Raw genomic sequence first — 57,671 nt, 5'->3', positions numbered from 1 at the left:
ACGCTCGCCTAGTTATTAATTAGCCCCATTCTGCCCCAACTAGCCCCAAAGCAAAGCTGTTACATGCATTATCTTGCAATTAATGTTGATACTACATTATCGTTAAACCGTTGATACATAAGGATTTCTAGCATGTCGATGTACTACCTTGCAACCTGAAAATAATAGAAATAGTATAGCACAATTTACTTTTAGGAATCTTAAATTGTCTTGAAAGATTACACATAGCACCTACAAAATAAACCACAAGAGCTAAATAGCAATTGTGGTTGAGTCTTACTTGAGTGGATTATAAATTCTTCATTTTTCAGTGAAGGGTTCAGATACAACAGTCAGATCGCTTCGCACTTTTAACGGCTAGAATAGCATCATTAAATGCACTAGCTTTCAGGCGAGTCTATTCAAAGTCTCATTAGTGAGCAGTATAACCACCATCAACAAGAAGCGTTGTACCATTAACAAAGCTTGCGTCATCGCTTGCTAAAAAGAGAACGGCTTTAGCGATTTCTTCTGGTTTACCAAGTCGACCTTGTGGGTGAAGGGATGCTAAATATTCTTTCTTCTGAGCATCGACCTCAGCTAATAGAGGAGTGTCGATATAGCCAGGACACACCGCATTTACACGAATACCCTGTTTAGCGTAAGCAGTACATAGGTTTTGTGTTAATAATTTAACGCCACCTTTTGCAGATGAGTAGGCTGTAGGGTTTGGTAAGGCAACGAAGCTATGAATTGAACCAGCGTTAACAATGACGCCACCTGTTCCTTGGGCAAGGAATTGTTCAATGGCATATTTATCCGATAGAAATACACCTGATAAATTAATATCAATTGTTCTTTTCCATTTTTCAAAAGAAAGCTCGTGTGCTGGTGCATCGTCAGCTACGCCTGCATTTGCATACATAATATCAAGTTTACCGTATTTAGTAACGGTTTCCTTTATCATGTTTTGAATGTCCGCTTCATTTGTTACGTCTGTTTTTACGAAAAGTGTATCAAAACCATTGTTATTTAATTCTTCAGAAACGCTTTGTCCACGATCAGAAAAATCGGCAATAACGACTTTAGCGCCTTCTTCTACAAAGAGACGAACTGTGGCTTCACCGATACCACTAGCCCCACCTGTAACAATTGCTACTTTATCTTTTAGTTTCATATAAATGACCACCTTTAATGTTATTTTGCTGTTGCTCCGCCATCAATAACGAATTCTGCACCTGTTGAAAAGGAAGATTCATCAGAAGCTAAAAACAATACAGTTTGCGCTACTTCCTTTACAGAGCCTAAACGTCCTAATGGGAATAAGTTTTTGCCTAATTCATCTTTTGAGCTTCCTGTTGTTGCTGATGCATAGTCTGCCATACCTGTATCAATGTAGCCAGGATGAATGGAGTTGACACGTACGCCGTATGGAGCATACTCCATAGCAGCATCTTTTGTCATAATGCGAACAGCCCCTTTACTAGCGCCATATAATACGTGACCAGCAGCACCTGTTAAGCCAGCAATAGAGGAAGCATTAATAACAGAACCATTATGTTGTTTAGCCATAAGCGGCATAATATGTTTCATGCCTAAGAACACACCTGTCACATTGATGGACATTAAGCGGTTCCAGTCAGAAAGCTCGATTTCTGCAAGGGGTTTTATGATATAGATACCTGCATTATTGAAAAGAATATCCACTTTCTTAAATGTTTTTATTGATTCATCTGCAACCTTTTTCCAGTCTTCTTCATTACTAACATCGTGGCGGATAAATACTGCCTCACCGCCGATAGTTTGAATATCACGGACTGTATCGTTCCCAGATTGTTCATTTATATCAGTAATAACTATTTTTGCTCCCTCTTTAGCAAATAATAGTGCAGTTTCTTTCCCGATTCCTGTACCTCCACCTGTAATAATGGCCACTTTGTTTTCTAATCTCATTTCAAGCACGCACCTTTCATTATTTCTGGTTATATGGTTGCCTTAGGATTCAAAAGTATTCGCATTGTTTAGCGATACCTTCATCTTACTCCTTTCAATTTGAAATACTATCCTATAAGATGCTGTATAATATAGTGAGTGAATATCCTCCATTTATAGGGGTATTTTTAGTGTGAAGGAGAAGAATTTCCTATGACGCATCCATTTCAATCAATTGAAGAAGTAACACTTCAAGAGTTTGTGTTGTTTATTAAAATCCATCATCAGCAAATTGAAGAGAATACAATTATTTACCTTAATCTAGAACCTTCTATAACTGGGGCAGATCGAAAAAGAACAGCAATGCTATTAGATTCATTTTTGCGTTTAATGACACATGCAAATATCGATGAATTAAATAATGATGAGAAGAATTTTTTCAACACATGGCTTCAATCACAGTTGTCCATTATTGATAGGAAGAGCTTTAATTTATTTCAATTAATATTTGAGAAATCGTTGATTACTTTTATGATTCAACAGAAGAGTAGTCGAACGAACGCCATCTTCATGTATGTATTATCGACATTTACGTTACTTGTAGAGCTTTATTATGACTGTGAGGGAGATAACCAAACTAGTAACATAGCTAGCGAAAATCAGAAAATTAGGCACTTACAATTATTAGATAGGCTTGATAAATTGCTTATTAGTTCCTCAGGTTATCAGGATTTAGCGCTGATTTTAAAAAAATGTGAAGAGTATTTTAGTTATAAAAGATGTGTATTTTACGCATATGTCCCATGGTCCAATCAATTTTATGGAGTTATTGGCGCAGAGCTGCCTAAGGTGCAAAGCATGAAAGGGGAGTTGACTGGGGAAAACACGATACTTAGTTCAAGAAAGCCCATTTATTTAAAAAATCCTAAAAATTACGTGAAAGAAGAGCATATCCAATTATTTAATTTATCCTCGATTATTTTTATTCCCATTTTGCGTCAAGAGCAATTATTTGGATGGCTAACATTTGATCAGCTAGGGGAGGAGTTTGATTGTACAAAGGAAGAATTAACACTCCTTGAGGAAGTAGGGAAGCGTTTAGGTTTATTTTTATCTCGTAAGGGGGAGAAGGTAGAGAAGAATACAGTGCTTCATTTAACTGAAAGGGAATCGATGATACTTGGCCTGCTTGCCGAAGGATATGATAATAAAAAAATTGCTGGTTTATTATTTTTAAGTGAGCATACTGTCAGGGATTATGTAAGCAGTCTTATGACAAAGCTCAAAGCAAAGAATCGAACACAGGTCGTTGCCTCTGCCTTTCGTCTAGGGCTGCTAAGCTAACACACCAATGCACTTCTATTAGGAGTGCATTTTGTGTTTCTTCAAATGACAATAAATTACTAATTAATATTCTGATAATAAATACTATTAAAAATATAGTTTAAATAATAGGTAACTATTGTCATCAAAAGCTTTTTTGGAGGGAAAGCAGTATAGTAGTAAAACAATTTTTACGAATATTACAAGTGAAAGCGATTAAGCTTACACGATTGTAATGAAATTGAAAGCCAATGCGATAGAGTGTAATACATTATTTTGCGAGAATGTGTATAGAAGCAAGAACAAGAAGCGGAGGCATACACAATGAATGAAAAATTAGAAGGCGTATACGAGGAATACAATCGTTATATATATCATTTATGTTTAAAACTAACTCGCAATAATATAGAAGCTGAAGATTTAATGCAAGAAGTTTGGGTTAAGGTTGTACGCTATGAAGATAGCGTGGCTGAAGTAGAGCATATTAAAGCTTGGCTGACAACTATTACAATGAATACATTTAGAGATCGCTATCGTAAAAAAGTACGACGTAGCAAATATATGATGAATCAACCTGAAACATTAGACGTGCCGATTCTAGATTTGGTTCCCAATAACGATATTTCTACAGAAGAAAAAATTGAAAAGGACATTGTAACAAAACTAGTCCAGGATAAAATGGAGCAATTAGATGCTATTTATAGAAAGACTTTATGGTATTTCTACATAGACCAATACTCACTTGCAGAAATCTCTACAATTATGAAAGTTTCCATTGGTACTGTGAAATCTCGTTTATTCCGTGCAAAGGCTCGATTAAAAGAAATGCTCATGTCAGATACAGCTATTGTGGAATCTGTGCTACCAGCGTAATAAAGCAGATTGGTCGCACATCACAGTACTTAGACGGAAGTATTTGGTCGACTAATCAAAAAAGATGCATTCGCAAACAGTTGCAAATGCATCTTTTTATTGTGCTTTAATCTGGTCGATTTGTCTCCACATCCAATAAACATTTAGAGAAAATAGTTCGTAAGGTTTGCAGTTCCTCCGCTGTTAGCATACCAAACATATTATTAATGATTTCGCTCACTTGTTGACGAGATTCTTTTAATATGTTTTCACCGTCAGCCGTAATGACTAGTTGAGAAGCACGGCGGTCTGTGGCATGCTGTGTTTTTTCAATAAAGCCACCATTTATCAGCTTGGTTGTTAAAACAGTGACACCACCAGTAGTTACTTTTAACCGCTCAGCAATAGCAGAAGGGCGTTTTGGGCCCTCCTGCGATAAGTAGTCTAAAATTAAAATATGGGATTTTGAAAAGCCGAGTACATTATGATTATTCCACTCGTTTGCCCACTTACGCTCAATAGATGAAACGACTTCAAACAACGAGGTAATGGCTTTTTGTTTTTCTTGGTCCATAGAAGGTCATCTCCAAAACTGTTTTAACTTTCTTGTGCCAATCTTGTCATCGCATTTAATTCGTAAGCACGTACTTTACGTGGGATAAAACGACGGATGTCCATCTCATTGTAACCAACTTGAATACGTTTTTCATCTATTATAATAGGGCTACGCAACATTCTTGGGTGTGCCTGAATGATAGCAAATAGCTCTTGAATAGAAAGTTGGTCGATGTCGATATTTAAGTTTTTAAAGTCATTTGAGTTTGTTGCAATGATTTCATCTGTGCCATCTTCAGTCATACTTAGAATTTCTTTGAATTCTGCAAGTGTAAGTGGATGAGATGTAATACGTTTTTCTTTATATTCTATGTTGTGATCTTTTAACCATTTAAGTGCTTTTCTGGATGAAGAACAGCTCGCTTGTGAGTAAATTGTAACTGTCATTCTTCATTCCTCGCTTTCTTTTTTAGATTATATTTTACAAATAGCTTATTAGTAAGTTAATAGTTTATATATATATCTTACTAGTAAGCTATATATAAATCAATAGTTAATTGAAAAAATTTCTCAATCGAATTATTATTTTTTCAGTTATATTAAAATATACGAAGATAAGCGTAAAAAGTTTCGTTTATTCAGCTTACAATGATGTAAGTTATGTTAACTCTATAGAAAATGTCTTTTTAAGCTATAAAATCCATGTTGAATTAATAGGAACTACTAGAATTCTAAGTTGTCTCGTAGGAGAGAGTTAGTTGGAAGTAGGGGTAAAATTGTTAGTCCACTGATTATAGTATGTTTAAATGAGGCTATTTATACATAGAAGTTAAAAAAATTTAAAAGAGCAGCCCCATAACATGTTGGAGCTGCCCTTGAAATAATTAGTCTTGGCCTTGTTGTCCAGAAGTAAACCAATCTTGAACATTCCAGACTTTTGTTACGAGTCCTTCATAGAAATCAGGTTCGTGACTTACTAGCACAATGGTACCTTTAAATTCTTTCATGGCACGTTTTAATTCATTTTTTGCATCTACATCTAAATGGTTTGTCGGTTCATCGAAGAGAAGCCAGTTAGCTTCCTCCATCATTAATTTACATAAACGCACTTTAGCTTGCTCGCCACCAGATAAAGAATTAAGCGGACGTGTAATATGGTCAGTTTTTAGGCCAGCTCTTGCTAAAGCTGCACGTACTTGGGCTTGTTCCATAGAAGGGAATGCATTCCAAACATCATCAATTGGCGTGATTTTCTCAGCTTTTACTTCCTGTTCAAAATAGGAAGGATATAGGTAGTCACCACGGACTACTTTCCCACCAAGCGCATTAATTTTACCTAACATTGTTTTTAATAATGTGGATTTACCAACACCATTCATACCCACTAAAGCAATTTTTTCTCCTCGTTCAATCGCAAAAGAAAGTGGAGGAAGTAATGGCTTGTCTTTATCGTAACCAATCACTAAGTTCTCAGCCTCTACAACATAGCGGCTAGACGAACGGGCTTCTTTAAAACCGAATTCTGGTTTTACAGCTGTTTCTGGGCGATCAATTCGCTCTAAACGATCAAGTTGCTTAGCGCGTGATTTTGCACGACCAGTAGTGGAGTAACGAGCCTTGTTTTTGGCTATAAAATCTTCTTGCTTCTTGATGAACTCCTGTTGCTTTTCATAGGCTTCAATATGCTGACGTTTATTGATTTCAGCAAGTTCAAGGAATTTTTCGTATGTTGCAGTATAACGAGTTAATTTAGAAAATTCCAATTGGAAGATGACATCCACTGTTTCGTTCATAAATTCTGTATCATGTGAGATTAGAAGGAAAGCATATGGATAGTTCTTTAAATAAATTTTCAACCAAGTAATATGTTCCTCATCAAGATAGTTCGTCGGCTCATCTAATAAAAGTACTTTTGGCTTTTCTAATAAAAGCTTAGCGAGAAGTACTTTTGTGCGTTGTCCACCAGAAAGAGCAGCTACATCACGTTCTAAGCCAATGGCATCCAAGCCAAGTCCACGTGCCACCTCTTCAATTTTCATATCTAATGAATAAAAATCTCCTGCATCTAATGCATCCTGCACTTCTGCCATTTGTTCTAAAAGTACTTCTAATTCTTCAGGCGTTGCGTCTGCCATCTTGCCCGTAATTTCATTCAGTTCTTCTTCTTTTTTATATAATGGTAAAAAGGCATCGCGTAACACTTCACGCATTGTTCTACCAGCCGTTAGTACGGTATGCTGGTCTAGATAACCATAGTGTGTACCAGGCAGCCACTCAACTTTTCCTGTATCGTGGATCGTTTGACCTGTAATGATGCCCATTAATGTAGACTTACCGACACCATTAGCCCCTACAAGTCCAATATGATCACCTTCCACTAAGCGAAACGATACATCTTTAAAGAGTGTACGATCACCGAAAGAATGACCTAAATTATCTACTGTTAATATTGCCATATCTGTTCCTCCAACTATCTTTCTTGTTTACATTTTATAGTTCTGCAAGCTGCTTGTTAAGTTCTGCTAATTGAGCTTCCATATTCGCAAGACGTTGCTCTGCCTTAGCTACCTGATCGTTGTGTCCAGTAGACTCCAACTTTTCTATATCACCTTGTAAATTCATATAGTCCATTTTTAACTCTCTAATTTGGTATTCAATATCACTTTTTGTTGGCATGAAGACTACTCCTTTTGAGAATATTTTTATAGTGAATGCGTGTAAAAGCGATGGAGGTTTTAAGAATCCCCCACCGCTTATTCTTTAAAATCAATCGGGTACTTGTTGAATTTATTTATGTCCCAACTACTGTAAGAGCTGTTGGAGTGAAAAATTCTTATATATTGTATCATAATCATCTTCGAAGTAGCACTAAGTAGAAGCGATATTATGACGATCGTAAGCAAAATCTAAGAGTAAAGCTTGAAGTGTTTCATTATTACCAGCAAGATTGAGTTGTCGCTGTTTTCTCACTGCTCGTTCACTGCGAGCTTCGTGTAAAAGAAATTCCATGACAGCATTTTGGATTTGTGATTGCTTCATTTTACGACCAAGTCCTAGATGGATAAAGCCATTATGCTCACGAGGAAAAGCATGTAAAAGCTCAGCTTCAGTTTGCGCAAGTGTAATGCATGGCACGCCATAAGAGGCAATTTTATAAGGTGTATAGTTAGCATTACAAATAATGACATCTGCTTTAGGTAGTAGTTTGAGGAGTGCATCTTTATCTCGAAGAATAGCAGTATTGCGACGACTAAGTACCATCATTTGCAAGTCATCCGTTGCATGGCGATAGCTGTCGTCAATCATAACTGTAATTTGTAGTGGTATTTGTAGCTGAGTTAGGTGTCGAAGTGTTCGATACGTTAAATTATGCTCGTCCCCATCCTCGAAAGCAACAACGATATGAGGCGGATTTTCAGGTGTTTTACTATCAGGTATATTATCGAAATGCTGATATGCATCTGGCAGGGCAAAAACAAAGCTTCCACCAATATAATGCGCTGGTAAATAATCTTTCACTTCTTGATAGAGTGCTAGTAGTACACAATCACAGGCTTGGCCACCTTCACCAAAATCATCAAAATGAATAATTGTTTTGCAGAAAGGTCGTAATTCCTCTACTTGCCAGCCTTCAGAATTTCGCCCATCTCTAACAATTAAATCAGGTTGAAGTCCTTTGATTTGCTTAGGTAATTCGTTAAAGTGATCAAATAGAATAGGCGTAACTCCTTCATTCATTAAAATTTGAATTCCGTCATTTGAAGGAGTCTTTACAAAGATAAAAACCTTCTCATTCGAAAGTAGTTTAGCTAATGTTGAAACCCGTTCAAAAGGATACAGCCCTTTATCAATACAGCTTTCAATAATGAAAACAATCGTTTTTTTTGGTTCAATTGCGTGTGTTTCGTTTTGCAAATGTATCCCATCCTTTCCTCTGTCTCTTTAAATTATGGCGAAGAAAGAGCAAGTATGTGTAAAATTTAGGATTTGATCATGAATGTCTCTAGCGGTATCTTCTAGAATAGCTATCTTTAATCAGTTTTAATCATCAAAAAAATGGTCGATATATATAGAAAGGCGAATTGTAGGAATATACATAACAATTGGAAGGTCTTTATCTTGGTTCGAAAAATCCCTCTACAAATGGAGATGATGGGATGTTTTTTAAAATCCGATGTGTCAAGATAAGCGTAATTGATATACTATCAATAAGTAGAAGGACGGGAGAAAAAATGAGTATGCGTGCAGCGATTGTTGTAGGGGCGACTGGTTTAACCGGCTCCGCTCTAGTTGAACAATTATGTGAACATGATGAGTATATTTCAGTAACAGTTATTGCACGAAGAAAGCTAACTTATACGCATCCAAAGTTAGAAGTGAAAATTCGTGATTTTGATAGAATAGAAGAAAACGATATAGGATTTGCTCATGAATTGTATTGTTGCTTAGGTACAACCATTAAAAAGGCAGGCTCTCGTGAAATGTTTGAAAAGGTAGATTTTGAATACCCGTTAGCAATTGCCTCTTTAGCAAAAAAACGGGGAATCCCTCATTTTCTTGTGATTACTGCAATGGGAGCTAATGAAAATTCTCCATTTTACTATAATCAAGTTAAAGGCAAACTTGAGCGTGATTTAGAGGAACTAGGCTTACAAAGGCTTTCCATTATTCGCCCATCACTCTTAGTAGGGAACCGTGATGAATTTCGATTAGGAGAAAAGGCAGGAGAAAAATTATTAAAGCTTGCACAGCCTTTATTAATTGGACCTTTAAAACGTTCTAGAGCAATTGAAGCCACACAAGTGGCAAAGGCTATGATTATCATTGCCCTATATGGTAAACAACAGCCAGTCACTATTTATCCATCAGATGAGTTAGCAACATTAGAGTATCCGGAAGTACCAGAAGAGGACATTTCAAGAGAGATATTATTTAATTGGGATAAGCTGAATGAAGGCGAGAAAGTTAATCGTGAGGTTGTCATTAATCGAGATAAATATAAGCTTGAGGAAACGGTCATTGATAAGGAAGTCCATTTCCGACAACGTGATCAGGATAATTAATTTAGGGATTAAATTTGTCGTTCCGTCTAAAGACTGAATTTATATCAATTGTCATGACAATCCTTTCCGAGCCACTTTTCATTTGTTACAATATTATTGTAGAAGATGAATGTGGAGGCAAAGTAAAGATGAAAATTTTACTCGTAGATGGCACGATGTTTGGTCGTAAAACTGGTGCTATTTTAGAGCAAGTAGAGCAATATATTAAAGAATTAGATGCTAGTTTCGAGTTAGAAATGATGCATTTTAGTCAATATAAGCATCAAATTGTGGATGGTTCTCCATTAAATGATGATATGAAAAAAATGATTCAACAATTTGAGGAGGCAGACGCTTACATTATTGCAACGCCTATTTTCCAAGCGTCTATTCCAGGCGTTTTGAAAAATGCCTTTGACTTCTTACACCCTAAAACAATGCGCTATAAGCCCGTATCCATTGTTGCAAATGGAGGCACATATCAGCATCACCTTGTAGTCGAAAATCAGCTAAAACCTATTTTAGACTACTTCCGAGCGCTTGTTACGCCAAACTATGTGTATACACATACATCACATTTCGATGCAAATAATAATATTGTAGATGCAGACGTTCATAGTCGTTTACGTGAATTAGCTCGTGTATTTGTTCAATACTGTGAAATGAGCAAGAACTTGCCCAAAGAAACAATTGACCAACATTAAGATAGCCCTTGTACGGTGGTAAGAAATCACTGTGCAGGGGATTTTTCTTTGTAAGTATTGTTTTAGTATGTGATAAAATAAAACTTTAGTGACTCAGGAAGGAGGGCTGCTCATGCAGGACATCGCTTTACTAGAAAAACAACGCTGTAATCTTATTTTGACCAATAAGGCGAAGGAAGCGGTAGAGGAATGCTCAGCAAACGAGCATGCCTTTTTTGCGTTACAAAGATCTTTTACCGTCTATATTGAAAAACGAAAAGCAAAAACAGTTGGTGAAACCTTTTTATCCATCTATTTTAATGCGGAGGACAATGAAAAATTAAGCGATATTCTTACTGAGAAAACGGTTATTATGGATTGTGTGCTAAAGGTGGAAGGATTGCTGGCAACCAATATTCGATTTGTCCATATGCGTGGACCTATTAACACAAATCGTCGCTTAGCAGCCGCATTACAATTTGTGACGAAGCCTAATAATGGAGCAGGTATTCCACTTGAGCTTCACACCAAAATAAGACAGCTACCGATTGCAGAGGAACGTACAGAGTATGTAAGAAAACGTATAGCCAGCTGGGAAGGCTATTTAAAAATACAAGAACGAGATGCAACCATTGATGATATTCATACAGAATTTAAGCAAAGCTATTTCAATGAAGATTTTACACGCTTAACCATTGTATGTCCCTACATAAAGAGTAAAGAATGGAAAAAGCTAGAGGGGTTAAGTGTTAGCATTCAAGGAATTCGAGGCGAGATAGGACAGGTTATTAAGGCTAATGCAGGAAAGCAAACGGTAGAAATTGATGTAAAGCCTTTTATACAGGATTTGGCTCGCAAGGACCAGCTGAATCTTCGTTCCAAACAAGCGAGCTTTAGTAATTTTGCAACATTAAGCCAAATTCGACGACTACGTAATGGTTTTACAAAGCTAGAAAAGGGTGAGGCAGTAAACCCTAATTTAGAAACCATACTGTTTGAGCGGCGTCCTGTAGTTCGGGCATCTAAGCTACGCGAAGATATTGAGTTTCATAATAATTTAAATGAATATCAACGACGAGCCGTTTTAGGTGCACTATCTGTTGAGGATTTGTATGTCATTCAGGGTCCACCTGGTACGGGGAAAACAACTGTCATTTCAGAGATTTGTCAGCAAAATGTTAAAGCAGGCTTAAAAACACTTGTTGCCTCACAGTCTAATTTAGCTGTAGATAATGCATTAGGACGCTTACTGTCCAATCAAGAAATTCGAATTTTACGCTATGGTAGAACGGAAAGTATTGAGGAAGAGGGTAAAAAATTCATAGAGGAAAATGTTGCGCTTCAATGGCGTGAGCAGACACTTGCTGCGATTGAAGAAGCAATTACAATATTTCCAGAACGTCAGCAAGAGCTAGAAGCAAACCTTGTAAAAGCAAAAGATGAGCTAGAGAAATTAGAGCAATGGCTAGAGCAATTAACACAGGAAATTGCTGCAAAAGAGCAGGCAGCTATGGAAGAACCCATTTTACAGCAAGAGATTCAAGCATTAAAAAAAGAATTGAAGGCTGCTAAAACAGAGCAACAAACATGTGAGACTCAAAAAGAGCATTATGAAAAACAGCTCGCACAAATTGAGCCAATTGTACAGCAGCTCGAACAGACACTTGCTGATTACCCTTCAGTCGAGCAACTGCAGCGTACGATTGAGGAAACTACTGAAAAAGTGAAACATCTAGAGGCTGCTGCTCAATATAAAGAACTACAAGAACAAAAGCACCAGTTAACACAGCAATTTGAAGAGATACAGCAGAAATATGAAATCGAAAGTAATCGTCTAGTAATCATGAAGGAAGCGCAAAAATATATATACACCTTAACCTCATTTGAGCTTATTCAGCGTTTTTTACAACATTATCAAATTCGCCCTTCTCATGTACTTTCGCAACAAATAGGTCGCTTGCAGCATTTAGAGGATGCGAAAGATTTAGAGGCATGGTCCACAATTAATGCTCGTTTACAAAGAGCAATTGTGAAGCTAGAGGCTTTGGTTACACATGAAGTCAAGGAGCGTGCCCTTGCTAAAAGTAGACTACAACCAGTACAATCGTTTTCTTTGCAAAACCTTACTGGTGTATTTGCACAATTAAACACGGCTTTTCAAGATGGTCAAGCACCAGCAAGTGATGTTATTGAAAGTTATTTGCTCGGGCTATATATGCGTCGTGATTTTGTTTGGCAAAAGGGAATAGCACTAAAGCAACAGCAAGAGCATAAAGATCAGGAATACGAAACTTTTCGTAAAAATCTAGTAACTTTAATTCATCAGGAGTGTGCAATAACTAGCTTCGATGTGCGAAGTTACCAGCGGCAGCTCCAACCATTTATACAGCATACTGAGCGGTTACAACAATTAGCAAACGCCTTTCAAATTACTGAAGAACCAGAAGAATCTGTAGAATATTTAAAAATTCTTGCCTCACAAGCTAGAGAGTCTCTTCTACAAGCAAAGCAGCAACTGGAGGCAGTGGAACAGGCTAAAGTACAACTCATTCCTAAACAAGCCTCTTTACAGACTATCCAAACAAACTTGCAGGAAGTAGAGCAGCAGCTAACGCAGATGGAAGAACAGATAAAAGACATTAATATAGCTGGATTGAAGAAAGAAAAGCAACTAGCTACCTATACCAAGCTCTTACAATCTATGCCAGAACGAACGGCTGAAGAGGTGAAGGAAGCTATTCAAACTGCAAAGCAAGCAATCGAAGCATTCCAACGTCAGGAAAAACAGCTACCTCTTCACAAGAAACTACAAGAACAATGGCGTGAAAAATTACAAAACGCAACAGAGTATGATTTAGATGAAATTCGAAAATTGTATGTGCGTCATGCGAACGTTATTGGTACAACATGCGTAGCTTCTGCCAGTAAGGAGTTTATGGAAAATTATCCGACCTTTGATGTGGTTATTATTGATGAAGTTTCAAAGGCAACACCACCAGAATTGCTCTTACCAATGCTAAAGGGGAAGAAAGTTATTTTAGTAGGTGATCATCATCAGCTACCACCATTACTTGGGGATGATACGCTGGAGGAAACATTAAAGGCAATGCTAGAAGAAAATCCAAACTTTGAAGGCGCACAGGAATTAAAAAATCTGTTGCGTGAATCATTATTTGAGCGTTTATTTAATAATTTGCCACCAACACATAAGCAAATGCTAGCATTGCAATACCGCATGCATGAGAAAATCATGCAAAGTATCACACCGTTTTATGCGGAAGAAGAAAATGGCTTGCAATGTGGCTTACCAGATTCGGATGCAGCAAGAGATCATGGCTTAGAAGGGCAGTTTATAAAACGTGATGACCATTTACTGTGGATTGATATTCCAACAGAAAAACCTTATTTAGAGGAGCAAGTAAAAGGGGGAACGAGTCGTTTTAATGAAGGAGAATTGCTCACAATTAGACGTATTTTACTAGATCTCAATGAAGCTGTGAAGGCAGCAAAAGAAGCAGGGCGTATGCCGCAGGATGCTCAAAAAAGCGTTGGTGTCATCAGTTTCTATGGTGAGCAGGTAAAGAAAATTAATCGCCTTCTTCAGCAAGAATTACAGCTACCACATCTGCAATTTAGAACAGGGACTGTTGATAAATTCCAAGGGATGGAAATGGATGTCATTTTAGTGAGCATGGTTCGTAATACACCTAAAGGCGGGGATATTGGCTTTGCCAGAGATTATCGTCGATTAAATGTCGCGCTATCTCGTGCTCGTGAGTTACTACTGCTTGTTGGGAGTGCAGAAATGTTTGCAAAACGTGCAAAACATCAAGAGACAAGAGAGATGTATGCGAATTTGTTAAAAACAGTAAAATCCTACAATGGCTTACGTAATCATGAAGGATTGGTGATATAGATTGTCAAAATTACAACAACGACTAATGCGTGAGCTTCAGCAGAATCGTAATATTAAGATTGTCAAAACGGCTGAATGGTGTATTCCCATTCGAACAGTTGATGTGACCTATGAGCCTGTTCGTCGTTCAACAATGGATGTCTTAATGACAATGCTTCTGCTTAGTATTCAAGAGGCGGATTTTAGCAACGCACAGGAATTGAGCGAGTTATTGCTTGTAGACCCGTTATTTATTGAAGACTTGGTTTCTTTAATGATTCGAGTAAACCTTGTGAGGAATGAAGATGATTTCTATAGGCTAACTGAAAAAGGACAGAGGCAGCTAGAAAGAGGTATTTTTGAAGAAGAAATAGAGGAAGAAACCTCCACGCTTTACTTTAGTCCTTGTCATCAATCGTTTCTCACTATCGATACGAGAAATGATGAATATGATGAATTGCCAGAGCTTTATCGTTATATTGACAAAGAGGCAGAACAACAGGAACAATTTGAGGAGTCCATGGTGATTGCAGCTTTGCAGGAAGCGGATGAAGAAGAGGAAGGTAGCTCTCAGAAAGTCATCGCAAAAATTGTTCAAACAGAAGCTCAACAAATTAATGATAGCCCATGTTTAGAGTTTGTTCTTTATGATAAGGAACAGGATATAGTATTTGTACGAGTATGGAATACATTACTCAATCAATGGGATCATCATTTAGAGCAACAGCTTACAGACAAAGAACAATTAACATGGCGTGAGCAATATTTATCTTGATTCAATAGGATTTCAATTGCTAGAAAAAACGAACGTAAATCGCGTTCGTTTTTTTGTTTTACATTATAAATTTACAGAGTTAGGTGATAATCGAAAAATTTTTTCGATAAAATACTACATTAGCATAAATTAAACCATTGCTAAGGAGGGGACAGATGTTAACGATTAGTTTATGTATGATTGTTAGAAATGCACAATGTACGATTGAAAGATGCTTAGATTCGGTTCAGCACCTCGTGGATGAGATTAATATTATTGATACTGGTTCAACTGATCGTACAAAAGAGATTGTTCAAAATTTTACCTCTCGAATTTATGACTTTTCCTGGTGTAATCATTTTGCCAAAGCACGAAATTTTTCATTTCAGCAGGCAACAAAAGACTATATTTTATGGCTTGATGCTGATGATATTATGACAAAGGAAAATCAGCACAAGTTCAGCCAACTAAAGCAAACATTATTTCCTTCTATTGATGCTGTAACAATGGATTATTATTTGACGCTTGATTGTGATGGGGAAGTGGAGTGTAGTGAACGAAAGTTTCGTCTAGTAAAAAGGGCGAATCATTTTCAATGGGAGGGTGCTGTTCATGAGAATTTAAAGGTGTCAGGGCAGCTCTTTCATAGTGATATCGCTGTCACACATTTACCGTTAACGAAAGATATTCATCGCAATATAAATATTTATGAGGGATTAATAAAGAATGGACATTCTCTTTCAGCAATTGAGAATTTTCATTATGCGAATGAACTAAAATTGCATCACCGTTACCTAGAAGCTATTAATCAATACAATCTATTTTTGGATAGCAACTTAGGCACTACAGATAATCGCATTGAGGCTTGTTTACATGTAGGGGAATGCTATCGACGTTTACATGATGATCAACAAGCACAGCAAGCTGTTTTGCAATCTTTCTTATATGATCGACCAAAGCCAGAAGCATGTTGCCGAATGGGCCAATTTTTTATGGAGCAATTAAAACATAAGGAGGCTATTTACTGGTATTCTCAAGCCTTGCAACAAGCTCCTGCCGATACAATGACTATCCAAAAGCGTGCTTATTCAACATGGATTCCTCATTTACAATTAAGCCTTTTATACAGAGAGTTACGGTTATTTGAAAATGCCTATCAGCATAATCTAGAGGCACAAAAATGGAAACCGAATCATCAGGAAATAATCAATAATGGGAAATATTTACTTAGTCAATTAAAGATATAAATCTTTCTTATGGAAAAGGTACATCAATAAACAAGACATAAATAGCTTGGCCAATTAACACAGAGACACCTACAACAACCGTCATAAAAATTACATTACGTGGCCTAAAATTTTTTGCTTCCATTAAAAACCTCCCTCGATATAGAATATTCAGTCAATTCAAGATATGTTTAGATGGGGTGAGTATGCATAATAAAAGAGCAAATTCACATATAGAGTGAATTTGCCCTTTTAATTAATCGAACTTTAACCCCTTCAATGCTTCAGCAAGTGCATTGTTCACAGGCTCCTCGTTGTTTTGCTGCTTTAAGTACTTTTGTACGGAGCGCTTGTCGACCTTGCCTCCGCCTTCTTTTTTACGTCTTGCTTCAAAGGCTGATAATTTTTCGCGATAGCCACATTTACAAACGAAAATTTGACCATCACCTTCTCCGCGAAGCTCTAATTTTTTATGACATTGTGGACAACGTGCATTTGTGGTACGTGAGACATTTTTCCGATGACCACATTCGCGATCTTGGCAGACAAGCATTTTTCCTTTCTTGCCATTCACTTCAAGCATTGGTTTACCGCAATCAGGACATGATTTGGTAGAGATATTATCATGCTTATACTTTTTGTCACTACCCTTAATCTCTGTAACAATTTCCTTTGTGTAATTTTTCATCTCGCTAATAAATACACCTTTTTTTAGCTTGCCCTTTGCAATAAGTTCAAGCTTTTGCTCCCAATCTGCTGTCAGGGCAGGGGATTTTAATTCCTCTGGCACTAGGTCGAGTAGTTGACGACCTTTAGAGGTAATATAAATATCTTTGCCACCACGCTTTTCTATTAAGAAGGAATTGAAAAGCTTTTCAATAATATCTGCACGTGTAGCGACTGTGCCAAGACCGCCCGTAGATTTTAATGTATCGGCTAATTTTTTATCATTCGTTGCCATATATTTTGTTGGGTTTTCCATGGCTGATAAAAGAGTAGCTTCATTAAATCGAGCAGGTGGCTTTGTTTGACCAGAAGTTTGGGCAATAAGCTTTACTTTTAATATATCGCCCTTATCAATGCGTGGTAGTATTTGTTCCTTTACGTCATCTGTTGTGTCCTCATCATCAAAGCGATGCTCATAAACTTCCTTCCAGCCAGATGATAAAATCGTTTTTCCACGAGCAATAAAGCTTTCATCGCCAATTTTTGCACGCAGTGTTAGTTGTTCATATTCAAAAGCAGGGAGTAGAACAGCTAGGAAACGCTTTACAACAAGATCATAAATTTTACGTTCCTTATCTGTGAAAGCTGAATAATTTACATAGCCCTCTGTTGGAATAATTGCATGATGATCTGATACTTTACTATCGTCGACAAAGGCCTTTGTTGGCTTGATTGGTTTAGTAAGCAGTTTATTGGCGATGGAGCGATATTCACCAATACCACAGGCCTTTAAGCGTTCTGGTAGTGTGGCAATGATATCCTGTGAAATAAAGCGAGAATCCGTACGTGGATAAGTTAACACTTTATGTTGCTCATAGAGTTTTTGCATGATATTCAATGTTTCTTTCGCTGAGTAGCCGAAGATTTTATTGGCATCTCGCTGCAATTCAGTTAAATCATAAAGTCCAGGTGCAAATGATTTTTTAGGTTTCTTTTCAATGTCCGCAACGATGGCATTGCTATTTCCTATTTTTTTCACCAGTGTATCGATTTTATCTTTATCAAAGCTACGACTATTACCATTTTGGTCTTGCCATGTGAGCTTTAAGTTATCAGTTGTTTGCGCTTCAATACCATAATAAGTTTGTGCCTTAAAGTTTTTAATTTCATCTTCACGTGCAGCAATTATTGCTACTGTTGGTGTTTGTACACGTCCGCAATTCAACTGTGCGTTAAAGCGGGTAGTTAAAGCACGAGTAGCATTAAGCCCGATATACCAATCTGCCTCTGAGCGAGCTACAGCAGAGGCATAGAGATTATCATATGCATTGCCTGGCTTTAGATTGGCAAACCCATCTTTTATTGCCTTATCTGTAACAGAGGAAATCCATAAGCGTTTCAAAGGCTTTTTAATTTTCACTTTATCAAGTATCCAGCGTGCTACTAATTCACCTTCACGTCCAGCATCTGTAGCAATGATGATTTCATTAACATCATTACGTGTAAGCTGACTTTTGACCGCATTAAATTGCTTTCCAGTTTGCTTTATAACCGTTAATTTTAAGCGTTCAGGTAACATGGGGAGATCTTCAAGATTCCATGTTTTATATTTCACATCATAGCTTTCTGGGTCAGCCAGTGTTACAAGATGTCCAAGCGCCCAAGTCACAATATATTTATCTCCTTCAAGGAAGCCATTTCCTTTTTTATTACACTTCAGTACACGTGCAATATCACGTGCTACAGAAGGTTTTTCAGCAATTACTAAGCTCTTTGCCATTGTTAACACCCTTTCATAGTTCCATGGTTTTAAATATAGCATAGGTTGAGTGGGTTCGCAGTTTAACTGAAGCGAATTTATTAAATGTCGGAGGATGATTTAGGCAGGTAACAGTTAAGAAAGTATAAATTTCAGAAAAAATATTGAATTCTGAAAATTATTATGTTAGTCTAGTGTACATGAAAATGAAGTAATGGCTTCATAGTATAAATAAAAAAAGGATGAGCTTCTTTTATGAGAGATCAAACAATTCAGCAAATGATTCAAGAGAAATATCAAGAGTTGTCTAAAAGTCAACAAAAGGTAGCTACATTCATATTAAAAAATTTACAGACAGTAGGAATCCACTCTGCTTCATATGTAGGGGAAAAGGCCGGAGTAAGTGAAACGACAGTTATCCGTTTTTGTTACGCATTAGGCTTATCTGGTTATGCACAATTGCAACGTCAGGTAACCATGCATTTATTTAATGAAGGGAATGCAAGTAGTTTGCAGAATTATTTGCAATCGAAGCAAGCTCTTTTTGAAAATCCACGTTTTTATGTAAAGACGATGGAAAAGGATGCATCTCGCATTTTAAATATGGCTAAAAACATTAACGAGGAAGACTTTAATCGAGCTTCAGTATTGCTCCATGAGAAGAAAAAAATATATATTGCAGGGAATGGCTCTTCCCATTTAGCTGCACAGTGGCTTCATTTTACATTAAATCTTTTGCGACCGAATGTTGTTTTATTAAATTTTGAAACAAGTGAGGTCATACGTGCTATTCAAGAGATTGATGAAAATAGTGTAGTAATTATTTTATCATTCCACCGTTACTTTAAAGAGCCGATCCAATTTGCAGCCGAATTACAAGAAAAAAAATGTGAGATTATTGGCATAACCGATTCTCAAATTGCACCTATTACTCAATATGCAACTATCACCTTTGTGAATGAACAACAACAAGAAGTTTCAACAATTGATGCTATGCCAGCACTCATAGCATTTTTAAATACACTAATAGCAGGAATGACTGCTCAAGATCATGACTATTATGAAAATCAGCGCGTAAAATATGACGATTTTCAAAATAGCTTTTTAGCAAACCGATGGAGTTGACTAATATGAACCAAATTTTACAAGAGTTACAGCCACTTCTTACAGATATTTTTAAACATTTACATGAACATCCAGAAGTTAGTTGGCAAGAGCACAATACAACTCAATATATAGCAAATTTATTAAGAGAGGCCCAAATGGAGCCATACCTTTTTGAAGATATGACAGGACTTTATGTTGATATAGGGGAGGGAACACCTAGAGTAGGGTTCCGCACTGATATAGATGCACTTTGGCAGGAGGTTAATGGTGTCTTTCAAGCTAACCATTCTTGTGGACATGATGGTCATATGACGATGGCTATTGGAACTGCATTGCTGTTAAAGGACATGGAGCATTTACTGTCAGGTGCTGTACGCATACTATTTCAGCCTGCTGAGGAAAAGGCCCAAGGAGCACGCGCATTTGTCGAAAAAGGTATTATAGATGATTTAGATTATTTATTTGGTGTTCATGTTCGCCCATTAAAGGAATTACAGGATGGGTCATATGCGCCAGCGTTATACCACGGAGCAGCAAAGCTTTTTACAGGGACCATTATTGGGGAAGAGGCACATGGCTCACGACCAGAACTTGGCGTTAATGCAATTGAGGTTGGAGCAGCTATTGTCGAAGGTCTTCAAAAAATTTGGACTGATCCAACTATCTCTGCCTCTGTCAAAATGACACAGTTTAATGCGGGAGGCACCTCTACAAATATTATTCCTGGTAAAGCAACCTTTAGCATTGATGCAAGGGCCCAAACAAATGAAGTGATGCAGGTAATCACAGAGGGGGTGGAGCGTGTAAAAGCCTCTGTTGAAGCGATGTATGGTGCCAAGATTACCTTACAGGTAGATGCTCATATAGTGGCAGCATTGGTGAATGATGAAGCCTTACAACATATGAAGGCAGCTATTATTGATGTAGTTGGGGAAAAGGCTTGCGCTCCATCAGTTGTTACACCAGGAGGGGAGGATTTTCATTTTTATACCTATGAACGTCCGAAGCTTAAAGCTACAATGCTTGGATTAGGCTGTGGGGTTACTTCTGGCTTACATCATCCGCAAATGACCTTTAATCAAGACCGGCTGTTAGTAGGAGTAAATATTATTACAAGGGCTATTTTGAGAGCATTATAAAGATATAGAAAGAAGAGATAGCTATGATAGAGATAAGAGAAATCAAAACAATAGAACAACTTGAGCAGGTTCAGCAATTAGAGTTGAATGTATGGGGAATGTCTGCTATTCCTCTCCATCAAACGCTGACAGCAGTGAAAAATGGGGGCATCGTTGTAGGTGCCTATCAAGAAGATAAATTAGTCGGATTTAGTTATGGTTTTGCGGGTTTTCGAGAAGGAAAAAGCTATCTATGCTCTCATATGCTAGGGATTGATGAAAAATATCGATCACTAGGCATAGGAGAAAAGTTAAAGTACGAACAGCGAGCTATTGCTATTGAACGTGGCTATGACTTAATGGTATGGACATTTGACCCTCTTGAAACCCGAAATGCTTATCTTAATTTATCTAAATTAAAGGGTATTTGCTATACCTATATAGAAAATTGCTACGGTGAAATGCAGGATGGTTTCAATAAAGGGCTACCCTCTGATCGATTTGAGGTGAGCTGGCATTTAACTTCAGATTATGTGGTGAACGACATTACAATAGAAGTAGCGGATGCAAAACCAGTGGCAAGCTGTGAACTTACAAAGCAGGGCTTATTATGTTTAAAAATGACTGAAAATTTTGAATTTGTAGAAGAGTTGTATACGCTACCTGTTCCTAAGGACTTTCAAGCCTTAAAAGCACAAAATCCTAGCTTAGCATTGGATTGGCGTTTCAAAACAAGAACTATACTAAAGCAACTATTTTCAGCAGGGTATGCAGCAATTTCACTGCAACAACGAGAATGCTATAACGAATATGTTTTAGTGAAAAAAGCAGCTTTAAATTTGGAAGGAGCATTTTAATATGAAAATTACAGAAATCACAATACGACAATTGAAGATGAAATTAAAAACACCGTTTACAACAAGCTTTGGCACGTTTGATGAGAGGGACTTTTTAGTCCTGGAGGCAAAAGATGAGACAGGCTTAATTGGTTGGGGAGAATCAGTTGCCTTTCATTCACCTTGGTACAATGAAGAAACACTTCAAACAAACTGGCATATGCTTGAAGACTTCCTCATTCCTCTTATTTTAAATAAAGAGATTCATCACCCCGATGAAGTGAGTCAATTATTTGAGCCGATTCGCAAAAATAATATGGCGAAATCGACGATAGAAGGAGCTATTTGGGATATATATGCACAGCAAACTGGCCAATCCCTAGCAACAGCACTTGGTGGTAAAAAGGATAAAATTGAAGTAGGTATTAGTATCGGCATACAAAATTCGATCGAGGAGTTAGTAACATTAGTTAACGGCTATGTAAAGGAAGGCTATAAGCGCATGAAAATCAAAATAAAACCGGGCTGGGATATAGAGGTTATGCGTACATTAAGGGAAACATTTCCTGATGTAGCCTTTATGGCTGATGCCAATTCAGCCTATCGTCTAGAGGATACTGAAACATTGAAACAACTTGATGCATTTAACTTAACAATGATTGAGCAACCATTGGCTTCAGATGACATTATCGACCATGCTTCATTACAAAAATTAATGGAAACACCAATTTGTTTGGACGAAAGTATCCATTCGTTAGAAGATGCACGAAAGGCTATAGAACTAGGGAGCACCAAAATTATAAACATAAAAATTGGTCGTGTTGGTGGCCTAACAGAAGCAAAAAAAATACATGATTATTGTGAGACACATAACATCCCAGTATGGTGTGGCGGCATGTTAGAATCTGGTATTGGTCGTGCGCACAATGTAGCCTTAACAACGTTGTCAAATTTTATATTACCGGGAGATACTGCTGGCTCTAATCGATATTGGGAAAAGGATATTATCGAACCAGAAGTAGTTGTAAAAGATGGTTATATTGAAGTACCACAACAAGTAGGAATTGGTTATGAAATAAATAGGGAAACGGTTAATTCCTTCACAGTCGCACAGAAAACATATCAATAAATAGACTTAATTTCTTATATTAGAATAGTAGGTGGGCTATGAAAAAAAGTTGGCAGATAGGTGGAGCATTTGTAGGCTTAATTGTTGGAGCAGGGTTTGCATCGGGTCAGGAAATAATGCAGTACTTTACTAGCTTTGGTTTGTACAGTATGGTAGGTGCCATTGTTGCTACCCTTGCCTTCGCATTTTTAGGAATGAGTTTAGCTCAATTAGGAACAGATTTACAAACAACATCACATAAAGAGGTGATCTATCATATAGGAGGGCGATATGTTGGCATTATTTTAGATATCGTTATCACGTTTTTCTTATTTGGCGTTGCTGTTGTCATGTTTGCTGGATCAGGCTCAACATTTCATCAGATGTTTGGCATCAATCCAGTAGTTGGTAGTATTTTTATGGTTGTTATAACTATACTAACCTTACTATTAAATGTTAATAATATTATTAATTTAATAGCATTGGTTACCCCTTATTTAATGGGTATCATTTTTATTATTTTGATTTATTCTATCTTTACGATGGATATATCCATTGCAGAGCAAAATACTTTAGCGAAAGCACAATCATCTGCAGCATCTAATTGGTTAATGGGAGCGTTACTTTATGTTTCCTATAATATCGCTGCTGGTGCAGCAATGTTAATTGTAATGGGTGGAACAGTAAAGGACCGCAAAGTTGCTGGCAGAGGTGGACTACTTGGCGGTTTAATGCTTGGTATCTTAATTGTATTAATCAATATAGCCATGTTTGCTAAAATAAATGTTATTGATGGAGTAGCAATGCCAACATTAGAATTAGCAAAACAAATTCAGCCTATAGTAGGTGTCTTAATGTCTATTGCTTTATTAGGCATGATGTACAATACTGCGGTAGGGATGTTCTATTCATTTACAGTTCGATTTATTGCGCCAGACCATCAATATTTTAAAGTAGCTATTGTAGTTATAGGATTAATAGGTTTTGCTGCAAGCCTAGTAGGATTTACTACATTAGTTGGTAAAGTCTATTCAACAATGGGCTACTTAGGTTTCGCCTTGATTGTTGCTGTTATTATTTCGTGGCTACGTAAACTACCAAAAACTTTATAAAGTAAAAATTTCCCTTTTGTGAACGTAAGGGAAATTTTTTTGTTTTTTTGTGATGAAAGCAAGATATATATCATACAGTTAATTTGTGTTTGCGAAATCTATCCATGCTGTTTTAAGTAAAAATTATGCTCGAAACTATAGAAAAAAGCTATTCGGTGCTAGACACCAATTTTTGAGAATGTTATATTTGTATTGTCATAGTATTTTTATAATTAGGAAAAAATAGAATACTCTAAGGGTTGAGGGGTTTTTCCTGATTATAAGGAGTGATGAAGTATAGAGCTAGATGAAGGATGATAGGGCCTATGGTAAAGAAAACGTTAAAACAAAGAATTGTAGACGCTTCAGTTGAATTGTTTCAACAAGATGGTTATCACAATGTAACAGTGGATCGTATTGTGGAATACATTGGGGCATCAAAGGGTGGATTTTATCATAATTTTAAATCAAAAGATGAACTGTTGTATGAAATTCATGATGTCTTTATTTCATATGTCATTCAACAATCGCAAGCTGCATATGACAAATTCGATACACCCATCACACGTTTGTGTGCCATGCTGCAAACACTGACACAAGTATTTGATATGTATCAAGCACATATTACGATTTTTTATGAAGAAAGTCGTTCACTCTCAGATGAATATAGTGACATCATCCATAAAAAGCGAGATCACTATCGTGATATTTTACAAAGAGTGATAGCAGAGGGTCAGGAAGCAAAGGTTTTTCGTACCGAATTACCTTGTACAATTGTAACAATGGCAATAGTCGGGATGATTAACTGGACATACAAATGGTTTAAGCAATCAGGACCATTAACGATGGAGCAAATCACAGATGTTTTTACCGATATGGTATTACGGGCAATTGTGACAGAACAAGCCATGGAAGAAGCGAAGCAATTTATAATAAAGGGGTAGCCAGTAGAAAACACTGGTTTTATTATTTGTTTTTACAAACCGACTAGTCGGTATTAACTGTAAGCAATTGTTCTTAAGCTACATTTACTATGGCAAATTCGACATTAGGGGGACTAGGGATGAATTTTGAATTAACAAAAGAGCAAGAAATGATTCGAGACATGGTGCGTGATTTTGCTGAGAAGGAGATTAAACCGTATGCTCGTGAGGTTGATGAGACATCAACAATGAGAATAGAGAGCTTTAGGAAGATGGCAGAACTAGGCTTATTGGGTATCCCGTTTCCTGAGGAATATGGTGGATCAGGTGGTGATACGGTGTCCTACGCTTTAGCTGTAGAGGAGATTGGTCGAGCATGTGGGGGCACAGGGTTAAGCTATGCAGCTGCTGTTAGCTTAGGAGCCTCACCAATTTACAACTTCGGCACAGAGGAACAAAAGCAAGAGTGGCTAGTTCCATTAGCTAAGGGTGAGACATTAGGATCATTCGGTTTAACAGAGCCAAATGCAGGTTCAGATGCAGGGGGCACACGTACTACAGCTGTTATTGATGGTGATGACTACATCATTAACGGAGAGAAATGCTGGATCACCAATGCAGGATATGCTCGACAAATTATTGTAACGGCGGTAACAGGTAAACGTGAAGATGATAAAAAGATTATTTCTTCTATTATTGTGCCAACAAACACACCAGGCGTAACAATCAACTGTAATTATGACAAAATGGGTGTACGTGGCTCCAATACATGTGAAATTGTGTTAGAAAATGTCCGTGTCCCAAGAACAAATCTATTAGGGGATGAAAAACGTGGCTTTAGCCAGTTTTTAAATACATTGGATGGTGGTCGTATTTCAATCGCTGCTCTTTCTGTTGGAATTGCCCAGGCTGCTTATGAAAAGGCACTAAAATTCGCGAAGGAACGTGAGCAATTTGGTGCACCTATTTCGAAGCTACAAGCGATCCAATTTAAATTAGCTGATATGGCGATGGAAATAGAGCTTGCTCGTACGCTAGTACATAAAGCAGCATGGTTAAAAGATCAAAAGAAGCCATTTGGCAAAGAAGCTGCGATGGCTAAACTATTTGCTTCTGAAATGGGCTTCCGTACATGTAATCAGGCAATCCAAATTCATGGCGGTTCTGGATATATGAAGGAATACGATGTAGAACGTCATTTACGTGACATTAAATTAATGGAAATCGGTGAAGGAACATCTGAAATTCAACGTCTCGTTATTTCTCGTCTAATTGGCTGTTAATCATCATCAGTTAAGTTAAATAGCATAAATAAGGGGGATCTTCATGGCAGAACTTGTGTATCAAACAATTGGTCAATTGCTAGATGAACAATCAAAAAAGTACCCGCAGAATGAAGCATTGGTCTATGCTGACAGAAATTTACGCATGACTTATGAACAGCTAAATCGTCAAGCACGATACGTAGCGAGAGGTTTAATGGCTCTAGGAATTGAAAAGGGAGACCATATCGCAGTATGGACGACGAATGTTCCTGAGTGGGTACAGCTTCAATTTGGTACAGGGAAGATGGGTGCTCCAATTGTAACGGTAAATACGAATTACCGTGCGAGTGAGTTGGAGTATTTATTGAAGCAATCTGATGCTAAAACGATTTTTTTAATTGAAAATTATCGAGACCATTCTTTTATCAATACACTGCAAGAGTTATGTCCAGAGCTTGAACATTGTGAACCAGGTAATTTGCAATCAAAGCGACTACCTTTATTAAAAAATGTTATTTTAATCGGTGAAACCAAATACCCCGGCGTACTTAATTGGTCAGACGTTTTAACTGCTGCCGAGCAAGTAACCGAGGAACAGTTAGATCAGAGAGAGCAGTCTCTTCATTATGATGATGTCATTAATATTCAATATACTTCTGGTACAACAGGCTTTCCTAAGGGAGTCATGCTAACGCATTTTAACTTAGTCAATAATGCTGTTAACATTGCAGAATGTATGCGTTTAACGGCAGAGGATCGCCTATGTATCCCAGTCCCATTCTTCCATTGCTTTGGTTGTGTCATAGGAACATTAGCCATTACAACAAGTGGTGGAACAATGGTACCAGTACAGGAGTTCTCACCTGAAGAGGTACTAAGAACCGTTCAACAAGAGAAATGCACTGCATTACATGGCGTGCCAACGATGTTCATTAGTGAACTGAATTTATCGAATTTTGCATCTTTCGATCTTTCAACTTTACGTACAGGAGTCATGGCAGGATCAAACTGTCCAATTGAGGTTATGAAAGCGGTCATTGAGAAGATGGGCATGAAAGATATAACAATATGCTACGGTCAGACAGAATCATCACCTGTTATTACACAGACAAGAACGGATGACCCGCTAGTGTTAAAGGTGGAGACGGTTGGTCGCGCTTTACCTAACCTAGAAGTAAAGATTGTTGTTCCTGGAACTACCGAGGAAGCTCCGACAAATGAACAGGGAGAGCTGTGTACAAGGGGCTATCATGTGATGAAGGGCTATTATAAAAACCAGGAGGAAACAGATCTGGCGATTGACGAGGATGGTTGGTTGCATACAGGTGATTTAGCAACGATGGATGAAGCAGGTTATGTCCGTGTAACAGGTCGTTTAAAGGATATGATTATCCGTGGTGGCGAAAACCTATATCCTCGTGAAATTGAGGAGTTCCTTTATACACATCCGAAAATTTCAGATGTTCAGGTTGCAGGTGTCCCTGATCCTGTTTATGGCGAGGAGGCGGCAGCTTGGATTGTTTTAAAAGAAGGAGAGCAGGCCACATCGGAAGAAATCCGAGATTATTGTCGGGATAAAATTTCAAGACATAAAATTCCACGACATATTTTCTTTATTGATAACTACCCAATGACTGCATCTGGAAAAGTTCAAAAATATAAATTACGAGAAGATTTCGTTATGACCGTAAAGTAAGGAGGGGCAGTGGATATGTTCAACAAGGTATTAATTGCAAATCGTGGGGAAATTGCTAGACGTGTGATCAGAACATGCAAGCGCCTAAATATTCATACGGTTGCTATCTATTCAGAGGCAGATGCTGAAAGCTTACATGTGAAAGATGCAGATGAGGCTTTCTGTGTAGGGAAGCCACCTGTTGCACAGAGCTATTTAAACATCGACCGCATTCTTGAAATTGCACTAGAAAGTGGCGCAGAGGCTATTCATCCTGGCTATGGTTTACTATCAGAGAATGCAAATTTTGCGAAACGTTGTACAGAGGCAGGTTTAGTGTTTATCGGGCCAAGTGCTGATGTGATCGCTTCAATGGGCAGTAAATTAGAGGCTCGTAAAACAATGAAAGCTGCTAGTGTACCGATTGTAGAGGGTGTAGAAGCGCCAGTGAAGGATGTAGAAGAAGCCACTGACATAGCGGAGCGTTTAGGCTATCCGATTATGTTAAAGGCATCGGCAGGCGGTGGCGGTATCGGTATGCAGCTAGTTGAAAATGCTGAGGAACTAGCCAAAGCTTTTGAGGGCAATCAAAAGCGTGCACAATCATTCTTTGGTGATGGCACGATGTATATGGAGCGATTCATTGCTAACCCTCACCATGTCGAAGTGCAAATTATTGCTGATCATCAAGGTAATGTCGTTCCATTATTTGAACGAGAATGCTCTATTCAACGAAGAAATCAAAAAGTAGTAGAAGAAGCACCATCACCGTTTATCTCACAAGAGACAAGAGAAAAAATGCTAGAAGCGTCAGTTAAGGCGGCGAAGCATATTGGTTATGTCAATGCTGGAACAATCGAATACTTGGTTGATGAAGATCAAAACTTTTATTTTTTAGAAATGAACACAAGACTACAGGTAGAGCATCCCGTTACCGAGGAAATTACGAAGCTTGATTTAGTAGAAGAGCAATTAAAAATTGCGGCAAAACAACCTCTTACGTTTACTAGAGAAAGTATTACTAAAGAGGGGCACGCGATTGAAGTGCGCATATACGCTGAAAATCCTTCGACGTTTTTCCCGTCTCCAGGTACTATTACGACTCTTGAATTACCGACAGGTGAAGGCATTCGACATGAGTGTGGTGTAGAGTCTGGTTCAGTGGTAACACCATTCTATGATCCAATGATTAGTAAATTGGTGGTGTGGGGGGAAACAAGAGAAATTGCCTGCGAAAGATTAGCACAAGCGCTAAAGGCGTATAAAGTGGAGGGGATTCAAACGAATATCCCGATGCTGTTAAAAACCGTCACACATGAGCAATTTTTAAAAGGCTATACGACGACAAAATTTGTAGAGCAATATTATTTACCGCAATTAGCAGAAACAAAATAACAATTATCATGTATTCGTGCTTCTATAGAGGGACGAATACATGATAAAAAATAGGAGTGAATGATTATGGCAACAGTAAAAGCAAGCATGGCAGGAACAGTATGGAAAATCGTCGTAACAGAGGGTGAGAAAGTGACAGCAGGTCAAGATGTAGCTATTTTAGAATCGATGAAAATGGAAATTCCAATTGCAGCAGAAGAGGATGGCGTAGTGACGAAAATCATTGCCAATGAGGGAGACTTCATTAACGTTGATGATGATATTTTAGAAATTGAATAAGAGGAGGCTTGTTTATGCAGCTACCTAAGCAAGTCGCAATCAAAGAAGTTGGTCCCCGTGATGGCTTACAAAATGAAAAAACGCATATTTCAACAGCTGATAAAGTGCAATTAGTAAATTTATTAGGTCAAACAGGATTAAATTATATTGAAGTGACATCTTTTGTGCATCCCAAATGGATTCCTCAATTGGCAGATGCAGTCGAGGTTCTGCAAGCCATTAAAAGACATAAGGATATTACCTATGCGGCACTTGTACCCAATATGAGGGGCTTAGAACGCGCATTACAGGCTGAAGTAGATGAAGTAAGTATTTTTATGTCTGCTAGTGAAAGCCATAACCAAAGTAATATTAATAAAACCATAGAAGATACATTTCCCATATTAGAGGAAGTTGTAGTAGGAGCTCAGGCTGCAAAAAAACATGTTCGAGGTTATATCTCAACGGTTATTGGTTGTCCCTATGAGGGGTATATACACCCTGACAAGGTATTACGAGTAACGGAAAAATTATTGGAGATGGGTGTGACTGAAATATCGCTTGGTGACACAATTGGTGTTGGTGTACCGACGCAGGTTGAGTTTCTTTTAGAGGAATTGCTAAAAAGGTATCCTGCTGAAAAATTTGCCATGCATTTTCATGATACACGTGGGACAGCATTAGCCAATATTATGAAATCCTTAGAGATGGGTATTACCAAGTTTGATAGTGCGCTTGGTGGGCTAGGGGGCTGCCCATATGCGAAAGGTGCCTCAGGTAATGTAGCCACAGAAGATTTATTGTATTTATTCGATGAGATGGGCATTGAAACAGGCGTAGATCGACAAAAGGTGCTAGAGGCAGCACTCTTTATTGAAGAGAAGTTAGGCAAAGCGGTTGCCTCAAAGCAAATGGCTATTGTCCGCAATGAAAGGAGTGCAAATCAAGGATGACACAACTCGTTCGATTTGAATTACTAGAGGGTAGTATTGGACTTATTACTCTTTCAAGACCAGAAGCTGCTAACGCTATGTCGGTTCAATTACTGCATGAGCTGTCTGCCACACTTGATCAAATCAATGGTGATCCAGCAGTGCGTGTAGTCCTTCTAACAGGTGCAGGCGAAAAGGCATTTTGTGCAGGTGCTGATTTAAAGGAACGTAAAGGAATGTCTGATCGACAAGTGAAGCAGATCGTGCAACTGATTGGTGCCACTGTGGCAAAAGTTGAAACGCTTGCACAGCCTGTCATTGCTGTCTTAAATGGTGTTGCCTTTGGTGGAGGCTTGGAGTTGGCACTAGCTTGTGATTTACGAATTGCGGCTACACATGTAAAGCTTGGCTTAACAGAAACATCACTCGGTATTATTCCAGGAGCTGGGGGAACACAGCGACTTCCACGTCTAATTGGTCTTGGTAAAGCAAAGGAATTAATTTATACAGCACGTAGGCTCAGTGCTAAAGAAGCTGAAAATTATGGCATTATCGAGTATGTTTATGAAGGACATGAGGTATTAGATAAGGCACAACTGCTTGCACTGGAAATGGCAAAAAATGCACCACTCTCTCTAGTGCAAGCCAAAGTTGCGATCAATCAAGGTGTTGAGGTAGATTTAGCTACCGGTTTAAAAATTGAATCACTTGCATATAGTGCACTGATCCCAACAGAAGACCGATTAGAGGGCTTACTTGCCTTCCAAGAGAAGCGAGCGCCACAATATTCAGGGAAATAAAACGCCAAGAAATAATTTTGGTGTAATCGATTGGGCAAAGGGAGGAAATAAACATGAGCAATATCTCGACAGAAAATACACCACCTACAATGAAAGATAAAATTTTAGCAGGTGGATTACCAAAATATCATGACAAAAATGCACAACAAGGCAAGCTATTTGTACGTGAGCGTCTTGAACTATTACTTGATGATGGTCTTCAATCAGAGGATGGACTCTATGCGAACTGTTTAGCAGGGGATTTACCAGCAGATGGCGTTATCACTGGTATTGGTAAAATCCATGGTCGCACAGTTTGTGTGCTAGCGAACGATTCAACGATTAAAGCTGGTTCTTGGGGAAAACGCACGGTTGAAAAAATGATTCGCATTCAAGAAACCGCTGAAAAGTTGAATTGTCCATTACTTTATTTAGTGGATTCTGCGGGTGCGCGTATTACAGATCAGCTTGAAATGTTCCCGGGACGCCGAGGTGCAGGACGCATTTTCTACAATCAAGTCAAACTGTCAGGAAAAGTTCCGCAAATTTGCTTATTATTTGGTCCTTCCGCAGCGGGTGGCGCCTATATTCCTGCATTTTGCGATATCGTGGTGATGGTAGAAGGGAATGCTTCTATGTATTTAGGATCTCCTCGAATGGCCGAAATGGTTATCGGTGAAAAAGTAGATTTAGAAACAATGGGTGGCGCAAAAATGCACTGTTCCGTTTCTGGTTGTGGAGATGTGCTTGTTAAATCCGAACAGGAGGCTATTACTTATGCGCGCAAATATTTAGGATATTTCCCGAATAACTATGCAGAGCGTAGCAATGTAGAGGCTCCTAAACCACCAGCTTCATTTGATAAATCTATTGAAGAATTAATTCCTCAAAATCAAAATGTACCATTTGATATGTATAAGCTAATTGATCGTATTATTGATGAAGATTCGTTTTGTGAGGTTAAGAAATTATTTGCACCAGAATTAATTACAGGCCTTGCACGAATTAATGGACAATCCGTTGGGATCATCGCTAACCAACCACGTGTTAAGGGAGGCGTGCTATTCCACGATTCTGCTGATAAAGCGGCGAAATTTATTTCACTTTGTGATGCATTCAATATCCCACTGTTATTCCTAGCAGATGTTCCAGGCTTTATGATTGGTACTCAGGTAGAAAAAGCAGGAATCATCCGTCATGGTGCTAAAATGATTTTTGCCATGAGTGAGGCAACTGTTCCTAAGCTAACGGTCATTGTGCGTAAAGCGTATGGTGCAGGATTATATGCAATGGCTGGTCCTGCGTTTGAACCAGACTGCTGTATTGCCTTATCAAATGCACAAATTGCCGTAATGGGACCAGAAGCTGCTGTCAATGCCGTCTATGCCAATAAAATTGCAGAACTTCCAAAAGAAGAGCAAGCAAGCTTCATTGCCGAGAAACGTAAAGAATATCAAGAGGAAATTGATGTGTATCGCTTAGCTTCAGAGCTTATCATTGATGATGTGATTGAGCCTAATGAGCTGCGTAAGGTACTAGAAAATCGCTTAGAACTTTATATGTCAAAATACTTATTATTCTCACAACGTAAGCATGGGGTAAACCCAGTTTAAACATACTTATTATAAGGCTGTCTCTGCTGGTAGGAGACAGCCTTTTTGGATGATAATTTTTTCAGCTACTTGCAAGCTATAGTTGAGCATATTAAAATATGGGAAGGAATAAAAGGGAAGTGGGTGTTAAGCTTGTCTAAAAACAACATAGCGGATGTTCAAAATAATGCCAAGCTCCCATTACCATATCGGGATGTCATTGATACATATCATTTGCCGCTAAAGATCGCAGGTTGGATTTTATTTAGTATCTATTCATTTATGGCTTTTTATAAATTGGTTATTGATCGCTTAGTAGATGTAGTCGTCCTTTTATTAAAGGGAGATTACTCTATAGGTGACTTAGGATTGTTTGATTATAGTAGTTGGCGATTAACTACTAATTTTATTCCCTTCGAAACGATTCTCCGTTATATAAACTACTCTCAATATTTTAATTGGGAAATTATAATCGTTAACTTACTTGGCAACTTATTAATTTTTACTCCAATGGGCTTTTTACTGCCATTACTATCGAAGAAATTCCGAAAAGCGTGGGTTATTATTTGTTTAGGCTTTATTTCTAGTCTTGCTGTTGAAACCGTTCAATTTATTTTTACCGTTGGTTCTGCGGATATTGATGATTTAATTTTGAATACAATGGGTGCATGGCTTGGTTACTTAGCCTATAAAGGGATATTGATTAGACCCAAAAAATAAGAAAAGCAGTCCAGTATGAAGGGCTGTTTTTTTACGTTGATTAACACTATTTGTGTAGTGTATATGGTAATAAATTTTATTGAAAAGGGTATGGAGCTAATAAATGAATATGAAAACATTAATTAGATGAGATTCTTTATACCTATTTTTGAAAATAATTAGTATCTCTTTAGGAGGTTAGTAGTAATTAGTGCTTGAATTTAATAGTGAAAATTCCGATAATGAGTGTACAGAAACTTATAAAATGGTATAGATAGAGTGTTAGGAAGAATGTTCATATCTATTAACTTATTAGCATATGTAGATAGAAGGGCGAGGTGAAAACTATGAAAATATCAAATTTAATGGAACAAGAAAGAATTTCATCCCAGCATAATCGTAAAAAAATACTTCAGCGTAAAGAGGCAGGAGATGCCTATAGAAAAAATGCGATGTATTTTCAGCCAAAGAAAAACCCATTATTGATTGAACTTGAAAATTTATTATTAGGACGTACTGACCAAGATTTGTATGACCAGCAGCAAGAAGAGTCAAAAGAAGTAACTCCTCAGCAGAAAGCCATTATGGAAGATTTACAGCAAACAGAAAAGAGTGTACGGGCACATGAGCAAACCTATAAAGTAGGAATGAATGATAACGCTGATCCCTCGAATATATCCGATTCAGAACTAGGTGACACACTGCACATTTTAGAGCAGGTACGTAATGCAGCATTGTCATCAGCAGAGCCTTCTCCTCAAGATTTACGTGTGGCGCAAAGCGTTGATGCTCAAATACAGCATATGTTAAATAATTCAAATGTTGACGAGGTTGCCACAAATGAAAGCGAACCATCTTTTGTACGTGACATCATTGAAGTGAAGGTTCCTGAACGTTACTCGAAGGAATTGAAATTGGACCCATTTGCAGATACAATTTTCGGTAAGAACTATGAGACTGCATTCAAGTTAAGAGCATTTAAACAGGCATCGGAAAGATATGCTGCTCACGTTCAAATGACGAAAAATGGCTATCGTCCAGACAAGGATTCTATGTTCTCTTTGATAGCCTGATGCTGTAGATAGGAGATTGTTGACATGGCAAAGGCAAAGCACGCGAAAACGAATGCGATTCGTTTATTAGAACAACAAAAAATTCATTTTGATGTGATGGAATATGAAACAGGGGACGGTCAAGTTGATGGTGTTTCTGTAGCTGAGAAAATAGGACAGCCTGTTGCTCGGGTATTTAAAACATTAGTAGCAAAAGCAAGTGCACAAAGGTTATTTGTATTTGTTATTCCAGTAGCTGAAGAGCTGGACTTAAAAGCAGCCGCGAAGGTAGTTGGGGAAAAGAAAATTGAAATGTTAGCGGTAAAAGATCTACTTAGCCATACTGGTTATGTTCGTGGTGGATGTTCACCAGTAGGGATGAAGAAGTTATATCCAACGGTCATCGATGTATCTGCTCAAGAACAAGGTAGTATAATCGTTAGTGCTGGGAAAATTGGTATGCAAATTCATGTACAAATAGAAGATTTGAAGAATATAACAAAGGCACAACTTGCCTCAATTACAACTACCCATGAGTGAGAGAATGGGTAGTTTTTTATGTGGTAAGATAAACGGTTTAGTTTAAGCACTATAGCTTAATTTTGGTTGAAAGTATGATACAGTAATAGCAATATTATTCAAAGAGAGAAGGATAAGGTATGCGTAGAATAATGGGGTGGCGTTGGACCTTTTTTATTGGTGGCTTAATGGTGATGTCACTTGGCATCACGATGTCGATAAAGGGGAAAATTGTTGGCACAAGCCCATGGGATGTTTTACATATAGGTCTATTTCAAAATTTTGGGTTAAGTATTGGCACATGGTCTATTGTAACAGGACTCTTTATAGTTGGTTCAACATCCATTGTATTGCGTCAATGGCCAAATTTAGGTACTTGGCTCAATATGCTGTTAATTGGCTCGTTTATTGATGTATTTAATTGGATGTTGCCCTCAACGGATGTATATGGCTTACAAATTACATATTTTATTATTGGCTTATTTGTTTTGAGCTTTGGCTGTGGGATGTATATTGCACCGAATATGGGCGCAGGACCAAGGGATACCTTAATGATGATACTTGTCGAAAAGTTTGGTGGATCTATTAAAACAGCAAGAATGGGAATTGAAGTACTTGTAACCATTGTTGGCTGGCTTCTAGGAGGACCAGTTGGAGTAGGGACGGTATTGATCGCCTTAACTTCAGGCTATATTGTGCAATATTCATTACCGTATTGTCGTAAAATATTGATGAAATGTATTGGAAATATAGAGGGCATGAAGCCATTCTATTAAACTAAGAAGCTACTTATATCTGTAAAAGATAGAAGTAGCTTTTCATTTTTTTTAGCGTTCTTTCATATAATGCAGGGCACAAGCTAAAGGAGGAACGACATTTGAACGGAAATGTAACGTATTATTTTGGACACGCATTGACTGGCCAAGGTGTGAAGCATTTATATAAAGAAATGATGGAAGAGGCGTCTCTCGTTTATTTTTTGCAAGGGCCTGCCACATTTAAAGGTTCAGAACTGTTAAAAGAACTAGGATACTTCTATGTGAAACAGGGCTTTGCTGTCGAGTGGTTTAAGCATGCTTTATTAGAGGAGGTTGTTGAGGCCGTTTATATAAAAGGCTGTAACAGACTTTTTGTATGGGCATCTGAGTGGAATATCGAGCCAACTTTACTCGGTACAAAGCATCGTGTCATGTCTTTCTATGAATGCTTAGAAGACATACAGCTTATAAAGGTTGGAGAACAGCTTGCAGAGGCGATGCATGAGCGTGCAACATGGCGTGAAAAATGCATAGCGAAACTGGATCAAGCAATCAAGCTACATGATGACTGGGAGGTTATCACACAAAGCTGTATGAACTGGCAGGCATTAAATGAACAGGTGGAAAATTTAAAGTCGGAAGTGTTCCAATCTATTATTCTGAATAAAACAGGTATGCGGACACATCGTTTACTGGGAACGCTAACTCCTAGAGGTGCGGAAAATACAGTGGATAGTATCACCAAAAGTATCACGACTCGCTTCATGATTAAAGGTAAGCCAGGTACAGGCAAATCTTCACTAATGAAAAGCTTAGCCGATGAAGCAAATGCAAGAGGGCTTGATGCACAAATTGTTTGGTGTGGCTTAGATGCGGGATCTGTAGATATGGTCATTATCCCAGAGCTTAATTTCTGTATTTTTGATAGCACAGAGCCTCATATCTTTGATCCAGAGGATGGTAGGTTAGGAGATAAGATATTTGATATTGGTCAACATTGTGCGCTGTCAGAGGAAGCAGAAACTGCGATCGAGGCAGTGCGAGCACAATACAAAGAAGCTATACAGGATGCGATGGGCCATTCCAAACGATATGCAGAAGCTGAATATACCGTTCGTCGTTTATTAGATAATTGTCTATCGGCTTCTTTATGGCGCGAAAAAACAGCGCCGCTATTCGAAAGATTAACAAAGTAATGTAGCTAATGGCTTGCATGTGCTAAACTAGGAGCGAGAACAGTTTTCCTAGGAAAGGATGATACGCTTGTCAAAAGTATTGAATGCATTTTTAGATGAAAACCTACAAGCCTTACATGAACAAGGCTTATACAATGAAATCGATCCAGTAGAGGGAGCAAATGGCCCAATTATTCAGGTCCGTGGCAAAAATCTTGTTAACTTATCCTCTAACAACTATCTTGGTTTAGCAACAAATGAAGAATTAAAGCGTATTGCCAAAGAGACAATTGATAAATACGGTGTTGGAGCAGGTGCTGTTCGTACAATCAACGGGACACTTGACTTGCACGTAAAATTAGAAGAAAAGCTTGCTGAATTTAAAGGAACAGAAGCGGCTATTTCTTATCAATCTGGATTTAATTGTAATATGGCAGCTATTTCGGCTGTAATGGATAAAAATGATGCCATTCTATCTGATCAATTAAACCATGCCTCTATTATTGATGGATGTCGCTTATCAAAGGCAAAAATCATCGCGTTTAATCACTCTGATATGGAGGATTTACGTGCAAAGGCAAAGGCAGCAAAGGAATCAGGTTTATACAATAAAATCATGGTTATCACAGATGGTGTCTTCTCAATGGATGGTGATATTGCTAAATTACCTGAAATTGTGGAAATAGCTAAAGAGTTTGATTTAATCACGTATGTGGATGATGCACATGGTTCGGGTGTAACAGGTAAAGGAAAAGGAACTGTGAAGCATTTTGGATTAGAAAAAGAAATTGATTTCCAAATTGGTACATTATCAAAAGCCATTGGTGTAGTAGGTGGCTATGTAGCAGGTAAGAAAAATTTAATTGATTGGCTAAAAGTTCGCTCACGCCCATTCCTATTCTCAACAGCATTACCACCAGGTGATGTAGCCGCTATTACAGCAGCCGTGCAAATGCTGATTGATTCAACAGAGCTACACGATAAGCTGTGGGATAATGGTAATTATTTAAAAGCGGGGCTTGAGAAGCTTGGCTTTAATATTGGTGCGTCTGAGACACCAATTACACCATGCATCATTGGGGATGAAAAATTAACACAGGAATTTTCAAAACGTTTATTTGAAGAAGGCGTTTATGCAAAATCAATTGTCTTCCCAACAGTTCCAAAAGGTACAGGTCGCGTTCGGAATATGCCAACAGCGGCACATACAAAAGAAATGCTTGATGATGCAATTGCGATTTACGAGAAGGTTGGTCGTGAATTAGGCGTTATTCAATAAGAAAAAGGCTTCCTCATGGATGGGGAAGCCTTTTTTTGCATGATAGAAAAGAAAAAGTGAAGGATAGAATCAAAAAAGTGACCGATAGAAGCTTAAATCTAACTGATAGGGCGATCTAAAAATAGACAATCACTTTATTTTGCCCCAATTATTTTGCCTGCCTTGAGCTGTTGAATAGCTTGATCAGAAATATTTAATGCCTGTAAAATTTCTTCATTATGTTGTCCTAAAGTGGGTGCTGCACTTGTTAGCTGTCCAGGTGTTTGTGAAAACTTAGCTGGGAAGCCCAATGTTCTCATTGGTCCAGCAGTCGGATGCTCATAGGACAGTACCATGCCACGCTCTAGTATATGAGGGTCATTCAATGTTTGGTCATAAGAAAAGATTGGACTAGATGGTACACCATGCTTATCTAATAGTTCGAGCCAGTAGATAGCCTTATGCTTAATTAGCTCGCTTTCAATTTCTGCTTCCAGCTCCCTCACATGTTGGGCACGTGAATAGTTGGTAGCAAAGAGAGGATTGTCTAACCAATCAGGTCGATTGACAACCTTTGCCGCAAAAATCTCCCATAGCTTTTGATTGCCAGCACCTACTAGAATATAGTCATCCTGTGTTTTGAAACCTTGATAGGGCGCAGACACACGATGGGCGGTTCCTGTTCGCTCAGGTAACTCACCCTTTCCGAAGTAAGCAGCGGCCTCCCAAACAGTCCACGCAAGACCTGACTCCACTAAGGACACATCAATATATTGACCTTCACCACTACGAAGCTTATAAATATAGGCCATTAAAATCGATTGTAAGGCTGTTTGTGCAGCAGCAATATCATTCACCGCAAAGCCAACTTTTACAGGTCGTCCATCTGCTTCACCTGTCATATGCATTAAGCCACTCAGACCCTGAGCCATAATATCATAGCCACCCTTTTGACTATAAGGACCTGTTTGACCATAACCGGAAATAGAGCAGTAAATTAGGCCAGGATTGATGGCTTTTAATGTGTCATAATCAATACCAAGCTTTTTCGTGACACCTGGTCGATAATTTTCCACAAGTACATCAACAGATTGAATCAATTCTTTAAATAAAGTCAGTCCTTCAGTCGTTTTTAAATTGATGCAGACACCTTTTTTATTACGATTAACCATCATATACATATGACTTTCTTCATTAACGAATGGACCCATTGTACGGGTATCGTCTCCATTTGGGTATTTTTCAATTTTGATAACTTCTGCACCCATATCTGCTAATACCATGGTGCAATAGGGACCTGCTAAGACTTGTGATAAATCGATAACCTTTAATCCTTGTAATGCTTGTTTCATTTACCCTCAGTCCCATCCTGTTTGACTAATGTGATGTTGCGTAATCCTTTGACAGAGGTAGCACCGGCTAATGCGATAGAAACCTTTAATTCATCATAAAGATTGGTCATCACCTTTTCGACACCTTGTTGTCCCTCAAGGGCTAGTCCATAGACGAAAGGACGTCCAATTGCAACTGCATTCGCTCCTAAAGCAAGTGCTTTTAAGGCATCCATGCCACGATATACACCACTATCTAATATAATAGGAATTTGTCCATTCACAACTTTCACAATAGCAGGAAGGGCATCAAGTGAACCAATTACACCATCTAATTGACGGCCACCATGGTTTGATACAATAATGCCATCAATACCATTGTCGATAGCATGCTTTGCATCTTCAGGATGTAAAATTCCCTTCAATAATATAGGAAGGTTGGTATGTTTTTTTAGCTCTCGAACATGCTCCCAATTAAGTGTTGGGTGGAAGACATTTTGCAAGACACCTTGTACGTAGGACTCGAATGAATCATCAGGTAAAGTGGCTGTAAAAACGGGATCATTCATATAATTTCCTCTTGCATAGCCTAGCTTCAATGGTGAAAATTGATTGCGTACATCTTCTTCACGCCAGCCTAGCATTACGGTGTCGACAGTTAAAACGATCGCTTCAAATCCAGCTTCCTCCGCACGTGCAGCCATGCTAAAAGCAATTTCTTCATTAGTAGACCAATATAATTGAAACCATTTTGTTGCAGAAGGCGCAGCTTGAGCAACTTCTTCAAGAGCAAAAGTGGACACAGTGCTTTGTATATAAGGGATATTTAAAAACTGGGCGGCACGTGCAACGGCAAGCTCACCTTCATCGTGAACCATTCCGTTCATGCCCACAGGAGCAAAAAGCAAAGGAGTTGGATATGTTTTACCAAACAAATGAACCGATGTATCAACGTTTGACACATCATTTAAAAATCGGGGAACAATGGAATACTTCTCAAAAGCTGCACGATTATTGCGCAGTGTTTGTTCACCGCCAGCACCTGAACGGATGTAGCCAAAAGGGCCAGCTTCGATTTTTTCCGCTACGGCCTTTTCTAAATCTGCAAAGCAAATGGGGAAGGGGGCTTGTGCAGTTATATTTTTTAAGAGTAGATCGCCATCAGTTATGTTTGTCATCGTTACTACCTCACTTATTTATTGAAAATAGGCTTTCTTTTATTTAAAAAGGCTTGAATACCTTCGTTATAATCGTCTGAACTAAATGAATCCAAAACTAACTGTGCCAGCTCATCGTTTTCTTCAATTTCACCATCAACAATTGCTTGGATAATTTTTTTGATGCCTGCGTTTGCAATGGATGATTTACTTAATAAATGTTCAGCGAATTGCAATGTCGCCTCATCAATTTCCTCTGGTTCGTGTAGGGCCGTGATTAAACCAATATTTTTTCCTTCTTCAGCTGTAAAAATAGTAGCTGTGTACAAAATTTCCTTTGCCTTAGCGACACCAACAATATTGATGAGACGTTTCGTGCTTTCTAAATTATAGACAATACCTATGTTTGCAGCGGTAATGCCTAGCTTACTCTTAGGCGTTGCTATTCTAAAATCACAAGCATTTGCTAACTCTAAGCCACCACCAATTGCTAAGCCCTGAATCATAGCAATTGTCGGGTGTGGAAATTTATAGAGAGCATCGATCGCCTTTAGAGCCAATTCATTATAGGCTTTAGCATTGTCTGTAGCATAACGAACATCTAAAAACTCGCTAATATCTGCACCGGAAGAAAAGGCTACTTCATTGACACCGCGAACAATTAAAAGTTTGATGGAAGAATCTATACGGAGCAGCTCTAGTTGGTCTACTATGGCTTGAAACATTGCCCTTGATAAAGAATTCCGTTTATCCGGGCGGTTTAATACTAACGTTGCAATATAGCCATTTTTCTCTACATAAATTTCGTTTGTCATCTTCATTCTCCTCTTAATCTTTTTTCAACTTCGCGGCGAAGCGGTTACCAATGGATTGAATGCTCTGCACAAGGATGATTAAGATAAAGACAGTTGCATACATCACATCAACCTCATAGCGCAAATGACCATAACGATAGGCAAGGTCACCTAAACCGCCAGCACCAACCATTCCTGCCATTGCTGTTGCACCAATTAATCCTATTGTGGCAATTGTTAAGCCTAAAATAATAGATGGTCGCGCTTCACGTAATAGGACATGCCAAATGATATGGCGACGTTTAATACCCATGGCTGTGTAGGCTTCTACTACTCCGGAATCCACTTCTAAAAGCGCAGACTCCATCAGTCGTGCAATATAAGGAGCTGTGTAAACAACTAGTGGTACGATTACACCTTTAACACCAATTGTTGTACCTACAATTAACTTGGTAAAAGGTAAGATGAAGAATAGTAAAATGATAAATGGAACAGAGCGAACAATATTGATAAATAGATTAAAAAACTGATAGAAAAATTTATTTTCAAAGGATTGTCCTGGTCGTGTTAAAACGATTAATAGCCCTAATGGAATGCCAATCAGAATGGAGAAAAATAATGAAATTCCAACCATTTGAAATGTTTCGATAATTGCTTTGCCAATAACATCTGACCAATCTGTAAAGAAGCTTTGGATACTACTCATTGAACGCACCTCCTAATTCTTCCACTGCCACGCCATTTTCTGAAAAATACGTTAACGCCTTTTGGACAATCTGCGTTTCGCCATGTAAATGCACCACAATATTGCCGACAATACCGTTTTTTAATTCAATAATATTGGCTGTTAAAATATTTGGTTGCACATCATATACCTTAGTGATTTCTGCTAATAATGGCTTACCAGTACTTTCACCAAGGAATGTTAAACGGATTACACTTCCTGAAACATTTAATTGCTCAATAAGAGAAGGGGATAAATTACGTTGTGAAATTGTATTCAAAAACTTTCGCGTTGTAGGGTGCTTCGGTTTCGCAAAAAGTTCAATCGCTGTGCCAAATTCCACAACTTTCCCTGATTCTAGAACAGAAACCTCATCGCAAATTTTTTGAATTACATTCATTTCATGTGTGATGAGCAGAATCGTAATGCCTAATTCACGATTAATTTTTAACAACAATTCAAGAATGGCTTCCGTTGTCTCAGGATCAAGTGCACTTGTTGCTTCGTCACTAAGTAAAATCTCTGGTTCCTGTGCTAAGGCACGTGCAATAGCCACACGCTGTTTTTGACCACCTGAAAGTTGATTTGGGTAACTATCTAATTTATCTGTTAAACCGACAATTTCAGCATACTTAGCTACTCGGTTTTTTACTTCCGCCTCTTTATAGCCTAGTAGCTTTAAGGGAACTGCAATATTATTGTAAACTGTTGCTGTTTTTAAGAGATTAAAGTGCTGGAAGATCATCCCGATTTTTTGGCGTGTTTGACGTAATTCGTGAAGAGAAAGGGTCGTAATGTCTACATTGTCTATCACTACTTTTCCTGCTGTAGGACGTTCTAGTAGATTAACGCAACGAATGAGTGTACTTTTACCAGCACCACTATAGCCTATTACACCATGAATTTGTCCCTTTTTTACGTGAAGATTGATGCCATCCACAGCTTTTATGATGCCTTTTTTCGACTTAAATTCTTTTGAGATATTTTGTAATTGAATCATGCAATTGTTTGCTCCTTTCTCAACCTTCTAAAAAGCAAGAATCTGCTCGTCTTCCCATTGGGGAATTTCAGCAGATTCTTCGGCTTTATAGAAGCTTTCTGAACATATTACCAGCTAGGGATTACAGAACCTTTGAATTCCTCTTCGATGAATTGACGCACTTCGTCAGATTGGTAAGCCTCAACGAACTTTTTAATTGTTGGATCATTTTCATTTTCAGCACGTACAACAATATAGTTCACGTATGGAGAATCAGTAGATTCCAATAAAATAGAGTCATCTTTAGGATTAATACCAGCTTCTAATGCAAAGTTTGTATTAATAGCTGCTACATCTACCTCACTAAGTTGTTTAGGAATTTGAGCCGCCTCTAATTCAATGAATTTTAAATTCTTTTTGTTTTCTTCTACATCACGGATCGAGGCTGTTAAGTCTGCACCCTCTTTTAACTTAATATAGCCAGCTTCCTGTAAAACAAAGAGGGCACGCGCTCCATTCGTTGGGTCGTTTGGTAAGCCAAACGTTGCACCTTCAGGAATGTCATCAAAGGATTTATATTTTTCTGAGTAGATACCCATTGGATTTAAAATCGTCTTGCCCACTGGTACTAAATCTGTATCATGGTCTTTATTAAATGTATCTAGGAAAGGCTCGTGTTGATAGCTGTTCGCATCAAGATCACCTTCAGCTAAGGATGTATTAGGTAAAACATAGTCAGAAAATGATTTTAGTTCAACTTCTAGCCCATTTTCTTTTGCTACTTTAGCGGCTACTTCTGCAATTTGTTCGTGTGGACCAGAAGTGACGCCTACAACGATTTTCTTTTCATCAATTCCTTCAGCTTGGCTTTTACTATCTTCTTTAGAGCCACAGCCTGCTAAAGCTGCTACTAATGTTAAACTTGCTAAACCTACTAAAAATTTATTTTTCTTTTTCATGAAAATACCTCCAAGATTGTTTTTATCGGTTTTTTGAAAATAAAAAAACTCTCTTACAAATTAAGAGAGGCTCATGAAAAGATGTCCTCTCTTATCTATCAAACGAAGATCGTTTGCAGGATTTAGCACCTTCCTTTAAAAAGGAGGTTGCCGAGCTTCATAGGGCCAGTCCCTCAGCTACTCTTGATAAGAGATTTATAATATTTTTTTGTAATTCCGATAGAACTAATATAATTTATAGGGTATAGTAAGTCAATAAATAATTTTTAAATTTTTTATATAATTATAATATTTCGACGCAAAAGAGGGATAACAATGTCTGTAAGAGTTAATTATGGTATAGGTTCATTTGGTAAGGTTATTAGTGCTCGTTTTCTAACGGGAACAGATATCATTGAAGGGATTGAAGCGCTTTGCGAAGAGAATAGTATAGAGTCAGCAACAATTGTAAGCTGTATTGGCAGCTTTCAAAAAAGTAGCTTTGTTTATCTAGTGCCAGATGCAACAGTTCAAATTCAAGTTCGGTTTAGTGATGTGATTGAAAAAGAGGGACCATTAGAATTTATTCAAGGTTCAGGTGTGGTGTGTAAACGAGATGGTGGATATGAGACACATTTCCATGGTTCTATGAGCGATCAATGGGGTGCTGTATCAGGTGGGCATTTAATAAAAGGGGGCAACCCTGTTATTACTGCTGACATCGTGTTGGCAGAGGTACAAGGAATTCAACATATTCGAAAATGGGATGATGAAACAGGTCATGTTCAATTTTATCCATTAGAAAATGGTTTAGGGCAACCAAGGAAAATTGAAAAATAGTAATAATCCTGTAGCTAGGGATAGCTACAGGATACGGCGTCATTATCTTTTAAACAATTGTAATTGCTCGATTCTATGGATTGCTTCACGTAAGCGCTCCTCACTAACCAGCAATCCTACGCGTACATATCCTTCACCATATTGACCGAAGCCATTACCTGCTGCTACAGCGATATCAGCTTTTTCGAGCAAAAGATTAGCAAACTGTTCACTTGTATAGCCTAGTGGTACAGGGAGCCATGCGAAGAAGGAGCCTTTTGGAGCCGTAACATGCCAGCCAATTCTTCGAGCTTCTTCAATGAGTACATTGCGGCGACGCTCATAAGTAGCTCGTAGTTCATCCGCACATTGTTGGGAAGCCGTCAGTGCTACTGCTGCGGCTTGTTGAATGGCAGGGAATTGACTACAAAACAGATGATCCTGAATTAGATTAATAGCAGCAATAATCTCGGCATTCCCTACAGCGAAGCCTATACGCCAGCCAGCCATATTATAGGTTTTCGATAATGTATACATTTCAACTCCTACTTCTTTTGCACCCTTTGCTTGAAGGAAGCTAACTGGTTTATTACCGTCAAATCCTATTGTCCCATAAGCAAAATCATGTGATACGATAATATTGTGCTCCTTCGCAAAGCGAACGGTCTCTTCAAAAAACGCAAGTGATGCTGTACCACCTGTAGGGTTGTTCGGGTAATTTAAGTAAAGAAGCTTTGCTTTTTCTTTCACTTCATCAGGTAATGCATGATAATCAGGTAAGAAATCATTTTCAGCAAAAAGGGGCATTACTTCAAAATTGACGTCTCCTAGTACAACACCTGATAGGTAATCTGGATAGCCAGGATCTGGTAAGAGCATCGTGTCACCAGGGTTTAACACAGCTAAAGGTAGCTCAACTAGACCAATTTTTGTTCCACCAAGAATCGCTACCTCTGTATCTGGATTTAGTTCTACCTGATATTCACGTAGATAAAAGTCCGCAGCAGCTTGGCGTAATTCAGCGAGACCTCTAAAAGGTGAATATTTGTGGTTTTGAGGATTTTCAGCTGCTTCCTGTAATGCTTGAATGATGTGAATAGGCGTTGGCTGATCGGGATTTCCTTGCCCAAGGTTAATGACATCACGCCCTTCTTCTAGAGCCAAGTTTACTTTTTGAACGAGTGCTGCAAAAAATTGAGTGGGTAGTTGCTGTAGTTTTTTAGAGAATTCCATGCATGATCACCTTTTTCAGAATATAATAATTATTATTGAAGAATATGAAGCAAATAGTATTACTTTTTCTGATAATTGTCTAGAGGAGGAATAGAGATGAAAATCGGTTGTATTCAATTAAATGTTGGCTTTGGCAAAGTTGAAGAAAATTTTGAACGTGCCGAGGATAAGATTCGTGAAGCTGCAAAAAATGGGGCAGAAATCATAGTGTTACCTGAAATGTGGAATACAGGCTATGCTTTAGAGAAACTGCCTGAGCTAGCAGATATCAATGGTGAGCGGACAAAGACCTTTTTGGCTAAACTTGCTAAGGAACTTGATGTACATATTGTAGGGGGCTCTGTTTCAACAAAGAAAGGCGATAAATTTTATAATACGATGTATACCTTTGATCGTAATGGAGAACTTGTTGGGGAATATAGCAAGGCACATCTTTTCCGTTTAATGGACGAGCATCTTTACTTGGAAGCAGGGGATGAAATGAATCGTTTTGCTTTAGATGATATTGAAGCTGCTGGTGTCATTTGCTATGATATTCGCTTCCCAGAATGGTTACGTGCACATGCATTACAAGGAGCAAAGGTATTATTTGTACCAGCGCAGTGGCCAACTCCAAGGATTGACCATTGGAAAACGTTGCTACAGGCTCGTGCAATTGAAAATCAATGCTTTGTCATTGCAGTAAATCGTATTTCGAAAAAGGTAGAAAATTTTAATGGGCAGTCTATGATTATTCAACCTTGGGGAGAAGTATTATGGGTAGGTGCTGAGGACGAGGAAGTAGCAGTGATCGATGTAGACTTTTCTATTGTCGATGAAGTACGTGGAAGAATTCCTGTTTACGATGATCGTAGACCTGGATTGTATCACGATGTAGTTGTGAAAGGGTAATAAAGGGCACGCTTAGGAGGGGAGTTAACCTTTTAAGCGTGCCAACTTTTTTCTAGCTCTTATCCTCGATTAATGAATTGGCTAGTAGCATAAATTCAAGTGTAATGCGGTTATGCCCGTTCATAAAATTTTTACCAAGTAAACTTTCAAGCTTTTTTAAGCGGTGATAGAGTGTTTGACGAACAATAAACAATTGATTCGCTGTTTGCTGTTTAGAGCCATTTGTTTGTAAATACACTTGCAATGTTTCGAGAAGCTTACTATTATATTTTTCATCGTATTCAATAACGGGCTGTAAATAGTCGTAAATCACTTCCTGTAAATCCACCTGCATTTGTAATTTATAGATTAAATGATATAAATGCAGATCATCATAAAAGAACGAGGACGTTTGTACTTTTCGACAAATATATAAGGTTTCCAGTGCAGTTTGATAGCTTTTAGGAATTTCATCCACATCACAAACGACCTTCCCAATAGCTATCTGATAACCTTGTGCCTGCTGCTTTTTATAAAATTCAGTTTTGACCAAAGAGGAAAACATGTTGTTTAACATATCACGAATGGCTTTACTATCTTTTGTATGCAGTAAAATAAAAATAACATAGCTTTTTCTTTCAAATAAAAATGGAATAAAGCCATGTTGCTCAAAGAGATTACGATAATAAAGCTTACTATAGACTACATCCTCCTGTGCCTTTGTCAACGTATTAGGAGAAGCCAAAATAAAGACAGTGCCACTGGATTGTGTATAGTTAGTATAATGTGTAACGATAAATTTATAGATTTCCTCCTTAGATAGTTTTTGATCAATCCAATCAGCTAAAATCGAAGCATCCTCAATATTCTTTTTTTCCTCAATATAGAACTCTCGCATTAAAAGCTGTGCCAACGCTGTTGCCGTGCGATCTAATATTAATAATTCAAATTCGGAGAAAAGCCCATCTTCTCGATAAATTGATAAATCGGCATAATGTTGATCAAATAGAAAAATAGGCTCATGTTTAAATTGCTGAGACGATGTATTCAATGTTAGGAATTGCTGCCGCTTTTTATGAGCCATATTCGGGAAAAAGACAGGTTCTCTTCCCTTAATGGAAAACATAATTTGTATTTTTAATTCATTATACATATTTTGTAAAATATCGTCCGCGTTTTGTCCCAATACTGCATTTTTGTTCAATGTTTGTGAGTAAGCTTCTAGTGAAGAAATCAATAGATATTGCTGATTGATAATTTGACTATGTAAATCCTGTGTAATACGAACAAAAGGAACTGCTTCATGGAAAACAATAATAGGAAACTGGTGGCGGTTGGCAAGTGTTAAAATCGCTTCAGGTACTGCTTGAATAGAGGTGCCATATTCAATACAAAGTGCTGCACAATTTTTTTGAATGATGGCTTCTATAAAGGATACAAAGTCCTCAATACTATGTTGGAGACTAAGCCCTGTAGTTAATACTAACTCTTCACCAACTAAAAAATTATCAACATGTATGATTTCTAGTACATGTGCCCATTTAACGCTCCTTGTTAATCCCTCATGACCTGCAACTACCTCTGCATTTTGAAAATATTTATTCTGTAAAACGTCTAGTACTTTTAGTTGAAATGGGCTCATTTTTGCCCCTCCTTTTGACATGCGTGTCAGCGGTTAGAATTCAAAAATTTCTGCTTGGTGCAGAGAATTTACTCATAAAATCGTTTAAAAATTATTTTAAGAATATTTAGTCTATTTTACATTATGTATAAAACAAAAGTATAGAATTTTACAGTTTGTCTATTACTTCAACGTTATGAAAGATGTAAGATTTTTGTAAGCGATCAAGCAATCTACTAAAAGAGGTGACAGATATGGGGCAACAAACGCATTTACAAAGAGGATTAAAGAAGCGGCATATGACGATGATTGCGATTGCCGGTGTAATCGGTGCTGGACTATTTATGGGGAGTGGCTCGGTCATTAATCTAGCTGGTCCAGGGGCAATTTTATCGTATATATTTGCAGGAATTATCGTTGTATTAGTTATGCGTATGCTAGGTGAGATGGCGGCAGTCAATCCAACGAGTGGATCGTTTGCTCACTATGCACATGAAGCCATTGGTCCGTGGGCAGGTTTTATGATTGGATGGTTGTACTGGTTTTTCTGGGTGATTGCCATTGCTTTAGAGGCAACAGCAGCAGCTGCCATTATTCAATATTGGTACGATGGGATTCCTTTATGGCTTTTAAGTCTGTTATTAACTGTAGCACTTACATTAACAAATGTTCTTTCTGTCAAAGCTTTTGGTGAGTTTGAGTATTGGTTCTCTCTTATTAAGGTTGCAAGTATAGTCGTTTTTCTAGGTCTTGGTGCTTTTATTATCTTTGGTATTGCTCCAAACTTTAATGCTGTTGGTATGACCAATTTAGTTGAACAGGGTGGTTTTTTGCCAAATGGTTTTGGCGCTGTTCTAATGGGTGTCGTTATCGTTATTTTTTCATTTATGGGGACAGAAATCGTTGCGATTGCTGCTGGTGAATCGGATGAACCGTTAGCCGCTGTCACAAAAGCTACCAATTCTATTACTTGGCGTATTTTAATTTTCTATGTAGGCTCTATTGCAGTTGTAGTGACGCTATTGCCTTGGCATTCCTCAGATATTTTAACAAGTCCTTATGTAGCGGTACTTGATTATATTGGTATTCCTGCAGCCGCACAAATTATGAATTTTGTTGTTTTAACTGCTGTATTATCATGCCTAAATTCAGCACTATATGCTACATCAAGAATGGTATTTTCTTTAGCGGAAAAAGGAGAAGCACCAAAGGCATTTTTAAAATTAAATAAAAATGGTGCACCTGTTAATGCCATACTTGCCGCAACATTTTTCTCATATATTGCGGTCATTATGAACTATGTGTCGCCAGATAAAGTATTTATGTTTTTATTAAGTTCTTGTAGTGCTATTACGTTGATTCTTTATTTAATCATTGCCTTTTCACAGTTAAGAATGCGACGGAAGATTGAGCAAGAAAATCCAGAGCTATTAAAGGTGAAAATGTGGCTATTTCCATATTTAACATATTTAACAATAGTAGCAACAACAGCATTACTCATTGCGATGTTCTTTATAGAGTCTATGCGCTCACAAATTTTATTTACATGCGTTATTGTGGCCATTGTGATGATTTTCTATATGCTGACTCAAAAGAAAAAGGTGATCAAACAAGCCGATGAATCAAGTTCCCTTTTCACAAAAGACAAGTTTGATTTTGAACAATAAGACGAAAAAAAGGAGTGGTCAATTATGACAGTTCAACAAGAAATGAAAACGCTAACACATTTTATCAAAGGAGAAGAGGTAGCAGGTACAAGTAACAGATTCTCTGAAGTATATAATCCGTCAACAGGTGAGGTTATTGCAAGAGTACCCCTTGCTTCAAGAGCCGAGGTAAAGCATGCTATTCAGTTAGCTAAGGAAGCCTTTCCAGCATGGAAAAAAACATCAATTGGGAAGCGGGTAGAAGTGCTACATCGTTTCCGTCAGCTGTTAGTAGAAAGACAGGAAGAACTTATCAATGTGATTTGCCAAGAGAGTGGAAAAACTAAGGAAGATGCGAAAGGTGAAATTGTTCGTGGTATTGAATCTGTGGATATGGCGATCAGTGCCCCACAAATGCTAAAAGGAGAGTATTCCGTCAATGTAGGTGGAAATATTAATGCTTTTTCTGCCAAATCGCCTCTTGGTGTAGTAGCAACCATTGCACCATTTAATTTCCCTGTTATGGTACCACTGGCTATTACAAGTATGGCTGTTGCGGTAGGAAATGCAGTTATTCTAAAGCCATCTGAACGTGTACCTATTTCAGCATTATATTTGAGCCAATTATGGAAAGAGGCAGGTCTACCAGACGGTATTTGGACAGTGGTTAATGGAGATAAAGAGGCAGTCGATGAACTATTAGAAAATAAAGAGATTCAAGCAATTTCATTTGTTGGCTCAACGCCTGTTGCTGAATATATCTATCAAACTGGGACAAAGCACAATAAACGAGTCGCTGCATTTGGTGGTGGAAAGAACTTTATGATTGTTATGCCTGATGCCAATTTAGAACAGACAGCAAATGCCTTTTTAGGAGCAGCATATGGCGCAGCATCTCAGCGTTGCATGGCTATTTCTGGTGCACTCGTTGTAGGGAAGGATACGGAGCAACGATTTACGGAAATATTGAAAAATAAAATTTCCGAACTAAAGGTAGGGCCTTATACAGAGCAAGACGTCGATTTTGGTCCTGTTATCACTAAACAATCAAAGGAAACGATTATACGTTATATCGATGGGGCAGTCAGTGAAGGAGCGAATCTTGTCATCGACGGAAGAAATCCAAAAGTATGTGAATCGTCAAATGGTTTTTATCTTGGTCCTACATTACTTAATCATGTCACACCAGAAATGACGATTTTCAAAGAGGAGGTCTTTGGTCCTGCACGTATTGTAGTAGGGGTTGATTCACTACAAGAGGCTATTGATTTAATAAATGATCATGAGCTTGGCAATGGTGTCACAATGTTTACAAGCAGTGGTGCGGCAGCGCGTAAATTCCAAGAAGAAATAGAGGTGGGTATGGTAGGGGTAAATGTGCCAATCCCAATTCCAGTTGGCTATCATAACTTTGGTGGGTGGAAACGCTCTAAGTTTGGTGAAGGGCATATGTTTGGTCCAGATCAGGCGAGGTTCTTTACAAAGGCAAAAACGATTTCTGAACGTTGGCCCGATGAGACAGAGGATACAGCAAGCTCCTTTGCGTTCCCAAGTAATAACGATGCGAAAAACTAAAATAATAATGAGGGGTGTTTGGCGATGACGCAGATCAATCTTAAAAGTGATGTATTAGCAAAGGATGAGCAATATGTATGGCATTCGATGAAACCCTATAATCCACAAGCCACGTATGTAGTAGAGAAATCTGATGGTGCAAGAATTACTGATACAGATGGTGTGGAATATATTGATGCGATGGCTGGGCTATGGTGTGTCAATGTTGGCTATGGTCGTAAAGAATTAGCGGATGCAGCCCATGAACAAATGATGAAAAATGCTTATGCACCTTTATCTCAGGGACATTTACCAGCCGTGGAACTAGCCGAAAAACTTAATGAAATGCTTGGTGGAGATTATGTTATTTTCTTCTCTAACAGTGGTTCAGAAGCGAATGAAACAGCTTTTAAAATAGCTCGACAATACCATCAGCAAAAAGGACAAAGCTCGCGCTATAAAATCGTCTCTCGCTACCGTGCTTATCATGGGAATTCCTTCGGTGCATTAGCGGCAACAGGGCAGGCGGAGCGTAAATATAAATATGAGCCTCTATCACCTGGCTTTATCCATGTTGCACCACCTGATCAATATCGTGAGCATGAAAGTGAGACTATTGCGCCATTAGATTTAGCGAGTGTAAAGGCCGTAGACAAAACGATGACATGGGAGCTGAGCGATACAATTGCAGCAATGATCTTAGAGCCTATTATTACAGGTGGGGGTGTCATTATGCCTCCAGAAAACTATTTAAAAGGAATTGAAGAAGTATGCAAAAAACACGGCGCTTTAATGATTGTGGATGAGGTTATTTGTGGCTTTGGTCGTACAGGGAAGCCATTTGGATTTATGAATTATGGTGTAAAGCCTGATATTATTACAATGGCCAAAGGAATTACAAGTGCCTATTTACCATTATCAGCTACAGCGGTAAAGCGTGAAATATATGAGGCGTTTACTGGATCAGATGCATACGGCTATTTCCGCCATGTAAATACATTCGGTGGCTCACCGGTGGCATGTGCAGTCGCATTAAAAAATATTGAGATTCTTGAGCAAGAGGCTTTATTTGACCGTTCCAAGGAAATTGGTGCAGCAACACTAAAAACACTGCAACAAGAATTACAGCCTCACCCAAATGTAGGAGATGTACGAGGCAAAGGCTTATTGATTGGAATTGAATTAGTGGTAGATAAAGTTTCGAAAGAACCTTTGCCTGTGGAGAAAGTGAATGCTGTCATTGCAGCATGTAAAGGGCAAGGGGTCATCATTGGGAAAAATGGAGCTACTGTAGCAGGGTTTAATAATGTCTTAACGTTATCACCACCACTTAATATTGCACAAGAAGATCTTGACCGCATACTAAATGTGGTTGTGAATAGTATAAATACGCTATAGCAACTATTCATGTAGGTTCTAAAAGCCATGTAATAAGGGCTTTTAGAACTTTTATTATTGGCCTTTGAGGCAACAAAAATTCTAGGGATAATTATTATATTTCTATAAAAATAATTATAAAATTCTGAAATTTATTTAAAAAATAGTGGAAATAATAGATTTCATAGTTTATAGTTGTTAAAAAATAATTAATTTTCTGATAATAAAAATGTCCTGAGAGGGAATATTTTTTTAATCATTTATTTTCAGCAGTGGAATAAATACACCTTGTATTTTGAACTATACTTTCTGATTAAAAGCAATTGTGATAGTTGAGGGAGCAATTTTTCCTGAATTGAATTGTCTAATCGTAAGAAAATATAGTTTATTTTTTGCCTACTTATTTTCATCAGTGGAGAAAATAAATATTTTTTGGTAATTATATTTCTTAATTTAAGTTTTAAGAAATATTCTTATAGATTTTTACAAAGGGAGTAGATGAGATGAATTATGTTAAAAAATTGGTTTTTGTAATTCTATGTACGTTGCTTTTAGCGGCATGCGCAGAGAAAGACAATTCTAACGCATCAAATACTGGGGATAAGTCTACTGCAGAATCAGGTACAGCTAGTTCTAAAAATGAACTTGTCATCGCTGTAAATGAAAACTTTATTTCAATGGATCCGCATAACACAGGGGATACTAATTCGAGTTCTGTACAGGAGACAATGCTAGAAGGTTTGCTAGGCTTCGATGCAGATGGACAAATTATTAAGGTTTTAGCAGATGATTATTCAATTAGTGAAGACGCTCTTGTCTATACCTTCAAACTTAAAGAAGGGGTTACCTTCCATGACGGGGAACAGTTTAATGCTGAGGCTGTAAAGGCCAATATTGAACGAATCATGAATGATGAAAGCTTACGCTTATATTCTCGAGGCTTTAGCTTAATCAGCAATGTTGAAATTCTAGGCGACTATGAAATTAAAGTTACTTTAAAAGAACCATATGGACCAATGATTACTCGATTCGGAGTTGCCAAAATGATTAGTCCAAAAATGATTAAAGAAAATTCAGCAGATATACCTAAAAAACCTGTTGGTACAGGTCCTTATAAATTTGTTGAATGGGTACAAGGAGACCATTTAACAATTGAAAACTTTGACGGCTATTGGGATGGTGGAGAACGTGTTGCTAAAATCACCTATAAACCAGTGCCAGAAAACGGATCTCGCGTAGCGATGCTAAAAGCGGGTGATGCACAGGTTATCTATCCAGTGCCAGCTCAAAATATTGATGAGCTTTCTAATAGTAAAGATGTAGAAGTTAATAAGGTTCCTTCTACAATTGCACACTATGTTTCCTTAAATACCTATAAAAAACCTTTGGATGATATTAAAGTTCGACAAGCCTTTAACTATGCGGTAGACAAGGATGCTTATTTAAAAGTGGTGAATGCAGGGCTGGGTGTACCATTAGACTCCATTATTCCTTCAAAAACCGTTTATTATAAGCAACAAAAAATGTATGAACACAATATTGAAAAGGCAAAGGAATTGTTGGCTGAGGCAGGCTATCCTGATGGCTTCGATATTGAAATCTGGGGGAACACAAACTCTGATACGATGAAAGGCATGCAGTTTATTCAACAACAGTTAGGTCAAATCGGTGTAAAAGTAGAAATTAAATCGATGGAAGAAGGCACTTTATCAGACGAAATCTATGGTGCACAAACACCAGATGATGCGAAATTACAAATGTGGTATGTGAGTTGGTCAGCCTATGCTTCGGATATAACGAATGCGACAAAGCCTCTTTTCCATAGCGTATCATTCCCACCAAATGGTGCAAATACAGCTTACTATCATAATACGGAGGCAGATCAATTAATGGATGAAGCTAACTCCATTTCAGATGTAGATCGCCAAGCTGAACTATATGAAAAATTACAGGAAGTCGTTTATCAAGATACACCTTGGATTTTCTTAGGGGTAGATGAGGTTGTATATGGTGTACGTTCAAATGTCAGCGGTGTACTAGTAAACCCGACAGGTGGACTAGATGTGAAAAATGCAAAAGTGGAGTAAAACACAATAAAAGGAATTGATGCTAGTCAATTCCTTTTCTACAAAATAGAAAGGAGGAAGGCGGCGTGTGGAAATATATAGCAAGAAGAACCGTTGAAATGATACCGATATTAATTGTCATTTCCATATTAACATTCTTATTCATTCATTTCATACCAGGTGACCCTGCACGATTAGTAGCTGGTAAAGATGCCACGCTAGAAGATGTTGAAAATGTACGGCATGAGTTGGGTTTAGATAAACCCATTCTTAAACAATACGTGGATTATATGAAAAATCTTATGACGGGTGAGCTTGGCACATCTTTAACAACAGGACTACCTGTCATTGATATGTTTAAAACAAGGTTTATGCCTTCTCTTCATCTTACTTTCCTTTCCATGTTTTGGGCTACATTAATGGGTTTGGTGATTGGTGTTCTTTCTGCCATCAATAAAAACAAATGGCCTGATTATTTTGGAATGGTAACGGCTGTTTCTGGCATTTCGATTCCAGGATTTTGGCTGGGCTTATTATTGATTCAATTATTTTCAGTGCAGCTAGGGTTATTTCCGACAGGTGGATTAGACGGCTTTTCTAGTTATATTTTACCCTCCTTGACCTTAGGAGCTGGCATTATGTCAATGATCGCACGATTTACTCGTTCTTCCATGCTTGAAACGTTACAAGCAGATTTTATAAGAACAGGGAGAGCAAAAGGACTGAAAGAACACTCCGTTATTGTGACCCATGCTTTAAGAAATTCCTTGATTTCTGTGGTAACTGTAGCAGGCTTACAATTTGGATTTCTCTTAGGAGGATCAGTGGTAGTGGAGACAGTTTTTAGTTTTCCAGGAATGGGACGACTTCTAATCGATTCGATCGCATTTCGAGATTATCCCGTCATTCAGTCTGCACTGCTGTTATTTGCATTTGAATTTATTTTAGTCAATTTAATTGTTGATGTGCTTTATACCGTGTTAAATCCAAAAATCCAATTAAATTCTTAAGGGAGGGAACAAAATGACTTCACCAACTACTGTGCAAAATAGCCAAGTGCAAAATACACAAAGAAAATACTCTCCTCTTAAAGAATTTTGGAAGTCTTTTAAAAAACAAAAGGCTGCTTTGGTAGCAAGTATCTTTATAGGATTGTTAATTGTAATCGCTATTATTGGCCCTTATATCGCACCTTACGATCCTTTTGAACCGAATTATAATGCTTTATTAGAGGGACCAAGTGCAAGTCATTTGGCAGGAACGGACGAGTATGGTCGAGATATTTTTAGTCGTTTAATAGTAGGCGCAAAAATATCCTTAATGGTGAGTTTCAGTGCCGTATTTTTAGGCTTAATACTAGGAACTATTTTAGGTTTAATTAGCGGTTACTTCGGTGGGTGGGTTGACAAAATCATCATGCGTAGCTGTGATGTGTTGTTTTCATTCCCTGATTTATTATTAGCGATTGCCATTGTAGCCTTATTGGGCCCTGGTATTAATAATGTCATCATTGCTGTGATGATCTTTAGTGTGCCATCTTTTGCTCGTTTAGTCAGAGGTGCTACATTGAATGCGAAGGAGAATGTCTATGTAGAAGCAGCACAATCTATGGGAGCATCGCATGTTAGAGTGCTGTGGAAACATATTTTCCCTGAAACAATTAGTGAGTTAATCATTTTTGTCACAATGCGTATAGGGACAGCCATTTTAGCAGCTTCTGGTTTAAGTTTTTTAGGCTTAGGTGCAAGCCCTGAAATGCCTGAGTGGGGAGTAATGCTAAGTAGTGGGCGCGACTATTTAGGGACATCTTCGCATGTAGTCATCATGCCAGGTATTGCCATATTTTTAACCGTACTAGCATTTAACTTAATAGGTGATGGATTACGAGATGTGTTAGATCCAAAAATAAAAAATAATTAAGGAGAATGCCTATGCCAGAACATGTATTGCGAGTAATTGACTTAGAAACGTCCTTTACGCGTGATAATAAGGAAATCAAAATTTTAAGAGGTGTTAATTTTTCCATCCGTAAAGGAGAGATAGTAGGCTTAGTGGGAGAATCGGGCAGTGGAAAAAGCTTAACATCGTTATCCATCATGCGATTATTTCACGGTACTACAGGCAAAATCGTCAATGGCTCTATACATTTTAATGGACATGACTTGACGAAAATGTCCGAATCAGAAATTCGGAAGATTCGTGGCAAGCAAATGGCCATGATTTTTCAAGAGCCCATGACTTCTTTAAATCCTGTCTTAAAAATAGGCAAGCAGTTAATGGAAGCAATTGAGATGCATTTGAAGCTGCCGAAAAACGAAAGTAAGCATCATGCAATCCAAATGTTAAAAAGCGTGGG

51 protein-coding genes and 1 riboswitch (1 of these 52 only partly in view) are annotated in these 57,671 nt (G+C 38.0%); of the genes, 35 read left to right on the top strand and 16 right to left on the bottom strand.

Annotation, left to right across the window (positions count from 1 at the left end; genetic code table 11):
• Positions 1-412: 412 nt before the first annotated feature.
• Both ACMGGO_RS20560 and ACMGGO_RS20555 read right to left on the bottom strand, forming a co-directional pair.
• Positions 413-1,156 (bottom strand): SDR family NAD(P)-dependent oxidoreductase, encoded by a 744-nt coding sequence (locus tag ACMGGO_RS20560; RefSeq protein ID WP_048393318.1) that lies wholly within the window; start codon positions 1,154-1,156, stop codon positions 413-415.
• A gap of 20 nt (positions 1,157-1,176) precedes the next feature.
• On the bottom strand, positions 1,177-1,932 hold the full coding sequence (locus tag ACMGGO_RS20555; protein ID WP_048393320.1) for an SDR family NAD(P)-dependent oxidoreductase: 756 nt from the start codon (positions 1,930-1,932) through the stop codon (positions 1,177-1,179).
• Positions 1,933-2,124: 192 nt separating this feature from the next.
• Between ACMGGO_RS20555 and ACMGGO_RS20550 the strand changes: the two genes are divergently transcribed.
• Entirely contained in the window at positions 2,125-3,255 is a 1,131-nt protein-coding gene (locus tag ACMGGO_RS20550; protein WP_054549085.1) for a LuxR C-terminal-related transcriptional regulator, read from the top strand.
• Between the two features lie 303 nt (positions 3,256-3,558).
• Positions 3,559-4,107, top strand: coding sequence for an RNA polymerase sigma factor (locus ACMGGO_RS20545; protein WP_036078118.1), 549 nt, complete (start codon positions 3,559-3,561; stop codon positions 4,105-4,107).
• 106 nt (positions 4,108-4,213) lie between these two features.
• On the opposite strand, the gene ACMGGO_RS20540 is transcribed toward ACMGGO_RS20545, so the two are convergent.
• The 5 genes from ACMGGO_RS20540 to ACMGGO_RS20520 all read right to left on the bottom strand — a co-directional run bounded on the left by ACMGGO_RS20540 (position 4,214) and on the right by ACMGGO_RS20520 (position 8,556).
• Positions 4,214-4,660: a MarR family winged helix-turn-helix transcriptional regulator gene (locus ACMGGO_RS20540; protein ID WP_009371643.1), complete on the bottom strand. Its 447-nt coding sequence runs from the start codon at positions 4,658-4,660 to the stop codon at positions 4,214-4,216.
• 23 nt (positions 4,661-4,683) lie between these two features.
• Complete coding sequence (gene spx, locus ACMGGO_RS20535) at positions 4,684-5,088, bottom strand: transcriptional regulator Spx (RefSeq protein WP_004225558.1); 405 nt, start codon at positions 5,086-5,088, stop codon at positions 4,684-4,686.
• A 437-nt stretch (positions 5,089-5,525) separates the two neighbouring features.
• Positions 5,526-7,097: an ABC-F family ATP-binding cassette domain-containing protein gene (locus tag ACMGGO_RS20530; protein WP_048393326.1), complete on the bottom strand. Its 1,572-nt coding sequence runs from the start codon at positions 7,095-7,097 to the stop codon at positions 5,526-5,528.
• A gap of 34 nt (positions 7,098-7,131) precedes the next feature.
• The gene (locus ACMGGO_RS20525) at positions 7,132-7,317 is read right to left on the bottom strand and encodes an SE1832 family protein (protein WP_004225556.1); all 186 of its coding nucleotides are present in this window, start codon (positions 7,315-7,317) and stop codon (positions 7,132-7,134) included.
• A gap of 192 nt (positions 7,318-7,509) precedes the next feature.
• Positions 7,510-8,556 carry a PseG/SpsG family protein gene (locus ACMGGO_RS20520; protein ID WP_054549087.1) on the bottom strand — a complete coding sequence of 349 codons (1,047 nt, stop codon included), beginning with the start codon at positions 8,554-8,556 and terminating at the stop codon, positions 7,510-7,512.
• A gap of 317 nt (positions 8,557-8,873) precedes the next feature.
• Here ACMGGO_RS20520 and ACMGGO_RS20515 point away from each other — a divergent pair, with 317 nt between their 5' ends.
• From ACMGGO_RS20515 to ACMGGO_RS20495, 5 genes are all read left to right on the top strand, one after another.
• On the top strand, positions 8,874-9,704 hold the full coding sequence (locus ACMGGO_RS20515; protein WP_420282200.1) for an oxidoreductase: 831 nt from the start codon (positions 8,874-8,876) through the stop codon (positions 9,702-9,704).
• Positions 9,705-9,832: 128 nt separating this feature from the next.
• Positions 9,833-10,387: an NADPH-dependent FMN reductase gene (locus ACMGGO_RS20510; RefSeq protein ID WP_026023374.1), complete on the top strand. Its 555-nt coding sequence runs from the start codon at positions 9,833-9,835 to the stop codon at positions 10,385-10,387.
• Between the two features lie 112 nt (positions 10,388-10,499).
• A complete protein-coding gene (locus ACMGGO_RS20505) occupies positions 10,500-14,282 on the top strand; it encodes a DEAD/DEAH box helicase (RefSeq protein WP_420282199.1) in 3,783 nt (1,260 codons plus the stop codon).
• 1 nt (position 14,283) lies between these two features.
• The gene (locus ACMGGO_RS20500; RefSeq protein ID WP_420282198.1) at positions 14,284-15,036 is read left to right on the top strand and encodes a hypothetical protein; all 753 of its coding nucleotides are present in this window, start codon (positions 14,284-14,286) and stop codon (positions 15,034-15,036) included.
• Between the two features lie 155 nt (positions 15,037-15,191).
• Positions 15,192-16,262 (top strand): glycosyltransferase family 2 protein, encoded by a 1,071-nt coding sequence (locus ACMGGO_RS20495; protein ID WP_259949339.1) that lies wholly within the window; start codon positions 15,192-15,194, stop codon positions 16,260-16,262.
• Between the two features lie 235 nt (positions 16,263-16,497).
• On the opposite strand, the gene ACMGGO_RS20490 is transcribed toward ACMGGO_RS20495, so the two are convergent.
• Complete coding sequence (locus ACMGGO_RS20490; RefSeq protein WP_066037043.1) at positions 16,498-18,687, bottom strand: DNA topoisomerase III; 2,190 nt, start codon at positions 18,685-18,687, stop codon at positions 16,498-16,500.
• Positions 18,688-18,921: 234 nt separating this feature from the next.
• Between ACMGGO_RS20490 and ACMGGO_RS20485 the strand changes: the two genes are divergently transcribed.
• The 19 genes from ACMGGO_RS20485 to ACMGGO_RS20395 all read left to right on the top strand — a co-directional run bounded on the left by ACMGGO_RS20485 (position 18,922) and on the right by ACMGGO_RS20395 (position 38,227).
• Positions 18,922-19,791, top strand: coding sequence for a MurR/RpiR family transcriptional regulator (locus ACMGGO_RS20485; RefSeq protein ID WP_004225544.1), 870 nt, complete (start codon positions 18,922-18,924; stop codon positions 19,789-19,791).
• Positions 19,792-19,796: 5 nt separating this feature from the next.
• Positions 19,797-20,912 carry a M20 peptidase aminoacylase family protein gene (locus ACMGGO_RS20480; RefSeq protein ID WP_420282197.1) on the top strand — a complete coding sequence of 372 codons (1,116 nt, stop codon included), beginning with the start codon at positions 19,797-19,799 and terminating at the stop codon, positions 20,910-20,912.
• A gap of 23 nt (positions 20,913-20,935) precedes the next feature.
• Complete coding sequence (locus ACMGGO_RS20475; protein ID WP_048393343.1) at positions 20,936-21,748, top strand: GNAT family N-acetyltransferase; 813 nt, start codon at positions 20,936-20,938, stop codon at positions 21,746-21,748.
• A 1-nt stretch (position 21,749) separates the two neighbouring features.
• Positions 21,750-22,856 (top strand): o-succinylbenzoate synthase, encoded by a 1,107-nt coding sequence (menC, locus tag ACMGGO_RS20470; protein ID WP_066037041.1) that lies wholly within the window; start codon positions 21,750-21,752, stop codon positions 22,854-22,856.
• A gap of 38 nt (positions 22,857-22,894) precedes the next feature.
• A complete protein-coding gene (locus tag ACMGGO_RS20465; protein ID WP_420282196.1) occupies positions 22,895-23,947 on the top strand; it encodes a hypothetical protein in 1,053 nt (350 codons plus the stop codon).
• 305 nt (positions 23,948-24,252) lie between these two features.
• Positions 24,253-24,870, top strand: coding sequence for a TetR/AcrR family transcriptional regulator (locus tag ACMGGO_RS20460; RefSeq protein ID WP_131520718.1), 618 nt, complete (start codon positions 24,253-24,255; stop codon positions 24,868-24,870).
• A gap of 119 nt (positions 24,871-24,989) precedes the next feature.
• Positions 24,990-26,132, top strand: coding sequence for an acyl-CoA dehydrogenase (locus ACMGGO_RS20455; RefSeq protein ID WP_420282195.1), 1,143 nt, complete (start codon positions 24,990-24,992; stop codon positions 26,130-26,132).
• Between the two features lie 43 nt (positions 26,133-26,175).
• Positions 26,176-27,810 carry an AMP-binding protein gene (locus ACMGGO_RS20450; protein ID WP_103117376.1) on the top strand — a complete coding sequence of 545 codons (1,635 nt, stop codon included), beginning with the start codon at positions 26,176-26,178 and terminating at the stop codon, positions 27,808-27,810.
• 15 nt (positions 27,811-27,825) lie between these two features.
• On the top strand, positions 27,826-29,184 hold the full coding sequence (locus ACMGGO_RS20445; protein ID WP_103117377.1) for an acetyl-CoA carboxylase biotin carboxylase subunit: 1,359 nt from the start codon (positions 27,826-27,828) through the stop codon (positions 29,182-29,184).
• Between the two features lie 66 nt (positions 29,185-29,250).
• Positions 29,251-29,463: an acetyl-CoA carboxylase biotin carboxyl carrier protein subunit gene (locus ACMGGO_RS20440; RefSeq protein ID WP_004225532.1), complete on the top strand. Its 213-nt coding sequence runs from the start codon at positions 29,251-29,253 to the stop codon at positions 29,461-29,463.
• Positions 29,464-29,477: 14 nt separating this feature from the next.
• Positions 29,478-30,395, top strand: coding sequence for a hydroxymethylglutaryl-CoA lyase (locus tag ACMGGO_RS20435; RefSeq protein WP_048393351.1), 918 nt, complete (start codon positions 29,478-29,480; stop codon positions 30,393-30,395).
• Positions 30,392-31,174, top strand: a complete 783-nt coding sequence (locus ACMGGO_RS20430; protein WP_420282193.1) for an enoyl-CoA hydratase — start codon at positions 30,392-30,394, stop codon at positions 31,172-31,174. The genes ACMGGO_RS20435 and ACMGGO_RS20430 overlap by 4 nt, the downstream gene beginning before the upstream one ends.
• Before the next feature lie 53 nt (positions 31,175-31,227).
• Complete coding sequence (locus tag ACMGGO_RS20425; RefSeq protein ID WP_048393355.1) at positions 31,228-32,766, top strand: acyl-CoA carboxylase subunit beta; 1,539 nt, start codon at positions 31,228-31,230, stop codon at positions 32,764-32,766.
• A 45-nt stretch (positions 32,767-32,811) separates the two neighbouring features.
• Positions 32,812-33,465: a VanZ family protein gene (locus ACMGGO_RS20420; RefSeq protein ID WP_054549096.1), complete on the top strand. Its 654-nt coding sequence runs from the start codon at positions 32,812-32,814 to the stop codon at positions 33,463-33,465.
• Between the two features lie 326 nt (positions 33,466-33,791).
• Positions 33,792-34,517, top strand: coding sequence for a hypothetical protein (locus ACMGGO_RS20415; protein ID WP_420282192.1), 726 nt, complete (start codon positions 33,792-33,794; stop codon positions 34,515-34,517).
• A 24-nt stretch (positions 34,518-34,541) separates the two neighbouring features.
• Positions 34,542-35,036, top strand: a complete 495-nt coding sequence (gene ybaK, locus ACMGGO_RS20410; protein ID WP_288583003.1) for a Cys-tRNA(Pro) deacylase — start codon at positions 34,542-34,544, stop codon at positions 35,034-35,036.
• 119 nt (positions 35,037-35,155) lie between these two features.
• The gene (locus ACMGGO_RS20405) at positions 35,156-35,791 is read left to right on the top strand and encodes a YczE/YyaS/YitT family protein (protein WP_420282191.1); all 636 of its coding nucleotides are present in this window, start codon (positions 35,156-35,158) and stop codon (positions 35,789-35,791) included.
• 101 nt (positions 35,792-35,892) lie between these two features.
• Complete coding sequence (locus ACMGGO_RS20400) at positions 35,893-36,969, top strand: nucleotide kinase (protein WP_420282190.1); 1,077 nt, start codon at positions 35,893-35,895, stop codon at positions 36,967-36,969.
• A 58-nt stretch (positions 36,970-37,027) separates the two neighbouring features.
• Positions 37,028-38,227 carry a glycine C-acetyltransferase gene (locus tag ACMGGO_RS20395; RefSeq protein WP_016992223.1) on the top strand — a complete coding sequence of 400 codons (1,200 nt, stop codon included), beginning with the start codon at positions 37,028-37,030 and terminating at the stop codon, positions 38,225-38,227.
• Positions 38,228-38,361: 134 nt separating this feature from the next.
• On the opposite strand, the gene ACMGGO_RS20390 is transcribed toward ACMGGO_RS20395, so the two are convergent.
• From ACMGGO_RS20390 to ACMGGO_RS20365, 6 genes are all read right to left on the bottom strand, one after another.
• Positions 38,362-39,558: a CaiB/BaiF CoA transferase family protein gene (locus ACMGGO_RS20390; RefSeq protein ID WP_420282189.1), complete on the bottom strand. Its 1,197-nt coding sequence runs from the start codon at positions 39,556-39,558 to the stop codon at positions 38,362-38,364.
• Positions 39,555-40,715 (bottom strand): alpha-hydroxy acid oxidase, encoded by a 1,161-nt coding sequence (locus tag ACMGGO_RS20385; protein WP_048393366.1) that lies wholly within the window; start codon positions 40,713-40,715, stop codon positions 39,555-39,557. Before ACMGGO_RS20385 ends, ACMGGO_RS20390 begins: the two co-directional genes overlap by 4 nt.
• A gap of 14 nt (positions 40,716-40,729) precedes the next feature.
• Positions 40,730-41,509 (bottom strand): enoyl-CoA hydratase/isomerase family protein, encoded by a 780-nt coding sequence (locus tag ACMGGO_RS20380; RefSeq protein WP_048393368.1) that lies wholly within the window; start codon positions 41,507-41,509, stop codon positions 40,730-40,732.
• 13 nt (positions 41,510-41,522) lie between these two features.
• Positions 41,523-42,194: a methionine ABC transporter permease gene (locus tag ACMGGO_RS20375; protein WP_048393370.1), complete on the bottom strand. Its 672-nt coding sequence runs from the start codon at positions 42,192-42,194 to the stop codon at positions 41,523-41,525.
• Positions 42,187-43,212 (bottom strand): methionine ABC transporter ATP-binding protein, encoded by a 1,026-nt coding sequence (locus tag ACMGGO_RS20370; protein WP_420282188.1) that lies wholly within the window; start codon positions 43,210-43,212, stop codon positions 42,187-42,189. Before ACMGGO_RS20370 ends, ACMGGO_RS20375 begins: the two co-directional genes overlap by 8 nt.
• 107 nt (positions 43,213-43,319) lie before the next feature.
• On the bottom strand, positions 43,320-44,150 hold the full coding sequence (locus ACMGGO_RS20365; protein WP_066037029.1) for a MetQ/NlpA family ABC transporter substrate-binding protein: 831 nt from the start codon (positions 44,148-44,150) through the stop codon (positions 43,320-43,322).
• 88 nt (positions 44,151-44,238) lie between these two features.
• A riboswitch (SAM riboswitch) is annotated at positions 44,239-44,343 on the bottom strand.
• A gap of 122 nt (positions 44,344-44,465) precedes the next feature.
• Here ACMGGO_RS20365 and ACMGGO_RS20360 point away from each other — a divergent pair.
• Positions 44,466-44,969 carry a PPC domain-containing DNA-binding protein gene (locus tag ACMGGO_RS20360; protein ID WP_420282187.1) on the top strand — a complete coding sequence of 168 codons (504 nt, stop codon included), beginning with the start codon at positions 44,466-44,468 and terminating at the stop codon, positions 44,967-44,969.
• Positions 44,970-45,011: 42 nt separating this feature from the next.
• Here the strand turns inward: ACMGGO_RS20360 and ACMGGO_RS20355 are convergent, their stop codons facing one another.
• Entirely contained in the window at positions 45,012-46,181 is a 1,170-nt protein-coding gene (locus ACMGGO_RS20355; RefSeq protein WP_420282186.1) for a pyridoxal phosphate-dependent aminotransferase, read from the bottom strand.
• A 96-nt stretch (positions 46,182-46,277) separates the two neighbouring features.
• Here ACMGGO_RS20355 and ACMGGO_RS20350 point away from each other — a divergent pair, with 96 nt between their 5' ends.
• Positions 46,278-47,072 (top strand): carbon-nitrogen family hydrolase, encoded by a 795-nt coding sequence (locus ACMGGO_RS20350; protein ID WP_103117388.1) that lies wholly within the window; start codon positions 46,278-46,280, stop codon positions 47,070-47,072.
• A gap of 52 nt (positions 47,073-47,124) precedes the next feature.
• Here the strand turns inward: ACMGGO_RS20350 and ACMGGO_RS20345 are convergent, their stop codons facing one another.
• Positions 47,125-48,693 (bottom strand): PucR family transcriptional regulator, encoded by a 1,569-nt coding sequence (locus ACMGGO_RS20345; protein WP_103117389.1) that lies wholly within the window; start codon positions 48,691-48,693, stop codon positions 47,125-47,127.
• Between the two features lie 233 nt (positions 48,694-48,926).
• Between ACMGGO_RS20345 and ACMGGO_RS20340 the strand changes: the two genes are divergently transcribed.
• From ACMGGO_RS20340 to ACMGGO_RS20310, 7 genes are all read left to right on the top strand, one after another.
• The gene (locus ACMGGO_RS20340; RefSeq protein ID WP_048393384.1) at positions 48,927-50,339 is read left to right on the top strand and encodes an amino acid permease; all 1,413 of its coding nucleotides are present in this window, start codon (positions 48,927-48,929) and stop codon (positions 50,337-50,339) included.
• Positions 50,340-50,363: 24 nt separating this feature from the next.
• On the top strand, positions 50,364-51,893 hold the full coding sequence (locus ACMGGO_RS20335) for a CoA-acylating methylmalonate-semialdehyde dehydrogenase (RefSeq protein WP_305193571.1): 1,530 nt from the start codon (positions 50,364-50,366) through the stop codon (positions 51,891-51,893).
• Between the two features lie 24 nt (positions 51,894-51,917).
• Positions 51,918-53,270 carry an aspartate aminotransferase family protein gene (locus ACMGGO_RS20330; protein ID WP_066037025.1) on the top strand — a complete coding sequence of 451 codons (1,353 nt, stop codon included), beginning with the start codon at positions 51,918-51,920 and terminating at the stop codon, positions 53,268-53,270.
• A gap of 482 nt (positions 53,271-53,752) precedes the next feature.
• Positions 53,753-55,336 carry a glutathione ABC transporter substrate-binding protein gene (locus ACMGGO_RS20325; protein WP_374805874.1) on the top strand — a complete coding sequence of 528 codons (1,584 nt, stop codon included), beginning with the start codon at positions 53,753-53,755 and terminating at the stop codon, positions 55,334-55,336.
• 65 nt (positions 55,337-55,401) lie between these two features.
• A complete protein-coding gene (locus ACMGGO_RS20320) occupies positions 55,402-56,325 on the top strand; it encodes an ABC transporter permease (protein ID WP_205446714.1) in 924 nt (307 codons plus the stop codon).
• A gap of 13 nt (positions 56,326-56,338) precedes the next feature.
• Positions 56,339-57,235: an ABC transporter permease gene (locus tag ACMGGO_RS20315; protein ID WP_048393395.1), complete on the top strand. Its 897-nt coding sequence runs from the start codon at positions 56,339-56,341 to the stop codon at positions 57,233-57,235.
• An 11-nt stretch (positions 57,236-57,246) separates the two neighbouring features.
• Positions 57,247-57,671, top strand: partial view of an ABC transporter ATP-binding protein gene (locus ACMGGO_RS20310; RefSeq protein WP_319839889.1) — the 5' end (the start) only. It continues 568 nt past the right edge of the window; 425 of the gene's 993 nt are visible here — the first part of the coding sequence; the start codon lies at positions 57,247-57,249; its stop codon lies off the right edge, out of view.

The sequence above is a fragment of the Lysinibacillus sp. BNK-21 genome (genome assembly GCF_048684915.1).
GTDB classification, from domain to species: Bacteria; Bacillota; Bacilli; order Bacillales_A; family Planococcaceae; genus Lysinibacillus; species Lysinibacillus capsici.
This window is presented reverse-complemented; position numbering and strand designations above follow the sequence as displayed.

Coding starts and splice junctions, on each gene's coding strand:
- ACMGGO_RS20560 (WP_048393318.1), bottom strand. CDS start 1,156: ATGAAACTAAAAGATAAAGTAGCAATTGTTACAGGTGGGGCTAGTGGT.
- ACMGGO_RS20555 (WP_048393320.1), bottom strand. CDS start 1,932: ATGAGATTAGAAAACAAAGTGGCCATTATTACAGGTGGAGGTACAGGA.
- ACMGGO_RS20550 (WP_054549085.1), top strand. CDS start 2,125: ATGACGCATCCATTTCAATCAATTGAAGAAGTAACACTTCAAGAGTTT.
- ACMGGO_RS20545 (WP_036078118.1), top strand. CDS start 3,559: ATGAATGAAAAATTAGAAGGCGTATACGAGGAATACAATCGTTATATA.
- ACMGGO_RS20540 (WP_009371643.1), bottom strand. CDS start 4,660: ATGGACCAAGAAAAACAAAAAGCCATTACCTCGTTGTTTGAAGTCGTT.
- spx (WP_004225558.1), bottom strand. CDS start 5,088: ATGACAGTTACAATTTACTCACAAGCGAGCTGTTCTTCATCCAGAAAA.
- ACMGGO_RS20530 (WP_048393326.1), bottom strand. CDS start 7,097: ATGGCAATATTAACAGTAGATAATTTAGGTCATTCTTTCGGTGATCGT.
- ACMGGO_RS20525 (WP_004225556.1), bottom strand. CDS start 7,317: ATGCCAACAAAAAGTGATATTGAATACCAAATTAGAGAGTTAAAAATG.
- ACMGGO_RS20515 (WP_420282200.1), top strand. CDS start 8,874: ATGAGTATGCGTGCAGCGATTGTTGTAGGGGCGACTGGTTTAACCGGC.
- ACMGGO_RS20510 (WP_026023374.1), top strand. CDS start 9,833: ATGAAAATTTTACTCGTAGATGGCACGATGTTTGGTCGTAAAACTGGT.
- ACMGGO_RS20505 (WP_420282199.1), top strand. CDS start 10,500: ATGCAGGACATCGCTTTACTAGAAAAACAACGCTGTAATCTTATTTTG.
- ACMGGO_RS20495 (WP_259949339.1), top strand. CDS start 15,192: ATGTTAACGATTAGTTTATGTATGATTGTTAGAAATGCACAATGTACG.
- ACMGGO_RS20490 (WP_066037043.1), bottom strand. CDS start 18,687: ATGGCAAAGAGCTTAGTAATTGCTGAAAAACCTTCTGTAGCACGTGAT.
- ACMGGO_RS20485 (WP_004225544.1), top strand. CDS start 18,922: ATGAGAGATCAAACAATTCAGCAAATGATTCAAGAGAAATATCAAGAG.
- ACMGGO_RS20480 (WP_420282197.1), top strand. CDS start 19,797: ATGAACCAAATTTTACAAGAGTTACAGCCACTTCTTACAGATATTTTT.
- ACMGGO_RS20475 (WP_048393343.1), top strand. CDS start 20,936: ATGATAGAGATAAGAGAAATCAAAACAATAGAACAACTTGAGCAGGTT.
- menC (WP_066037041.1), top strand. CDS start 21,750: ATGAAAATTACAGAAATCACAATACGACAATTGAAGATGAAATTAAAA.
- ACMGGO_RS20465 (WP_420282196.1), top strand. CDS start 22,895: ATGAAAAAAAGTTGGCAGATAGGTGGAGCATTTGTAGGCTTAATTGTT.
- ACMGGO_RS20460 (WP_131520718.1), top strand. CDS start 24,253: ATGGTAAAGAAAACGTTAAAACAAAGAATTGTAGACGCTTCAGTTGAA.
- ACMGGO_RS20455 (WP_420282195.1), top strand. CDS start 24,990: ATGAATTTTGAATTAACAAAAGAGCAAGAAATGATTCGAGACATGGTG.
- ACMGGO_RS20450 (WP_103117376.1), top strand. CDS start 26,176: ATGGCAGAACTTGTGTATCAAACAATTGGTCAATTGCTAGATGAACAA.
- ACMGGO_RS20445 (WP_103117377.1), top strand. CDS start 27,826: ATGTTCAACAAGGTATTAATTGCAAATCGTGGGGAAATTGCTAGACGT.
- ACMGGO_RS20440 (WP_004225532.1), top strand. CDS start 29,251: ATGGCAACAGTAAAAGCAAGCATGGCAGGAACAGTATGGAAAATCGTC.
- ACMGGO_RS20435 (WP_048393351.1), top strand. CDS start 29,478: ATGCAGCTACCTAAGCAAGTCGCAATCAAAGAAGTTGGTCCCCGTGAT.
- ACMGGO_RS20430 (WP_420282193.1), top strand. CDS start 30,392: ATGACACAACTCGTTCGATTTGAATTACTAGAGGGTAGTATTGGACTT.
- ACMGGO_RS20425 (WP_048393355.1), top strand. CDS start 31,228: ATGAGCAATATCTCGACAGAAAATACACCACCTACAATGAAAGATAAA.
- ACMGGO_RS20415 (WP_420282192.1), top strand. CDS start 33,792: ATGAAAATATCAAATTTAATGGAACAAGAAAGAATTTCATCCCAGCAT.
- ybaK (WP_288583003.1), top strand. CDS start 34,542: ATGGCAAAGGCAAAGCACGCGAAAACGAATGCGATTCGTTTATTAGAA.
- ACMGGO_RS20405 (WP_420282191.1), top strand. CDS start 35,156: ATGCGTAGAATAATGGGGTGGCGTTGGACCTTTTTTATTGGTGGCTTA.
- ACMGGO_RS20395 (WP_016992223.1), top strand. CDS start 37,028: ATGATACGCTTGTCAAAAGTATTGAATGCATTTTTAGATGAAAACCTA.
- ACMGGO_RS20390 (WP_420282189.1), bottom strand. CDS start 39,558: ATGAAACAAGCATTACAAGGATTAAAGGTTATCGATTTATCACAAGTC.
- ACMGGO_RS20385 (WP_048393366.1), bottom strand. CDS start 40,715: ATGACAAACATAACTGATGGCGATCTACTCTTAAAAAATATAACTGCA.
- ACMGGO_RS20380 (WP_048393368.1), bottom strand. CDS start 41,509: ATGACAAACGAAATTTATGTAGAGAAAAATGGCTATATTGCAACGTTA.
- ACMGGO_RS20375 (WP_048393370.1), bottom strand. CDS start 42,194: ATGAGTAGTATCCAAAGCTTCTTTACAGATTGGTCAGATGTTATTGGC.
- ACMGGO_RS20370 (WP_420282188.1), bottom strand. CDS start 43,212: ATGATTCAATTACAAAATATCTCAAAAGAATTTAAGTCGAAAAAAGGC.
- ACMGGO_RS20365 (WP_066037029.1), bottom strand. CDS start 44,150: ATGAAAAAGAAAAATAAATTTTTAGTAGGTTTAGCAAGTTTAACATTA.
- ACMGGO_RS20360 (WP_420282187.1), top strand. CDS start 44,466: ATGTCTGTAAGAGTTAATTATGGTATAGGTTCATTTGGTAAGGTTATT.
- ACMGGO_RS20355 (WP_420282186.1), bottom strand. CDS start 46,181: ATGGAATTCTCTAAAAAACTACAGCAACTACCCACTCAATTTTTTGCA.
- ACMGGO_RS20350 (WP_103117388.1), top strand. CDS start 46,278: ATGAAAATCGGTTGTATTCAATTAAATGTTGGCTTTGGCAAAGTTGAA.
- ACMGGO_RS20345 (WP_103117389.1), bottom strand. CDS start 48,693: ATGAGCCCATTTCAACTAAAAGTACTAGACGTTTTACAGAATAAATAT.
- ACMGGO_RS20340 (WP_048393384.1), top strand. CDS start 48,927: ATGGGGCAACAAACGCATTTACAAAGAGGATTAAAGAAGCGGCATATG.
- ACMGGO_RS20335 (WP_305193571.1), top strand. CDS start 50,364: ATGACAGTTCAACAAGAAATGAAAACGCTAACACATTTTATCAAAGGA.
- ACMGGO_RS20330 (WP_066037025.1), top strand. CDS start 51,918: ATGACGCAGATCAATCTTAAAAGTGATGTATTAGCAAAGGATGAGCAA.
- ACMGGO_RS20325 (WP_374805874.1), top strand. CDS start 53,753: ATGAATTATGTTAAAAAATTGGTTTTTGTAATTCTATGTACGTTGCTT.
- ACMGGO_RS20315 (WP_048393395.1), top strand. CDS start 56,339: ATGACTTCACCAACTACTGTGCAAAATAGCCAAGTGCAAAATACACAA.